We start from the raw sequence: 57671 nt of genomic DNA on the forward strand, positions 1-57671 counted from the left end.
AGGGCCGGTACCGCACCGGGCCGGCGGTGTCCGGGCTGAGCGGGGACGACTGCCCGGACGGCCGGGTGGCGGGCCGGAACCGGCTGGACGGGCTGCTCGGCCGGATGTCCCACGAGCTGAAGGCCGCCGTGCACTTCTCCCGGTACAAGGACGGCGAGGTCGAGCTGGTCGCCGCCCGGGCCGCGCCCGGCACCACCACCGCCGACCCGGAGCGCTTCCGGGCCGGCGCGCACGCCCACGCCAGCGGCAAGACCCTGCTGGCGCTGATGTCCGCCGAGGAGCGGCGCTCGCACCTGGAGCGCTACCCGATGGTGCCGTTCACCCCGTACACCCTGCGCGAGCCGGCCCACCTGCCGCTGCTGCCCGGGCCGGGGCCGCAGCGGGCCGCGCCGATCACCCAGTACCAGGAGTACGAGCTGGGCCTGGTCTCGGCGGCGGTGCCGATCGTGATGGGCAGCGACCTCGCGGCGATCGCGGTGGCCCTGCCGCTCTCCCAGGCGCACCGGTTGACGGCGGTGGCCGGGAAGCTCCGCGACCGGGTCGGCGAGGACCTGGTGACGGCGGCGTTCGGGCTCTGAGGACGCCGAGGACTCCGAAGACTCCGGGGGAAGGGGCCCGGCCCACGGGGCGCCGGGCCCGGCTCAGCAGTGCGGGACGGCGCCGCCGTCGCGCAGCGCCTGGAGCGCGGCGATCGAGTCGGACAGCGTGTCCACCGGCACCAGTTGCAGGCCGGCGGGGGTGTTGACCTTGCCCTGCGCGCACTCGCTGCGCGGCAGCAGGAACACGGTGGCCCCGTCGCGGGCCGCCGCCTGGGTCTTCAGCGGGATGCCGCCGACCGCGCCGACCCGCCCGTCCGGGTCGACCGTGCCGGTGCCGGCCACGGTGCGGCCGCCGGTGAGGTCGCCGCCCCGGCCGTCGCCGGCGAGCTTGTCGACGATGCCCAGGGCCAGCATCTGGCCCGCGCTCGGGCCGCCGATGTCGCCGAGGTCGATGCTGACCTTCACCTGCTCCGGCGAGAGCTTCAGGTAGCCCAGGGCGGCCAGCGCCGCGTTGTCCTGGGACTCCGTCATCTGCTGGGTCGTCACTTCCTGGGCCTTGGCCGGGTCGGTCTGCGGGTAGACCTCGGCGGTGGGCACCACGGCCTGCTTCGGGTCGGCCCAGGCCCGCAGCGAGTCCCACAGCGAGTTGCGGTAGCCGGGGTTGGTGGCCGTGATGGTGACCGCCCGCAACTGGCCGTCGGTGGCGCGCTGCTGCGCCCCGGTGATGGTGATGACCGGGCGGCCCTGGTACGCGCCGAGGGTGTCGGCGGTGACGCCGGGCTGCTCCAGGGTGAAGGGCAGCGGCACGAACGCGGCCACCGCGAACAGGGCCACCACCGGCAGCGCGCACAGGGCCAGGGCGCGGCTGCGCGGGGCGGTCAGGGCCGGGGGCAGGTTCAGGGAAGGCACATCCGGCATCCAAACACACCCGGGCGGCCGCCAGGGACGGCCGCGCGGATCCGGGCCGTCCGATCAGCGCAGCGCGTCGGCGACCTCGGTGGCGGCCTCCACCACGCGCGGGCCGACCCGTTCGGGCACCAGTCCGTTGAGCATCACCACGCCGACGCTGCCCTCGATGCCGCTCAGGCCGATCAGTGCGGCGGCGGCGCCGCTGGCGCCGGACTGCTCCTCGGCGCGGGTGATCACGAAGCCCTGTTCGGGGCGGCGCTGGCCGGGGAAGGCGCGGGACTCCAGGATGGCGCGGCCGGCCGCGCTCTCGGTGAGCGGGTGGCGCAGGCCGGTGCGGTAGGCGACGTGGAAGTCGGTCCAGGTCGGTTCGACCACGGCGACGGCGAGCGCCTCGTTGCCGTCGACCAGGGTGAGGTGGGCGGTGGCGCCGAGGTCCTCGGCGAGCGAGCGCAGCGCGGGCAGCGCGGCCTCGCGCAGCAGCGGGTGCACCCGGTGGGCGAGCCGGAGCACGCCGAGGCCGACCCGGGCGCGGCCGCCGATGTCGCGGCGGACCAGGCCGTGCTGTTCCAGGGTGGCCAGCAGGCGGTACACGACCGTGCGGTTGACGGCCAGCCGGGCGGCCAGCTCGGTCACCGTCAGCCCGCGCTCGGAGTCGGCGAGCAGTTTCAGTACCCGGACACCCCTGTCCAGGGTCTGGGAGGTCTCAGCAGTCACGAACGCCAGGTCCTTTCCGCGGCGAGTCCGACCCTACGGCACAACTGCCGTGGGGCGCACCGGAATTGATCACACGCCAGAGGGGTGGACGGCGTGGGAGTCCGGCCTCGGCGAGGTACGCCGGTCGCTGGGCTCCGCGGGTTCCCGGCCGGGCCGATGGGTGGGGCCCGGACGAGTTGGGGAGACGCTAGTGAACAGGAGGTGCGCTGGGGAAGTGGTTGTTCAAAATCCGGTCCACATCGTTGGAAAGTCGCGATGAAAAAACGGACAAGCCCGGCAAAATCACGGCCCCGACCGGACTGGTGTTCGATATCTGACCGGTAGCCGGACAGCGGTCCCCTCCGCCGGGGGCGTCAGAACAGGTTGCGGCCGACGGTCCAGAGCACGGCGGCGGTGAGCACCGCGGCGACCCCGCGCGGGCCGAGCCGCAGCTTCCAGCGCCGGCCGGCCAGTCCGTGGCGCAGCCGGACGGCCCACCAGGCGGCGACGAACGGGAGGGCGAGCAGCAGCGCGGCGTTGTCGTGCCAGGCGGCGAGCAGGTCGCCGTGCAGCAGGTCCCAGGCCATCCGGGTGCCGCCGCAGCCCGGACACTGGAGGCCCGTCACCCGGCGCCAGGGGCAGAACGGCAGCAGCTGGCCGGACAGGTGCGGGTCGCGGGAGTACAGCCAGCCGGCGCCGGCGAGTCCGGCGGCGAGCAGGCCGAGCGGGGCGGCGGCGGGGTGCCGCAGCGGCGCGAACGGCGAACGGCCGGCACCCCCGTCGCGGGTGTCCGCGGGTCGGGGGCGCCGGCCGTTCGCCTCGGTGCGCAAGGTCAGCCGCGCAGCTTGCGGCCCTGGGCGTCGGTGCGGTCGTCGGAGACCAGGAACAGGATGCCGTCGATCAGGGCCCAGACGCCGAAGCCGCCGCAGGTCAGCAGCTGGGCGATGCCCATGCCGACGTGGCCGGTGTAGAAGCGGCCGATGCCGAGGCCGCCGAGCAGGATCTGCAGGACGCCGGCGACGATCTTGGACTTGTCGGACAGCTCGGGGTTCTGGTTGGGGTACGCCACCGTGGGCTCCTCTTCGGGGTGCGGGCCGGAGCGTCGGACGGGACGGCATCGGCAGGTCTTCCGCATGCCGAGGTGCACCACGCGTGATGGCCCCCCAGCACCGGCATGCGGAAGATTAGCGGATGATCAGGCTTCCCGTCTGCACACTTTCTTTGCCGAGCCTTGAAACAATCCGACGACCCGTCGGCGACCGGCGTGACTCTCCGTCAGCCCTGGGTCGCCCACTCGCGGATCCGGCCGATCCGCGCCTTCAGCTGATTGGCCGTGGCCTGCGCGGTGAGCGGCCCGCCGCACTGGCGGCGCAGCTCGTTGTGGATGGTGCCGTGCGGCTGGTTGGTGCGGTGGTGCCAGGCGGCGACCAGCGTGTTCAACTCCTTGCGCAGCTCCCGCAGTTCCTGATGGGTGACCACCGGCCGCTGCTCGGCGGGCAGTTCGATCAGGTCGGCCTCCTCGGCGGGCCGGGCCTTGGAGCGCTGGATCTGCCGGTGCTGACGTTTCTGCAGCAGCATCTGCACCTGGTCGGGTTCGAGCAGGCCCGGGATGCCGAGGTAGTCCTCCTCCTCCTCGCTGCCCGGGTGCGCCTGCATGCCGAACTCCATGGCGTTGTACAGCACCCGGTCGAAGACCGCCTCGCTGCCCAGCGCCTCGTAGGAGAACTCCTCGCTGCCGGTGTCCGGCCCGTCGTTGGCCTTCTCGGCCTCGGCGAGCAGCCGGTCCTCCTCGTCGAACAGCCCCTCGCCCTCCTTCTTGGGGCGGTCCAGGACGTGGTCGCGCTGCAGCTCCATCTCGTTGGCGAAGCCGAGCAGCATCGGGATGGTCGGCAGGAACACCGAGGCGGTCTCGCCGCGCTTGCGGGCGCGGACGAAGCGGCCGACGGCCTGCGCGAAGAACAGCGGGGTGGAGATCGAGGTGGCGTACACGCCGACGCACAGCCGGGGCACGTCGACGCCCTCGGACACCATGCGGACGGCGACCATCCAGCGCGAGGTGCCCTCGGCGTAGTCGGAGATCCGCTTGGACGCCTCGGTCTCGTCGGAGAGCACCAGGGTGACCTTCTCGCCGGTGATCTCGCGCAGCATCTTGGCGTAGGCGCGGGCCACCGTCTGGTCGGTGGCGATGACCAGGCCGCCGGCGTCCGGGATGCCCTTGCGGACCTCGGTCAGCCGGCGGTCGGCGGCCTGCAGCACGGCGGGGATCCACTCGCCCTGCGGGGACAGCGCGGTCCGCCAGGCCTGGGCGATCAGGTCCTTGGTCATCGGCTCGCCGAGCCGGGCCTCCAGCTCGTCGCCGGACTTGGTGCGCCAGCGCATGTTGCCGGAGTAGCTGAGGAAGATCACCGGCCGGACGACGTGGTCGGCGAGCGCGTGCCCGTAGCCGTAGGTGTAGTCGGCGACCGACTTGCGGATGCCGTCGCTGCCCGCCTCGTAGGCGACGAACGGGATCGGGTTGGTGTCCGAGCGGAACGGCGTACCGGTGAGGGCCAGCCGGCGGGTGGCGGGCTCGAAGGCCTCGAAGCAGGCCTCGCCCCAGGACTTCGAGTCGCCGGCGTGGTGGATCTCGTCCATGATCACCAGTGTCTTGCGGGCCTCGGTGCGGTTGCGGTGCAGCATCGGGTTGACGCCGACGCCCGCGTAGGTGACCACGATGCCGTGGTAGTCCTTCGACAGCGGACCCGAGGAGTACGCCGGGTCCAGCCGGATGCCTATCCGGGCGGCGGCCTCGGCCCACTGCTTCTTCAGGTGCTCGGTGGGGGCGACGACGGTGATCTGCTGCACCAGGTGGTTGTGCAGCAGGTAGGACGCCAGGGTCAGGGCGAAGGTGGTCTTTCCGGCGCCCGGGGTCGCGACTGCCAGGAAGTCCCGGGGCTGCTTCTCGATGTACTTGTCCAGGGCGCCCTGCTGCCAGGCGCGGAGCCGGCCGGCGGTGCCCCAGGGGGCGCGGCCGGGGAAGGCCGGGGAGAGGTGCGCGGCGGCGGAGGTTCCGGTGGGTCGCGGGTGGGTGCTGTCGGCGTGCGAGAACAGCGGGGCCATCGCGGAGGAGGCGGCGGTAGTCACGGTCTCCGAACGGGGTCGTCGCAGGTCAGGGCCTGTGCGAGGCCCGTCTCCCGCGGTCGGCGGGCGGTCGTGGAACCCGCCCAGCCTAGCTCCTCCCGGGGCCCGGACCGCGGCGACGGCACGCCCCTGTGGCGCGCGTCCCACTCCCCCCGCTCGGCCCTCACCGCACCTTCACGCGGCACGGCAGGCCGTTCAGCGTGATCGCCGCGGGGGCGGCCGCCGGGCGCTCCGCAGTGCCGGTGAATCCGGTCTCGGCGCTCGCGCCGGGCCGCAGCACGGCCCCGTCGCCGAGCAGCACCGCGCCCGCCGTCTCCTGGGCCCGCCCGGCGCCCGACCGGCCCGCCACCAGGTGCTCGCCGTCGCCCAGCGGCCAGCGCAGCGTCCAGCCGCCGATCGGGCGGTCGGAGGTGTTGCGGACCGTCAGCCAGGCGGTGAACCGGCCGCCGGCCTGCGCGGTGACCCGGGTGCTGACCTCGCAGCCGGGCTCTCCGCCGCGCAGCCCGGCGGTGCCGGCCAGCGGCGGCATCAGCGCGGCGAGCAGCGCCATCGCGCTGCCGACCAGTCCGGCCAGGCCGAGGTTGACCCGGCGCAGCACGGTGAGCCGGCCGCGGCAGTCCGCGCAGTGCGGCAGGTGCTGTTCGACCCGCTGCTCGGCGCGCCGTCCGGCCCGGCCGCGGGCGTGCCCGGCCAGCGTCTGCCAGTGGCCGGCGCAGCGGGGGTCGCGCGGGGTGCCGGGGTAGGCCCGCAGGTAGGCCAGCCGCAGGCCCTCGCGGGCGCGGTGCACCAGGACGGCCGCGGCGCCGCGCCGCACGCCGAGCCGGGCGCCGATCTCGGCGGGCGGCAGGCCCTCGACCTCGGCCAGCCAGAGGGCGTGCGCCCACCGGTCGGGCAGCTCGGCGAGCAGGCGGCGCATCCGGTCGGTCTCGGCGACCCCGGCGGCGTGGTCCTCGGTCGCGCCGCCGGGCAGGTCCGGCGCGGCCTTCTCGCGGACCGGCGCGGTGGCCAGGTGGCGGACGGTGGTGGCCAGGTAGGCGCGCGGGTCGTCGATCCGCTGTCCGGCGGCGAGCCGCCGCCACACCCGCAGGTGGGCCTCGGCGACCAGGTCCTCGGCCTGCCAGTGGTCGCCGCCGGTCAGCCGGCCGGCGTAGCGCAGCAGGCCGCGGTGGTGGCTGCGGTACAGCTCGGTGTACGCGGCGAGCGGTGGGCGCTCGGCCGTCCGCAGTGGTGACTCGGCCATCTTGTCCTCCCCTGGCCCGGCCGGACGGGCGGCGGTCCGGCCGACCTCGATCCTGCCCGGGCGATCGGCCGCATGCCCACAACACCCCCACATCTGCCGTCCGATTTGCCCGGTTGATCCCTCCGCCTGTGGCGCAGATCACTCGAAAGGACCCCAAAACCGGTGTAATTCCTCCCACCCCTTCCGACTCTTCACTCACGGGAGGCGACACCGGTCGCACCCCGCGCACCCCCACACCCCCGGAGGAATCGTCGTGTCCGCAGCGCCCGCGCCGGTAGAACAGACCGTCCAAGCCCGACTGATCCTCGGCACCCACCGCTCCGCCCTGCTGCGGGTCACCCTGCGCTACCGCTGCACGGACCCGCTGGCGGTCCGGATGGCCTTCCCCGCCGAGTACGCCCTGGACGCCGCCGAGCCCGACCCCTACGACCCGAACGCGCCGCGCGACCCCCACGACCCGTTCGATCCGGTCGACGCCGCGGGCCCGGCCGGGCCCGAGATCGAGTGGGTGTTCGCCCGGCAGCTGCTCGCGGCCGGCCTGGACCTGCCGGCCGGCGAGGGGGACGTCCGGATCCGGCCCGCGTTCGGCCTGCGCACCATGGTCGAGCTGCGCTCCCCGGAGGGCGTCGCGCTGCTCCAGTTCGCCCGCAACGACCTGCGCCGCTTCCTGTGGCGCAGCCACCTGGCGGTGCCGGAGGGCCAGGAGCTGCGGCACCTGGACTGCGACCGGGCGCTCGCCCAGCTGCTGGCCTGAGCTCCCGGCGACGCCCGGCCAGCCCGCCGGGTGCCCGTCAGGCGCGGAGGGTGCGCACCAGGTGCGCGTACACCACCACGTTCCCGTCCCAACCGCCCTCGCGGGTGTAGCCGCCGCCGCAGGTGATCAGCCGCAGTTGGGCGTCGGGGGTGGCCGCGTACACCTTGGCGTCGGGGAAGTCCCGCTTCGGGTAGGCCTCCACGCCGTCCACCTGGAACCAGGCGGTGGCCCGGTCGGCCCGGGCGACCTCCACCAGGTCGCCGCGGTGCAGGGCGCCCAGCCGGTAGAACACCGCCGGCCCGTGCGCGGTGTCGACGTGCCCGGCCAGCACGGCCGCGCCGCTCGACCCGGGGGCCGCGCCGTCGCGGTACCAGCCCGCCAGGTTGCCGTCCGTCCCGGGCGGCGGCTGCAGGCGGCCCTCGCCGTCCAGGCCGAGCCGGGCCACGGGGGCGTCCACGCCCAGGGCGGGGATCCGGACCCGGACCGGCGGCGACGGCGGCAGCGGCGGCACCGCGGGCCCCACCGGCGTGCCGTCGTACGCCTGCGCCGCGGCCGGGGCCGGGGGCAGCACGCCCTCCAGTCCGCCGTGCAACAGCAGCGCCCCCGTCACGATCGCCCCGGCGGCCAGTGCCGCCCCGGCCCATGCCCGCTCGACCACCGCATCCTCCGCCCGCGCCGACCCGTCCCGTCCAGTCAACCGACCGCAGCCCGGCCCGGCACGCCCGGCGCACCGCGCGGGTGACGGCCCGTCAGGATCGGTCCGCCCGGCGGCCGCGGCGCAGCCGGGGCGGGTCAGGAAGCCCTCGGCGAGCGCGTTGGCGAGGCCGATCGCGGGCAGTTCGGAGGCCTTCTCGTACAGCACGTAGCGGGGTTCCCAGTGCGGCCGGTAGCGGGCGTTGGCCCGGTACAGGGACTCCAGCTGCCACCAGCGCGACAGGAACCGGAGCACGCCGCGCCACAGCCGCAGCACCGGTCCGGCGCCGAGCCGTTCCTCGAAGACCTCGCGGAACATCGCGAAGTTCAGCGACACCCGCCGCACCGGGAGGACGCCGTCCCGGGCCTGTTCGAGCAGCCGCGCCACGGTGTACTCGACCAGCCCGTTGTCGGACTCGCGGTCGCGCCGCATCAGGTCCAGCGACAGCCCCTCCGGGCCCCAGGGCACGAAGGACAGCAGGGCGGCGGTCCGGCCGGCCTCGTCGCGGCACTCGGCGAGCAGGCAGTCGCCGTCGGCGGGGTCGCCGAGCCGGCCGAGCGCCATCGAGAAGCCGCGTTCGGTGCGGCCGTGCCGCCAGGCGTCGGCGAGCCGGACCAGGTCGGCGAACTCCTCGGCGGGCAGGTCGCGGTGACGGCGGATCACCACCCGGTAGCCGGCCCGGGCGACCCGGTTGCAGGTCTGCCGCAGGCCGCGCATCTCCCGCCCGTCGAGGGTGAACCCGGCGGTCTCCACCACCGCCTCGTCGCCGAGGTGCAGCGCCCGCAGCCCGGCGACCCGGGCGTACACGGTGCCGCCCTGCTCGCCGGCGCCGGTGACGGCGGGGATCCAGGCGTGCGCGCGGGCCCGCCGACGCCACTCCTCGATCGCCCCCGGCCAGGCCTCCGGGTCGCCGACCGGGTCGCCGGAGGCCAGCGCGACGCCGTTGACCACCCGGTAGGCGACGGCGGCCTTGCCGCTGGCGGAGAAGCACACCGACTTGTCGCGGCGCAGCGCGAAGTAGCCGAGCGAGTCCCGTCCGCCGTGGCGCTCCAGCAGTCGGCGCAGCTCGGCCTCCTCCTCGGGGCTCTGCCGTTCGCCGCCGCGCGGGGAGCGCAGCAGGATCCGCAGGGTGAGCAGCAGCAGGGCGGTGCCGAGCAGGTTGAGGGTCAGGTCGATCCAGCGCGGCACGTCGACGTCGCCGACCCGGACGACGCCGGACAGGGTGACCAGCCGCAGCAGCCCGTACCGGGCGGCCTCGCCCCAGGACGGTTCGCCGTCGGCGTGCGCGAGCCGGACGGCGACCGCGCCGAGGCCGGTGAGCAGCGCCCCGCCGGCGGCCAGCACGGCGGCGGCCAGCGGCAGGTTGCCGCGTCCGCCGCGCACCCGGAAGACGGGGCGGCCGAGCAGCAGGGCCAGCAGCAGGGCGAGGGTGAGCGCGGCGGACACCCAGTTGAACGGGTGAGCGCGGAACTCGGGGAAGGCCAGCGCCAGCGCGAACAGCGCGGCGTGCACCAGGGCGACGGCCAGCGCGGCGATCCAGGCGGCGCGCTTGCGGCGGCGCAGCATGACGGCGAGCAGCCCGGCCAGCAGGGCGGTGGTGAAGCCGGAGGTGACCAGCGCGGGCGTGAAGTACTCGCCGCGGTCGACCCGTTCGACCTGGGCGCGGAACGGGGCGATCAGCGCGCCGAGCAGGTCGATCACCGTGGCGATCCGCAGGTACCACTGGGCGAACGCGGCGCAGCGCAGCCGCCAGGGCGCGGGCGGCGGCGGTTCGACGGCGGGCGGCGGCTCGGGCGCGGCGGGGCCGCCGGCACAGGCGCGACGGGTCCGGGCTCGGCGTCGGGGGTGCCGGCCAGCAGGTCGTAGGCGGCGGTCTTGGCGGCGACCAGGCGGCGGTGGATGCGTTCCTCGCGCCGCTCGGCGCGGGCCAGGCGGCGCGGCCGGGAGCGGTAGCGCCAGCGGGCCCACGGGCTCTGCGGCCGGGCCAGCCGGAGGGCGCCGACCACGGCGAGCGGCCAGAGCATGATGCCGAGCAGCCCGGTCCAGGTCTTGCCCTTGAGCAGGCTGACCACCACCAGGGCGAGCAGCACGCAGGCCCCGGCCAGGGTGGCCCCGTCGGGGTGGCGGGCGAAGCCGCCGAGCGGGAGTTCGCCGAGCAGCAGCAGCCCGATGGTGGCGACGGCAAGCATCACGGCGTCCACCGAGGTGCGGCCCTGGGTGGACCAGTAGACGTCCTTGAGGTGCAGGACGAGCGCGAACTCGTCCAGCACGAGCCCGCAGCCGACGCCGAACCCGAAGCCGAGCAGGTTCCACCAGGCGCCGCCGTCGCCGCGCAGCGCGAACGCGGCGACGCCGCAGATCAGCAGCAGGGCCTGGCCGAACACCACGTGGTGGATGTGCAGCCCGCCGGGGGTGACGTTGCCGGGCCACCAGCGGACCTGGGCGCGGATCAGGCGGGTGCTGATCCGGATGAACAGGAAGGACAGCACCAGGCCGAGCAGCAGCAGGAACAGCGGCTCCCGTCCGGTGTCGACGATCCGGTCCCGGTAGGCGTCCAGCAGCGACTGCCACATCGGCGGGTGCGACCTCCGTGTCCAGGGTGCGATCCGGTCCTGCCATCTGACGCCAGGTCAGCTGCCGGACGCCGGTGCCGCTCCGGCCCGGTGCGCCGAACAGGTGACCCTTCCGCTGCGGCGTCCCCCGGTCATCCGTACCCGGGGCCGTGCTTACCGGCGTGGCGCGGCTGCCCGTGCCATGCTGAGGCCGACTCCCCCGGACGACGCATCAGTCATTTCATCTGATGGACCGCCCCTCCGGCCGGTGCCTTCCCCTTACTCCCTGGTGAACGGATGTGAGACATGGACGCCCTCTCCCGCAGGTCGCTGCTGGCCGCCGGTGCGGCGACCGCCGCCACCCTCGCGGCCGGCTGCGCGAGCACCTCCGGGAGCGGGGGCGCCGCCCCGCCCGCCCAGGCCGACGGCCTCACCTCGAACGGCAGCGCCGCGGTCCCCAGGCCCCCCGCCACCCTGATCGGCGACGGCTCCACCTCCGACACCGGCCCGCAGCCCAACCAGCCCACCCCCGAACCGCTCGAACCCGGCCAGAAGCCCCCGCAGTTCGTGGTGTTCTCCTGGGACGGCGCGGGCGAGCTCGACGACCGCCTGTTCAGCCGGTTCCGGCAGCTCGCCAAGGACCACAACGCCGCCATGACCTTCTTCCTCTCCGGCATCTACACCCTGCCCGAGTCGAAGAAGTCGATGTACCACCCGCCGCAGCACCCCGTCGGCGCCTCCGACATCGGCTACCTGAGCGACCAGCACATCCGCGCCACCGTCGAGCAGATCAGCGCCGCCTGGCTGGACGGCCACGAGATCGGCACCCACTTCAACGGGCACTTCTGCGGCTCCAACGGCGGCGGCCGCTGGTCCCCCGAGGACTGGGACAGCGAGATCCAGCAGGCGATGGACTTCGTCATGAACTGGAAGACCAACACCGGCTTCACCGACCTCCCGGCCTTCCCCTTCGACTACCGCAAGGAACTCATCGGCGGCCGCACCCCCTGCCTGGAGGGCCAGCGCGGCCTGCTGCCCACCGCGGTCAAGCGCGGCTGGAAGTACGACAGTTCGGGCCCCGGCGGCCTGCAGATGTGGCCGCAGAAGTTCGCCGGCGGCGCGCTCTGGGACATGCCGCTGCAGTCCATCCCGTTCCCCGGGCACACCTTCCAGGTGCTCTCGATGGACTACAACATCATGTACAACCAGTCCGGCGACAACACCAAGGGCGACCCCGGCCGCCGCGCCTTCTGGCAGACCCAGGCCCGGGACTCCTACCTGGCCGGCTTCGACCGCGCCTACAACGGCAACCGGGCCCCGTTCATCATCGGCAACCACTTCGAGGGCTGGAACGGCGGCATCTACATGAACGCCGTCGAGGAGACCCTGAAGGCGATCGCCGACAAGCCCGAGGTCCGGATGGTCTCCTTCCGCCAGCTCGTCGAATGGCTGGAGGTGCAGGACCCGGCCGTGCTCAAGAAGCTCCAGGCCCTCACCCCCGGCCAGGCCCCCGCCGAGGGCTGGCACAGCTACCTCGGCGGGACGGGCGCCGCGGCCTCCGCCCCGCCCGCCCGTCCGTCCCGCCGGTCGCCGGCGGCAAGTGACACGGGCCCCGGCTCCCCGGCCCTCAGCTTCTCTGCTCTCGGCTCTCGGCTCTCGGCTCTCTGCTTCTCTGCTCTCAGCTCTTCGGCCGGGCCACCGCCGCCCGGCCGGAGAGCGCCGCGCCGACCAGCGCCACCGCCGGCATGGTCAGGAACACCGCCGCGAACGCCCCCGCCGGCAGCGAGGCGTCCCGGGCCACCGCGCTCACCGCGCCGCCGCCCAGCGCCGCGAACAGCACGCCCGCCAGGCCGGTCAGCAGCACGTTGCCCAGCGCGTCGCTCAACTGAAGCGCCGCCGAGTTCTCCCCGGTCTCCTCCGGCGCCGACAGCCGCATCATCAGCACGCTGATGCTGGCGATCGCCAGGCCCATGCCGACCCCGCCGACCGCCCAGGCCACCGCCGTCACCCACACCGGCACCAACGCGAACAGCACCAGCGCCGCCCCGCCGATCGCCACCGCGGTCAGCACGAACCCGTAGCGGATCATCGCCTCCCGGTACCGCTCCGCGCCCGGCCGGCCCTGCAGCCACGACCCGAGCGCCCAGGACAGTCCGCCCGGGGCCAGCGTCAGACCGGCCATCGTCACCGACAGGCCGCGCTGGGTCTGCATCATCAGCGGGATGAACAGCTCGGACGCGAAGAACGCGCCCGCCGCCAGCCCGCGCAGCAGGATCACCGTCGGCAGGCCGCGGGCCGCCCGCAGCGTGCCCTTCGGCAGCAGGCGCAGCACCGCCGGGCCGATCAGCGCCACCCCGGCCGCCGCGGGCAGCAGCGCCCAGCCGTCCAGCCGCTGGCCGGCGTACTGCAGCAGCGCCGCGCCGACCGCGACCATCGCCGCGTCCCGGGTCCGCCGCCAGTCGTACGGCTGCGCGCGCAGCGGCGGCTGGCGGCGCTCCGAGCGGCGCAGCGCCGGGCCCATCACCGCGAGCGGCAGCAGCACCAGCACCGGCACCGCGAGGAACACCCAGCGCCAGCCGAGGTGCTGGGTGACGGCGCCGGAGATCACCGGGCCGAGGATCGACGGCAGCACCCAGGCCGCCGAGAACGCCGCGAACACCGCCGGCCGGAGCCGCTCGGGGAACGCCCGGCCGACCACCACGTACAGCGCGACGATCACCAGCCCGCCGCCGAGGCCCTGCACCGCCCGGCCCGCGACGAACATCCACATGTTCACCGCGGTGCCCGCCGTCACCAGTCCGGCCGCGAACACCGCGATCCCGCTGAACAGCGGCGCGAGCGGCCCGCGCCGGTCGCACCACTGCCCGGAGACCACCATCGCCAGCAGCGTGGTGGTGAAGTACGCGGAGAACGCGAACGCGTACAGGCCGATGCCGTCGAGCTGCCGGGCGGCGGTCGGCATCGCGGTGTTCACCGCGGTCGCCTCGAAGGCCAGCAGCAGCACCACCGAGACGATGCCCAGGGTCAGCGCCCGCCAGGGGCCGCCGAGCACTCCTGAGGTGCCGTCGTCGTGGTCGTCGGGTATCTGTCGCGGTGCTGCCGGTTCGGCCTGGGAGGTGGTGGTCACCTCGATATGGTAAGTGCCGTCACGGCATTTTGATCCTGACCTCGGGGCGGAACGGGACTACCCCGCCAGGCCTAGGACCTCGGCCGATCGTCAGTGGAGCGCCTTCAGGCCGACCACGCCGGCGACGATCAGCACCAGGCAGGTGACCCGGGCCGCGCTCACCGTGTCCCCCATCGCCGCCATCCCGTACAGCGCCGTGCCCACCGCGCCGATGCCGACCCACACCGCGTAGCCCGTCCCCAGCGGGATCGACCGCATCGCGTACGCCAGCCCGCCCATGGACAACGCCAGCGCCACCGCGAACACCAGGCTCGGCACCAGCCTCGAGAACCCCCGGCTGCACTCCAGGGCCACCGCCCAGACGGTCTCCAGCACACCGGCGACGATCAGAACCATCCACGCCATGACGACGGACTCCTCGCAGTAGTCGAAACACCTACCGCGCCGTCTTGTCATACCGGGTACGACGCACCTCGTCCGGGACGGGCCACCAGCACCCGCCTCGCTTCCGACCGTAGCACAGCCCCGGCCCAGGAATTCCTCCCCGAATTACCGCCATCTATTGACGCCGCACCGAAGCCGCCCGCTATAGTGAATTCACCGGAACGAACCGGAGCAGCCCCACGGACGGCAGGAGAAGGCGATGAACAGGAAGACGGTGGCCCTCGCAGCGCCCCGCACCTGTGCCCCCTGTCCCGGCTGCCGGTGTTCCCTCTCCTGTTGCGCCTGACCGCAACCCCCCGCGCCGACAGGCTCGTTGACGCCTGCGCGCACCCTCTCACGACCGTGTGCCCGAGTGGTTCAGGGAACCGTCTGCAAAACGGTTTACACGGGTTCGATTCCCGTCACGGTCTCTTTCCGGAATTCACCGGCCGCCATTTCCGCACCACGGCGCCCGGTGAATTCCGCTGCCATTTTCCACCGGGCTTTTCCTTCCCGTACCGCCGGGACGCCCGGAAAAGGCGACGGGCGCCGGTGCCGGTCCCTCAGGACCTCCACCGGCGCCCGCCGTACCGTGTGCCCGCTACTCGATGACCGGCGGGTTCGCCGTGCCACCGCGCCAGGTCTCCTCGTCCTCGGTCAGGTAGTCGGGACGGTGACCCTCGTTCTTCTTCTTCCGGTTGGCGCCACCGGAGCCCGGCGCGCCGTGCATGCCGGCCGCGCCGCCCTGTCCGGCGCCCCGGCCCTTGCCGATGCCCGAACCGCCCTCGGTGAAGGCCCGGCCGCCGGCGCCGCCGGCCTTGGCGCCGCCGATCGTGCCACCGGCCTTGCGCACCAGGCCGCTGCCACCCTTGGCACCGCCGCCCTTCGCGCCACCGGCGCCACCCATGCCGCCACCGTGCATGCCGCCCATGCCGCCGGCGCCCGTCGCGCCGCGGCCGCCCGCGGCGCCGGCACCGGTACCGGCACCACCGGCCCCGGCGCCGCCGACCTTGCCCGCGCCACCGACTCCGCCGGCACCGCCGGCCTTGCCCGTGCCGCTGCCGCCGCCGGTACCGAGACCACCCGTCCCGAGACCGCCGGTACGACCGCCGCCGGACCCGCCGCCGGGAATGTAGCCACCGCCACCGATGCCCGGCACGATGCCGCCGCCACCGATGCCACCGCCACCGATCCCGCCACCGCCGGTCCCGGGCCCGGGCAGGGTTCCCACCCCGCCCGGCAACCCGCCCCCGGGCACCCCGGGCAGCCCGCCACCGGTCTCCGGCGGCTTCCACCCGTCAAGCCCGGTCGACGGAGGCGTCACCGGCCGCACCGGATCGATCCCCGGGTAAATCGTCTCCTTGTGCTGCCCCGGATCCGTCGGCTGCGGAACCCCCGGCGTCGGCACCGTCGGCTGATGCCCCGGCACGAACCCGGGCGGATTCGTCTGCTGCGGCGGCAACTTGGGCGGCAACATGGGGGGCGGCGGCGACACCGGCGGAATGCTGCCCTTGCCACCCGGGTCGTCCGGCTTGGGCGGGTAGGGCTGGCCGCCCTCCCACTGCCCCTGCCCGTCGTCCGGCGCGGGCATCTGGGCCGCGGCCTGCTCGTAGTAGGGCGCCAGGTACTCCATCGTTCCGATGGCGTACTGGTGCTGGATCTCCGTGGCGGACAGCTCGTCGTAGTTCTTGTTGACCGCCGAGAAACGGTCCATGCCGGCCGCCAGGTCGGCCTTGAACTGCGCGTCCGACCGGTCTCCGAGGTCACCGATGAACTTCAGGCCGCTGTCCAGGTGACTGGGCACGCTGATCTGCGACATCTGGTCCTTGGTCGCCCGCAGGGCGTTCGCCGCGAGGTGCATCGCCGAGGATGTCTTGGCAGCGTGCTCAGCCGTGTTGGAGAGGCTGGTCTGGATCTGCGCGGCCTTGGCCGCGAAGCCCTGGGCCGCGGCACCGTCCCAGTTCGACATGGCGTGCTCGACGGCCTGCTGGAGTTCCGCCGCGGCGGACTGCAGATCGGTGCTGGCCATACCCCAGTGCTCTGCGGCAGAGGTGAGGTTCTCGGGGCGGGCGTTCGACACCATCCCCTTGAGGGGGATCAGTGCCTGCTGCTCGAACTCGTGAATCCGGTCTGCCATGTCAGCCCAACTCCTGCTGGTACTTCACCATGGTGGCCTCGTTCTCGGCTTCCTGACCCTTGTAGGCGCTGTTGGCCGTGTGGGTCTTGTCCCCGAACTCGTTGATCAGCCCGTTCAGCCCGTTGATCGTGTCCTTGAGCCAGAGCTGAACCCGCGAGTGTGCCTGGTACAGCGTGGTGGCATGGCTGAAGTTCGCGCCGAAGTCGGACTCGGCAAGCGCAGTACCGTGACTGCTCTTGTCTGCTGTCTGAGCCATGTTCTGCTGGATCTGCCGCAGTCGTTTCACGACTGCCTCCAGCTCGTCTGTGTTGACGCGGAATCCGTCGGCCACGTGGCCCTCTCCTCCCCCTGGAGTGTCGAATGCTTCCCCGTTCGCGCACCCAACCAACCTGCGCCAAGGTTCAGTTAGTCGGAGCGGTCAATCGTATCGCTAACACTGTGCCTACACCCATACACCGTCAGCGCTGGGATTGTCCGCCGTCAGGACCGTAGGGGTTCTGGTACGGGTTCTGCGGCGGGTAGCCGGGCGGCGGGGCCTGGTTCCCGTACTGCGGCGGGTACCCGGGTGCCGGCGCCTGCCCGCCGAACTGCTGTTGCGCCGACGGCCAGTTCGGCGCCGTGCCGTACGGCGGCTGCTGTTGCGGCTGGACGGGCATCGGGGCCGGCCGGCGCCGGTTCCTGGCCACCACGACGACGATGATGACGATCACCAGGACAGCGATACCGGCCCCGACGACGCCGATCATGACGCCGGCGCTCGTACCTGACGCATCGTCACGGGACGCGCTGGGGAGTGTCGGCAGCGTGTCGCCCGGTGCGGCCCCACCGGCGGAGTCGCCTCCGGCCGTCGGCGAGGAGGTGGAGCCCGTTCCGGCCACGGCGGCGAGCGGCCCCTGCGCCGGACCCGCGGGGATGTCCTTAGTCAGTGCGTCGTAGGGCGAGAGAATCCCGTAGCCGTAGTGCGGGTCCGGCACCTTCCCACCCTTGAGTCCGGCGGGAACGCTCGCCGACTTGATGAGCCGGTTGGCCACTTGACCGGCCGTCAGCTTCGGGAACTTCGCCCGGACCAGAGCCGCGGCCGCCGCGACGTAGGCGGTGGAACCGGAGGTTCCGTCGGCGATGTAGTACGGGCTGCCGGGCGGGCCGCCGGCGGAGACGATCTGCACGCCCGGTGCGGAGATCAGCACCTCGGGACCGTAGTCGGACTTGGACCAACTGGCGTCGTTCTTGTCCGTGGCCCCGACCGCGAGGACGCCGGGTTCGTTGGCCGGGCTGTCGACCGTACCGAGACCGCTGTTACCTGACGACGCGACGATCAGCACGTCGTGCTGGGCGGCGTAGGCGACGGCCTTGGTCAACTCGGGGTCCGACTTCGGCGCCTTCGACCCGCCGAGCGAGATGTTCACGACCTTGGCGTTGTGGTCGACCGCCCAACGGATGCCGTTCGCGGTCTCGCTGGAGCCGTCGGCCGACTTCTTGTAGATGGGGAGGATCTTCGCGCCCGGGGCCAGCCCGACCACGCCCTCTCCGTCGCCATGGCCGTGGCCGGCGATGAGGCTGGCCATGTTCGTGCCGTGGAAGTCGGTGGGCTTCGTGTTGAGTCCCTGGCCGCTCTGGTCGTAACCCGGCAGCACGGAACCCTCGAGGTCCGGGTGCGAGGCGTCCACTCCCGAGTCGATCACTGCGACGATCACGCCGTCGCCCTTGCTGACCGACCACACCTTCTTGAGGTCGAAGTACGAGTTCGCCCACTGCCCGTCACGAACCTGGTCCGCCGAGGCCACCGGGGCGGCCGTGAACAGCAACGCCCCCGCCACTGTTGTCGCGCCGAGCACACGCATCGCCTTGGTCAGCGTCATCAGTACCCCGTCAGTCGATTGACAGCCCGTTCGTTCTCGCAACGCCCCCGGAACGCGGGACGAGCCGATCGTATCGTCCGTCATGGCTCCCCGCGCAGACCCCGTGACGGGTGCTCCGATATTCACCTGCACATGACCCGATCGCGCTGTTCCCACCGGTTCGGACTGCCGAACCGCCCTGTATCCGCCCCGCCCCCACCCGCGGTCCGGGCAGGTCCGGTCGGCGTCGCCGCCCTCCAACTCCTTGACGTGTCGGGCCTTCTGCGCGTTCCACCGTCACCTGCCTCCGTGCCAGTGCTGCTGGGGGTGGCCCGGCTGCTGCCCGTACGGCCCGGGCGGGCCGTACCGCGGCTGCTGGACCGGCGGCCACCCGGGCGGGGGGACAGCGGGTGCGGCGCGGCGGCGGGACCTGGCCATCACCAGCACGGTCACGACCAGCAGCAGGATCACCGCCCCGCCCGCAACGGCCAGGATCAGCGCCGGCGCCGGTCCGGACGGATGCTGCTGCAGGGGCAGGGCGGCCTGCGCGGGATCGGTGTCCGGCGGCGTCGTCGGGTCGGCGACTGCCGCGAGCGGGCCCTGCGCCGGGCCGGCGGGGATGTCCTTCGTGAGCGCGTCGTACGGCGAGAGGATTCCGTACCCGTAGTGCGGGTCCGGGAGCTTCCCGCCCTTCAGTGCGGCGGGTGCCTTGGCCGACTTGACCAGCCGCTCGGCCACCTGACCGGCGGTCAGTTTCGGGTACTTCGCCCGCACCAGGGCGGCGGTGCCCGAGACGTAGGCGGTCGCGTCGGACGTGCCGTCGCCGATGCAGTACTGGCTGCCCGCACAGGCGCCGGCGCTGACGATGCGCACACCGGGCGCGGAGATCAGCGTCTGCGCCCCGTAGTTCGACTGGGCCCAGATCCGCCCGGTGCGGTCGATCGCACCGACCGCGAGCACGCCGGGTTCGTTGGCCGGGCTCTCCACCGAGCCGAGGCCGCTGTTGCCGGTCGGGCCGACGATGAGCACGTCGTGCTGCACGGCGTACGCGACCGCGTCGGTCAGCGCGGGGTCGGAGCCGGCCGCGTCCGGGCTGCCCAGCGAGATGTTGACGACCTTGGCGCCGTGGTCGACGGCCCAGCGGATGCCTTTGGGGACGGCGTCGGCGCCGCCCGCGCCGTCCTTGTAGATCGGGAGGATTTTCGCGTCGGGAGCGAGTCCGAGCACGCCGTCCGTCCCGTGCCCGTGGCCGGCGATCAGGCTCGCCATCTTGGTGCCGTGTGCCTCGGTCGGCTTCGTGCTGAGGCCCTGGCCGCTCGGGTCGTAGCCCTCCAGCACCGAACCGGCGAGGTCCTGGTGCGAGGCGTCCACGCCGGTGTCGATGACGGCGACGGTCACTCCGGCGCCCCGGCCGATCGAGCGGACCTTCTCCAGGCCGAAGTACGAGTTCGCCCACTGGTCGTTCCGGACCTGGTCCGCCGCGGACGGCGGCGCGCCGGTGAACAGCGTCGCGCCCGCCAGAATCATGGCGCCGCAGATCCGCAGCACCCCACGCAACCTCATCGACATCCCCCCGCGTCGACTCCCCGCGCGCCCCCGGCGGCCGGGCCCATCGGATCGTAGCGGGTGGGGGGCGGCCGGGGGTCGGGGATGCTCCTATGGCTGTCAAGCCGCAGGAGCCAGGTCGGTTTGAGTGATTTGTGGGGTTGGCGTGCTGGTCAGGGCGCGATAGACCTCGCGGGCGACGAATCGCTTGAGGCAGCGCATGATGTCCTTCTTGGACAGGCCTTCCTTGGTGCGGCGTTCGACGTAGGCGCGGGTGCGTGCGTCGAAGCGCATGCGGGTCAGCACGATGGTGTGCAGGGCGTTGTTCGCGGCCCGGTCGCCGCCCCGGTTGAGGCGGTGGCGGTGGGTGCGGCCCGAGGAAGCGGGGATCGGTGCGACTCCCGCGAGGTGGGCGAACGCCGCCTCGGAGCGCATCCGTTCGGGGTTGTCCCCGGCGGAGGCCAGGAGCTGGCCGGCGGTCTCGGGGCCGACGCCGAACATCTCCAGCAGGGCCGGAGCGGCCTTCTTGACCAGCGGGCCGATCTCCGTGTCGAGCCCGGTGATCTCCTCGTCCATCGCCCGGTGGCGGCGTGCGAGGCGCCGCAGTGCCGCCCGGGTCGCCGCGAGCGGGCCCGAGAGGTCGTCGCCGGGCCGCAGCCGGGCCAGCGTCCGTATGAGTTCTGCCCGTTGCAGGCCGGCGACCTGCTCGCGCAGCGCGGCCGGCGCGGCGACGAGCAGGCCGCGGATCTGGTTCATGGCCTGGGTGCGGGCCTTGACCGCGCTTCGGCGGGCGACCCGCACGACCCGCACGGCCTCGACCAGGCCGTCGCGGCTCTTGGGGACGCCGGTGGCCCGCCCGGACAGCACCGCCGTGGCGGCGGCGTAGGCGTCGATCGGGTCGGACTTGCCCTTCGTTCGTCGGGTCTTGCGGTCGGGCCGGTCGACGTCGACGACCGTGACGCCGGCGGCCGTCAGGACCCGGGCGAGTTCGGCCCCGTAGGCGCCGGTGCCCTCCACCCCGACCGCGCTCGGGATGCCGTGCGAGCGCATCCAGTTCAGCAGGTCCCGGTAGCCGCGGACGGTGGCGGGGAACTCCCGGTCGGCCAGGTGTCGGCCGATGGGGTCGATCACCGCCGCGTGATGGGTCAGGCCGTGGGTATCGACTCCGCCGGTGATCTCCCGGGCGTCATGCGTCATGCTGGTCGTGTCCGTCCTTGCGAGTCCGTTCCGAGGGCGGCACGCGCCGGTCGGGCGGGTGGACAAGACAGTGACGGGGCTTCTGGACCAAGCTCCTATGAAGTCACAAGCGCCCGTCCGGCCGCGTGCGTGGTGATGCCCGACGGGCCGACAAATCCCAAAAAGGACAGTCAAGACGTCAGTCAGGCGGAGAGTCAGACCCGTCGGCAACATCACCACGTCACATCCTCACTGTCAGGCGAGGGTGGCGTCCTCCGGGAGGATGGGGAGGCGGCCTACGGGGAGGCCGGTGGCGGCGCGGACGGCGGCGGCGACGGCGGCGGGGGCGACGACGGCGGGGGCCGCGCTGACGGCCTTCGCGCCGAAGGGGGCGACCACGTCGCGTTCCTCGAGGAGGGCGGCGATCCGGATGTCGGGGGTGTCGAGGGCGGTGGGGAGCCGGTAGCCGGTGAGGGAGGCGTTGAGGGGGACGCCGTGCTCGGTGCGGAGGTTCTCGAGCAGGGCGAGTCCGACGCCCTGGGCGACGGCGCCCTCGATGCGGTTCTCGATCTGACGGGGGTTCAGCGCCCGCCCGACGTCCTGGGCGACGGTCATGTCGACGACCCGGACGGCGCCGAGTTCGATGTCGACGTCGACGACGGCCCGCATCGCGCAGAACGCGATGGAGACGAAGGCGTCGCCCTGCCCGGTCTCGGGGTCGAGGGGCTCGGTGGGGTGCGGCCGGCACTGGGCGGTCGCCCAGAGTTCGCGGCCTTCGAGCGCCTGGCTGACCGGCATCCCGAGCACCCCGTCGTACGAGGTGATCTTCCCGTCGCTGATGGTGAGCAGTTCGACGGACATGCCGAAGTCGGCGGCGATCGGCTGGAGCATCTGGTGACGGACCATCAGCGCGGCCCGTTCGACCGCGCCGCCGGAGACCCAGGTGTGCCGGCCGCGGGCGGCGGGGCCGGCCGCGGACTGGTCGGAGTCGACGGGCGCGATGTACACCTCGCTGACGCCGAGCACCGACTGGACGATCTGCCGGGCGAGGGTGGCGAAGCCCTGGCCGGAGTCGACGGCCGCGCAGATCACGGTGGCGTGGTCGCCGGAGACCCGGACGGTCGCGGTGGCGACCTCGTCCTCGCCCTCCGCACCGAGCATGTGCACCATGCCGACGGCGTAGCCGATGCCGCGCCGGACGGCGCCGGGGTCGCCCGCGCCGCCCGGTCCGCCGGGCAGCAGCCAGTCGGCCTCCGGGTCGTCCAGCGGGAGGGCGGGCAGCGGGGAGTCCGCGAGCGCGTCGAGCAGTGCCTCGACCGGCGCGGGGCAGGTGACGGCCTGTCCGGTGGGCAGCGGGTCGCCGGTGGACATCGCGTTGCGGCGGCGGATCTCCAGCGGGTCGACGCCGAGCTGCTTGGCGAGCTGGTCGAGCTGCGACTCGTACGCGAAGCAGGTCTGCAGCGCGCCCTCGCCGCGCATCCGGCCGGCCGGCGGGTTGTTGGTGCGCACCGCCCAGGCGTCGACGAAGACGTTGGGGCAGGTGTAGGGGCCGACGGAGAACGCGACGGCGGCGGCGAGCGCCTCGGCGGAGACGTCGGCGTAGGCGCCGCCGTCGAGCAGGATCTGCGCCTCGACCTTGACCAGCCTGCCGTCGGCGTCGGCGTGGTGGCGGTAGCGCAGCAGCGCGGGGTGCCGGGTGGTGTGCGCCTGGAAGGACTCGGCGCGGGTGAGGGTCATCTTGACGGGGCGTCCGGTGCGCAGCGCGAGCAGCGCGAGGGTGACCTGGAAGGACAGGTCCTCGCGGTCGCTGGTGGCGCCGGGCACGCCGGTGACGACGAGCCGGACCCGGTCGGGTTCGAGGCCGAGGCAGGCGGCGGTGCGGTCGCGGTCGCCGTGCGGGTCGGTGGAGGAGAGGTGCAGTTCGACGCCGCCGTCGGGGCGGGGCACGGCGAGGCCGGCCTCGGCGCCGATCGGGGCGGGGTCCTGCCGGCCGACCTGGTAGAGGCCCTCGACGACGACCTCGCCGACGGCGTCGGGGTCGCCGGTGCGCAGCGGCAGGTGGCGCAGCAGGTTGCCGTCGGGGTGCAGCGGCGGGGCGTGGAAGGCGGCCTCGGGGTCGGTGACGGGTTCGAGGACCTCGTACTCGACCAGGATCGCGGCGGCGGCGAGCCGGGCGGTGTCGGGGTGGTCGGCGGCGACGGCGGCGACGGGTTCGCCGTGGTGGCGGACGACGCCGGAGGCGAGCACCGGCCGGTCGGCGACGACGGGTCCGGCGGGGGCGCCGTCCCGGTCGCCATCGGGTCCGGTGGGCAGGTCGTCGGCGGTGACGACGGCGTGCACGCCGGGGACGGCGAGCGCGGCGGAGGTGTCGACGGAGACGATCCGGGCGTGCGGGTGCGGGGAGCGCAGCACGGCGCCCCAGAGCAGTCCTTCGGCCCACAGGTCGGCGGCGTACGGGTAGATGCCGAGGGCCTTGGGGAGCGCGTCGGTGCGCAGCGGGGAGCTGCCGAGTCCGGTGGAGCCGGTCTCGTCGTCCGCGGGGGCGGCCGCCGGGAGCTCGGTGGCGGAGGTCATGCGTTCTCGTCCTCGGGGAGCCTGATGCCGTGGGCGGGGGTGGCGTCGTAGCCGGTGTACTGGTGTCCGTAGCCGTCGGTGGCGTAGACGGTGCCGTCGTAGGCGCCGGCGTCCTGGTGCGGGATGCCGTGCGGCGGGGTGCCGTCGTAGACGCCCGGGTCCTGGTGGTCCTGCTGCGGGACGCCGTACGCCGGGGTGCCGTGGGCGGGGGTGCCCTCGTAGACGCCCGGGTCCTGGTGCTGGGTGCCGTGCGGCGGGGTGGGCAGGTACGGGGTGCCGTGGGCGGGGGTGCCGTAGCCGGCGGCGTCGGCCGCGGTGCCGTGGGCGGGGTGGGCTCCCAGCCGGCCGGGGCGGGGCTGCGGCCGGGCCGGGGCCGGGGCGGCCGGGTAGCCGTAGCCGGCGGCGGGCCGGGCTGTGCCGGCGGGGGGATCAACTGGTCGGCTTCGTGCCAGAGTTCGGAGTCGGCGTAGAGCGGGAGCTCGCCGGCCAGCGCGAGGTCGGCGAAGGACTGCTCGGTGGCCTGGGGCGTCGCGGCCGGCTCGGCGGCGGGTGCGCCGGCGGCGGGTGCGGGGCGCCGGCGGCGGCCTGTTCGGCGGCGTCGAGTTCCGCTTCGAGGGCGGCCTCGCGGGCGTCGGCGACGGCCTGGACGGCGGCCAGTGCGCCCCGGTAGCCGGTGCAGCGGCACAGGTTGCCGCAGAGCGCCTGGCGGGCCTCGATGTCGCTGGGGCGGTGGTTGCGCTGCAGCAGGTCGTGGACGGCCATCGCCATGCCGGGGGTGCAGTAGCCGCACTGGACGGCGCCGGAGTCGGCGAGCGCCTGCTGGACGTCGCTGGCGCCGCCCGCGCCGGACAGGCCCTCGACGGTGTTGATCTCGCTGTCGGCGGCGAGCGCGGCGGGCACCAGGCAGCCGTTCACCAGCTGTCCGTCGACCTGCACCGAGCAGGCTCCGCACTCGCCCTGTTCGCAGCCGTCCTTGGCGCCGGCCAGGCCGAGGCGCTCGCGCAGCACGTACAGCAGGCTCTCGCCGATCCAGGCGTCGCTGACGGGCCGTTCGACGCCGTTGACGCGCAGCGTGTACGAGGCCGTGGGGCGGACGTCGCCGGGGAACGCCCCGGGGTGGTTCAGCAGTTCGTCGGTCACTTCAGCGCCCTTCCCAACGCCCGGCGGGCCAGCACGGCTACGGTACGCCGCAGGCGGGCGGCGGCCAGGGCCGCCCCTCGCCGGGCACGGTGCCTTCGGGGACGCAGGCGCCGGCCACGTACTCGCCGAACGCGGCGAGTGCGGCGGGGTCGATGAGGACGGCTCCGTCCTGGCCGCGGGCGTCCCAGTCGATGCAGCCGGCCACCCAGCTCTCGGCCTCCAGCGGCCGCAGCGGGACGGGGCGACGGCGCCGACGGCGCAGCGCACGCCGCGCCGGGCGGGGTCGAGGACGAGGGCGACGGAGGCGGCGGCGCGGGACGGGCCGCTGCGGCCGGTGGACTTGAGGAACACCTGCGGGGCGTGCAGCAGCGGCACCCGCACCCAGGTGAGGAGTTCGCCGGGGCGCAGCGGGTCGAGTCCGGTGAGCAGGTGGCTGATCGGGACGTCGCGGACGGTGCCGGGCCGGGCGAGGGTGGCGGTGGCTTCGAGGGCGGCGAGCACGGGGAGGGTGTCGCCGGCGGGGTCGCCGGTGGCGATGTTGCCGCCGAGGGTGCCGACGTTGCGCACCTGCGGGGGTCCGGCGGTGCGGGCGGCGTCGGCGAGGGCGGGGATGAGGGCGGCGAAGTCGGGGCGGTCCATCCGGGCGTGGGTGAGTCCGGCGCCGAGAACGGCGGTGCCGCCGTCCTCGTAGCGCCAGCCGCGCAGTTCGGTGATCCGGCCGAGTCCGATCAGGGCGGCGGGCCGCAGCCGCCCGCCGTTGACGGCCTCCATCAGGTCGGTGGCGCCCGCCACCGGCACCGCCCCGGGGGTGGCGGCCAGCGCTTCGACCGCCTCGTCGACCGAGGCCGGCATCATGATCGTCCGGTTCACCAGGTTCCCACCGTGCTCCATTTGCAGTGCGGCCTGCCGCCCGTAGGGTACGGGCGATCGGTGCGGGTTGGGCAACTCTGGCACACAAAGACCGCTGATCATTTCCGGGGCCGCGGACAGGTCCGACCAACTCGGGACAACTCCGGACGCGAACGCGACCGGGTCGATGTCCAGGTGATCGGTTGTTCACCTGATCCTGACGAGGCGGCCGCGTCCGGAGTTCCGGTACGTCCTAGCAGGTCTCGCCGGGGCGGCCGTCGATCGGCCGGCCGACGATGCCGGGCTTGCGCTGCCAGGGACGCGGGCCGTCGGGGCGGCGGTACTCGATGCCGAGCGCGTCCAGGCGCGGGTAGTGGCCGGCCATCCGGGCCTCGAAGCCGGCCCAGTCGCGGGCGGCGGGGTCGCGCGGCAGGTCGGACCAGGCGACCTCGGCGAACGCGGCGAGGCGCGGGAACACCTTGTAGTCGACGTCCCGGCCGTCGAACATGAACTCGGTCCAGATGTTGGCCTGGGTGCCGATGACGTGCCGGGCGGCGGCCTCGTCGAGCTGCGGCGGGACGGGCTCGAAGCGGTAGACGTCCTCCAGCGTGCGCACCCAGCCGACCGGGATCGGCTCCTCGTCGCCGGGGGCCTGCCGGTGGTCGAGGTAGACGTGCTGCTCGGGGCACATCACCACGTCGTGGCCGGCCTGCGCGGCGGCGATGCCGCCCTCGTAGCCGCGCCAGGAGGAGACGGCGGCGCCGGGGGCGAGGCCGCCCTCCAGGATCTCGTCCCAGCCGATCAGGCGGCGGCCGCGCTCGGCCAGCCAGCTGTCGAAGTGCCGGATGACGTGGCTCTGCAGTTCGAACTCGTCCTTCAGGCCGAGTTCGGCGATCCGGGCCTGCGCGGCGGGGCTGGCCTTCCACTGGTCCTTGGGGCACTCGTCGCCGCCGAGGTGGACGAAGGTGGAGGGGAAGATCTCCAGCACCTCCTCCAGCACGTGCTCGTAGAACCGCAGGGTGGCCTCGGAGGGGTTCAGGATGTTCTCGCTGACGCCCCAGTCGGTCCAGGTGCCGAGCGCGGCGGTGTCGACCACGTCGGTGTTGCCGAGCTCGGGGTAGGCGGCGACGGCGGCCTGGTTGTGGCCGGGCAGGTCGACCTCGGGGACGACGGTGATGTGCCGGGCGGCGGCGTAGGCGACGATCTCGCGCAGGTCGTCCTGGGTGTAGTAGCCGCCGTGCGGCTGGTCGTCGCGCCGCCCGCCGGCCCGGTAGCCGACCATCGAGCGCTCGCGCCAGGCGGCGGTCCCGGTGAGCTCCGGGTAGCGCTTGATCTCGATCCGCCAGCCCTGGTCGTCGGTCAGGTGGAAGTGCAGGACGTTCAGCTTGTGCGCGGCGAGCTGGTCGATGAACCGCAGCACGCCGGCCTTGGGCATGAAGTGCCGGGAGACGTCGAGCAGCGCGCCGCGCCAGCCGAACCGGGGCGCGTCGTGGATCTCCACCGCGGGCACCGTCCAGCTCGCGCCGGGCAGCGGGGCGGTGCGGTACGCGGCGGGGCCGAGCAGCTGGCGCAGGGTCTGCGCGGCGTGCGACAGGCCGGCGGGGCCGCCGGCGGTGAGCCGCACCTCGCCGGCGTCGGCGCTCAGCCGGTACTCCTCGGCGGCGAGGGTCTCGTCGAGCGCGAGCAGCAGGCCGCCGGCCTGCCCGGCGGGCGCGGGGTCGAGGTCGAAGCCGGTGGCGGCGGACAGCTCGGCGCGCAGCCGGCGGGCGACGCCCTCGGTGCCGGGGGCGGCGGCGATCCGGGTGCCGGCGTCCAGCACGAAGGGGGCGGCGTCGTCGGGGGTCTGGACGTGCAACGGGGCAGGGATGAGGTCCATGCGCCTCATCCTGCCCCGATCGCCCCCGATTGGCATAGACCACTCGGGGGCCGTTCCCGCAGGTGCGGGTCAGTCCTTCTTGTCGTCCCCGCCCGGGTTGTTCAGCCCGTCGAAGATCTCCTTGCACATCGGGCAGACCGGGTACTTCTTCGGGTCGCGGCCGGGCACCCAGACCTTGCCGCACAGCGCCACCACGGGGGACCCGGAGAGCGCGCTCTCCATGATCTTGTCCTTCTGGACGTAGTGGGCGAAGCGCTCGTGGTCGCCGTCCCCGTGCGAAGTCTGCGGGACGGGCTCGACCAGGGTGCCGGTGCCGAGGCCGCGCTCGGGCTCAAGAGTGCTCATGGGTGCCAAGTCTATGGGGGTCGCCCGGAAGGGGGCCACCATGCGGGACGCGGCCGCGGTCAGTTCAGGGTGGGGTCGTCCGGGTAGGTGGCGAGCATCGCCAGCGGGCCGCGCTGGCGGCGCAGCACGGAGCGCCACATCCGGTCCGGCTCGATGCAGGAGACGTCGCCGGCCTCGCACTCCACCGGGTACCAGGCGCCCTCGGCGATCTCCCGTTCCAGCTGGCCGGGCGACCAGCCGGAGTAGCCGGCGAACACCCGCATAGCGCCGAGCACCCCGGCCAGCACCTGCGGCGGGGCCTCCAGGTCGACCAGGCCGATCGCGCCGTGCACCCGCCGCCAGCCCAGCGGCGCCGGGTGGGTCTCCTCGCCGGGCACCACCGCGATCGCCAGCGCCGAGTCGAGCGCCACCGGGCCGCCCTGGAACACCACCGCGGGGTCGCCGGTGAGCGACGCCCAGCCGTCCAGCACCGCGGCCACGTCCACCGGGGTGGGCCGGTTGAGGACCACGCCGAGCGCCCCCTGGGCGTCGTGGTCGAGCAGCAGGACGACCGCCCTGGCGAAGTTCGGGTCCGTCAGCACGGGTGTCGCCACGAGCAGTCGGCCGGTGAGCGAGGGGGCCGCTTCCATGCCTGCCATGATGCCCCCCGTCGGGCCGCCGCGGACACCCGGCGGGCCGTCGGCAGGGCCACCCGTCCGGCGCAATGGCGGTGCCGCGAAGCACCCCTTACAGCATGATCACCAATAGGGCACACGGGAACCAATCGCCCACCCTCTACCATCTATGAGGTGGCGAAGGGCCGTTCCCTCAGCTCCGCAGCCAGAAACCTCCCCTGCGCACCCGGATTGCGAGAACGATGACCGACGACGTCCTGCTGGTCCACGGCGGAAACCCGCTCGAAGGCGAGATCCAGATCCGCGGCGCCAAGAACCTGGTCCCCAAGGCCATGGTCGCCGCGCTGCTCGGCCAGGGCCCCAGCAGACTGCGCAGCGTGCCGGACATCCGGGACGTCAAGGTCGTCCGCGGCCTGCTGCAGCTGCACGGGGTCACCGTCCGCACCGGCGACGAGGAGGGCGAGCTGATCCTCGACCCCTCGCACGTCGAGAGCGCCAACGTGGCGGACATCGACGCGCACGCCGGCTCCTCGCGCATCCCGATCCTGTTCTGCGGCCCGCTGCTGCACCGGCTCGGCCACGCGTTCATCCCGGGTCTCGGCGGCTGCGACATCGGCGGCCGGCCGGTCGACTTCCACTTCGAGGTGCTGCGCCAGTTCGGCGCCACCATCGAGAAGCACCCGCAGGGCACCTACCTGGTCGCCGCCCAGCGGCTGCGCGGCACCAAGATCGAGCTGCCGTACCCGTCGGTCGGCGCGACCGAGCAGGTGCTGCTGACCGCGGTGCTGGCGGAGGGCGTCACCGAGCTGCGCAACGCCGCGATCGAGCCGGAGATCGTCGACCTGATCTGCGTGCTGCAGAAGATGGGCGCCATCATCTCGATGGGCACCGACCGCACCATCCTGATCACCGGTGTGGACGAGCTGGACGGCTACACCCACCGGGCGCTGCCGGACCGCCTGGAGGCCGCCTCGTGGGCCTGCGCGGCGCTGGCCACCAAGGGCGACATCTACATCCGGGGCGCCGAGCAGATCCCGATGATGACCTTCCTGAACACCTTCCGGAAGGTCGGCGGCGCCTACGAGATCGACGACGCGGGCATCCGGTTCTGGCACCCGGGCGGCGAGCTCAAGGCGATCGCCCTGGAGACCGACGTCCACCCGGGCTTCCAGACCGACTGGCAGCAGCCGCTGGTGGTGGCGCTGACCCAGGCCACCGGCCTGTCGATCGTGCACGAGACGGTGTACGAGTCGCGGCTGGGCTTCACCGGGGCGCTGAACCAGATGGGCGCGCACATCCAGCTGTACCGGGAGTGCCTGGGCGGCACCCCGTGCCGGTTCGGGGCGCGCAACTTCAACCACTCCGCGGTGGTCTCCGGCCCGTCCAAGCTGATGGGCGCCGAGCTGGTCATCCCGGACCTGCGCGGCGGCTTCTCGTACCTGATCGCGGCGCTGGCCGCCGAGGGCACCTCGACGGTGCACGGCATCGACCTGATCAACCGCGGCTACGAGAACTTCATGGACAAGCTCCGCGACCTGGGCGCGCACATCGAGCTGCCGTCCGAGGCCGAGCCGGTCGAGGTCGGCCTGACCGCCTGACGCCGGGCCCGTGAAAAGCCGGTGGCCGGCCTCCCCGAGGGGAGGCCGGCCACCGGTGCGTTCAGCGGAGGGTCACTTGCCCTTCGCGGCTTCCTTCAGCTTCGAGCCGGCGCTGACCTTGACGCTGTAGCCCTCGGCGATCTGGATCGGCTCGCCGGTCTGCGGGTTGCGGGCGGTGCGGGCAGCGCGCAGGGTGCGCTCGAAGGTCAGGAAACCGGGGATGGTGACCTTCTCGTCGCCCTTGGCGACGACCTCGCCGGTGATCTCGGCGAAGGCCGCCAGCACGGCGTCGGCGTCCTTGCGGGTCACCTCGGCACGCTCGGCCAGCGCGGCCACCAGCTCACTGCGGTTCATGTGTACTCCTGTGGTCTGTTGCTCTGCCGTGCGCGGAGGCATGGCCGGTCCGCGAACGGTGCTCGTTCAGGCGAGGGGTGGTCAGGGGCCGGGCTCGCACCGCGAAGCGCCGCAAACTGCCCGCCTGGGTACGAATCCTGCCCCGACCGGCACTGAGAAAGCCAATCGGGCACCGGCGTGGTTGACCCGAACAGCGCCCGCCGGACAGAGGTATGACGCTCCGTCGGCTCCGGGGTGTCCGGGGCGGGCGGCGGCCGGGACGACACGCCGTGGCACAACCGGGGACGTTCCGTACTTGTCGGACACGCCACCCCGTCGCAGGGCTACGGTACGCCTTGGCACCGACAAGCCCAAACACGCCCCTTGCCCTTGTGTCGCAAGGGATCCGGCACGTTCGCCGCAATCCGGGCGCGGCGAGCGTGCCGGTCGCTCACCGGCTCAGAGCTGAACGGCCGGGAACGCGGCGGTGTCGAGCGTTCCGACGATGCCCGGGGTGGGCCTCGCGGGGGCCGTCTCCGCGTCGCCACGGGCCGCCACGGCGGCGTCCCGGACGGCCGCGGCGACGGTCTTGGCGACGCCCGGGTGGAACACGCTGGGGATGATGTAGTTCGGGTTCAGCTCGTCGTCGGCGACGGTGGTGGCCAGCGCCCGGGCGGCGGCCAGCATCATCTCGGTGTCGACGCTGCTGGACTGGGCGTCCAGCAGGCCGCGGAAGACACCCGGGAAGACCAGCACGTTGTTGATCTGGTTCGGGAAGTCGCTGCGGCCGGTAGCAACCACCGCGGCGGTCTGCCGGGCCACCGCCGGGTCGACCTCCGGGTCCGGGTTGGCCAGCGCGAAGACGATCGCGTCCTCGGCCATGGTGGCCAGGTCGTCGCCGTCCAGCACGTTCGGGGCGGAGACGCCGATGAACACGTCGGCGTCGGCCACGGCCTCCTTGAGGGTGCCGGTGCGGCCGGAGCGGTTGGTGTTCTCGGCGATCCAGCGCAGGTTCTCGTTCAGGTCCCCGCGGCCCAGGTGGACCACGCCCTGGACGTCCGCCACGGTGGCGTGCGCGACGCCCGCGGCCATCAGCAGCTTGAGGATCGCGGTGCCGGCGGCACCGGCGCCGCTCATCACCACGCGGATGTCGCCGATCTCCTTGCCGACCACCTTCAGCGCGTTGGTCAGCGCCGCCAGCACCACGATCGCGGTGCCGTGCTGGTCGTCGTGGAAGACCGGGATGTCCAGGGCCTCGCGCAGCCGGGCCTCGATCTCGAAGCAGCGCGGGGCGGAGATGTCCTCCAGGTTGATGCCGGCGAAGCCCGGGGCGATGGCCTTGACGATCGCCACGATCTCGTCGGCGTCCTGGGTGTCCAGGCAGAGCGGCCACGCGTCGATGCCGGCGAAGCGCTTGAACAGCGCCGCCTTGCCCTCCATCACCGGCAGCGCGGCCTTCGGGCCGATGTTGCCCAGGCCGAGCACCGCGGAGCCGTCGGTGACCACCGCGACCGAGTTGCGCTTGATGGTCAGGCGGCGGGCGTCCTCCGGGTTCTCGGCGATCGCCATGCACACCCGGGCCACGCCGGGGGTGTAGATCATGCTGAGGTCGTCGCGGTTGCGGATCGGCAGCTTCGAGGACATCTCGATCTTGCCGCCGAGGTGCATCAGGAAGGTGCGGTCGGAGACCTTGCCGATGCTGACGCCGTCGATCGCCCGGAGCTTCTCGACGATCTCCTGGCCGTGCGCCACCGAGGAGGCGGCCACGGTGACGTCGATGCGCAGCGCCTCCAGGCCGGACGCGGTGACGTCCAGACCGGTGACCGAGCCGCCGGAGGACTCGACCGCGGTGGTGATGGAGCTCACCGCGTTGCCGGTGGCCGGCACCTCCAACCGGACCGTGATCGAGTTCGAGACACTGGGCACCGTCGCCATCGACGTCCTTCTTCCTAGAATCAGCGGGCCGTGACCGGCCCGGCAATCGCGCAGCATGCTAGGTCTCGATCGTCGCACCAACCGGGGGCTTGCCAGAAATAACGTTCATTGAGTGTGCGGATCCGACAAACCTCCCAGGCCCGGCACGACGGCCTCCTTGCCCGTCGGCGCGGATGCGTTACATTGGAACGGCACCGGCTCGATCCAAGCCCCCGGGCCCAACCTTCGTCCCTTCGAGGGACCACTTGCCGCGAGGCGAGCATGGCGGGTCGGTGTTCAGCTGCACGAAAGGCCCCCCACCTCCGGGTGGGGGGCCTTTCGCGTCCCCGGCTACTTCAGCAGCGCGGGCACGCCGGCCGCGTCCGGCAGGTCGTCCGGGCCGGACAGCACCGTGAGCCGCTGGGTGGCGCGGGTCAGCGCCACGTACAGCACCCGCAGGCCCGCCTCGGACTCGCCGGCGATGCCGGTCGGGTCGGCGACCACCGTGGCGTCGTACTCCAGGCCCTTCGCCTCCAGGCTGCCCAGCGCCACCACCCGCTCGCCCAGGCCCTCGGCCCAGGACGCGGCCTCCGCCCGGCGGTCCATCGGGACGACCACCGCGACCGTGCCGTCGACCTCGTCCAGCAGCCGCTCCAGCTCGGCCCGGGCGGCCTTGCCGAAGGACGCCGGGTCGGTCTCCCGGACCGCCGCGAACCGCGGCTGCACGCCGGTCGCCCGGACCGCGCTCGGCGACGGGGTGCCCGGCGCGGCCAGCGCCAGCACCTTCGCCGCCACCTCGGCGATCTCCGCCGGGTTGCGGTAGTTCACGGTCAGCGTGTGGCGGCGGCGCGGCTTGCCCGCCAGCACCTCGTCCATCGCGGCCTGCGCCTCCTCCGGGAACGGCCAGGAGGACTGCGCCGGGTCGCCGACGATGGTCCAGGTCGCCATCCGGGAGCGGCGGCCGATCATTCGCCACTGCATCGGGGTGAGGTCCTGCGCCTCGTCGACGATCACGTGCGCGTACTCGCGGCGTTCCTCGGGGACGCGCTCGCGCTCGCGCCGGCCGTAGGCCCGCTCGCCGTACGTGGTGACCTCGTCCAGGCCGGTCAGCAGGTCGATCGCGTCGACCTCGCGGACCTTCGGACGGGCCGGCTCACCGAGCAGCACCTGCAGCTCGTCGACCAGCGCCACGTCGTGCGCGGTCAGCTCGCCGGCGCCGCGGTCGTCCAGGTGCCGCCAGGACGCCGCCAGCAGGCGGGCCTCGTCCGGGGTGACGGCGCGGCGGGCGATCCGGTTGGTGTGCCGGTGCTGGCGCAGCGTGGCCAGCACCCGGCGCGGGGTGACGGCCGGCCACCAGGCGTCCAGGAACTCCAGGAACGGCGCCTCGTCGGACACGTACTCGTCGAAGGACTCGCGCTCCTCCTGGCGCTGCTCGCGCTCCGCGTGGCTGACCGGCTTCGGCAGGTCGCGGACCGCCTCCGACCAGAGCGCGTCCAGCAGCAGGCGGCGGGCGCGCGGACGCAGCAGGTTCAGCGGGGTGCCGCCGCCGCCCACCACGTTGCCGCGCACCGACTTGAGCCGGCCGGCGTCCAGCCGCAGCGCCCGGCCGCGGGCGAACACCTTCAGCTCGGTCGGCGCGCCCAGCTCCAGGGCCGCGCGGGCGGCCCGGCGCAGCAGCTGCACCATCCGCGAGGAGCCCTTGATCCGGGCCGCCTCGGGGCTGTCGTAGCGGGTCGCCTCGACGCCGTCGACCAGGCTGCCGACCGCGCGGATCGCGACCTGGCCCTCCTCGCCGAGCGAGGGCAGCACGCCCTCGGTGTAGGAGACCAGCAGCGGCGTCGGGCTGACCACCAGGATGCCGCCCGCGTACCGGCGGCGGTCCTGGTAGAGCAGGAACGCGGCGCGGTGCAGGGCGACGGCGGTCTTGCCGGTGCCGGGGCCGCCGGTGACCAGGGTGGCGCCGGCCGCAGCGGCCCGGATCACCTCGTCCTGCTCCTTCTGGATGGACGAGACGATGTCGCGCATCGTGTGGCCGCGGGCCCGGCCCAGGGTGGCCATCAGCGCGCCGTCGCCGACCACGGCGAGTTCCTCGCCGTCCAGGGTCGGGGTCAGGTCGGGGCGCAGCAGGTCGTCCTCGACGCCGATGACCTTGCGGCCCTTGGAGCGGATCACCCGGCGGCGGATCACCCGGCCCGGCTCCAGCGGCGTCGCCCGGTAGAACGGGGCGGCGGCCGGGGCCCGCCAGTCGATGACCAGCGGGCCGAACTCGGCGTCGAGCACGCCGAGCCGGCCGATGTGCAGGCTCTCGGCGACCGCCGGGTCGGCCGGGTCCATCGGCGTCTGCGAGGGGATCCCGTGCTCCTCGGGGGCATCGGCCTGCTGGAGGTCGATGCGCCCGAACAGGAAGTCCTCGAACTCGTTGTTCAGCCGCTGCAGGTGGGCGCCGGCGCGGTACACCTGGGCGTCGCGCTCGGCGAGCGCGCCGGGGGTGCCGACGTGCACGCGCTTGGCGGCGTCCTCCAGGATGTACTCCGCCTCGGCGAGCTTCTCCTCCAGCCGCCGGTAGACGGTGTCGAGATGCTGCTGCTCCGCCGCGATCTCGCGGTCGCGGACAGTGTCGGTGTGGTGCTCGGCAGAGCCGTGCGCGCCCAAGGAGCCCCCAGAGGTGCGGAGAAAAAGGCGGACGGACGATCTTACGGGATGAACTGTTCCGCAGACGAGGGCCGCCCCGCCCCCGGGCGCACCGGCGGGGGGCCGGTCAGCGGTCGAGGGTCAGCCGGTAGCCCCGTTTCACCACCGTGGTGATCAGTCCGGGCACCCCGAGCGCCTGCCGCAGCCGGGCCATCGCGCTCTCCACGGCGTGCTCGTCGCCGCCGCTGCCGGGCAGCACCCGCAGCAGGTCGGCGCGCGCCACCACCCAGCCGGGGTGCCGGGCGAGCGCCCGCAGCAGCGCCATTCCGGCGGGCGGGACGGGGCGCAGCCGGCCGTCGACGACGGCGGCCCGGCCGCGCAGTTCGAGGGTGTGGCCGGCCACCGGGAAGGTGCGGGCCCGCTCCGGCAGCGCGGCGGTGAGGGTCTGCACCATCGCGCCCAGCCGCATCCGCTCCGGCCACACGACGGGGATGTCGTGCGCCTCCAGCGGGGCGGCGGTGACCGGGCCGACGCACACCGCGAGCACCTCGCGGCGCAGCGCGGTCAGCAGCTCGCCGGTGCGGCCGCGGGCGGCGGCGCGGTCCAGCAGGCCGATGGCGGCGGGTGCGGAGGTGAAGGTGACGGCGTCCAGGGCGCCCGCGCAGACCGCGTCGATCAGCCGGTCCAGCGGGCCGGTGTCGACGGGCGGCAGCCAGCGGTAGACGGGCACCTCGACCACTTCCGCGCCGGCGGTGCGCAGCGACTCGACGAAGCCGGCCAGCGGGGCGCCGTGCAGCTGGACGGCGATCCGGCGGCCCTCGACGCCCTCCGCGAGCAGGTGGGAGAGCACCTCGGCGGAGGACTCGGTGGCGGCGGAGAAGGATTCGCGCAGCCCGGCGGCGCGGATCGAGCCCTTGGCCTTGGGTCCGCGGGCGAGCACCGAGGCCCGGCCGAGGGCGGCCCGCAGCTCCTCGCCGAGGTCCCAGCCGTCGGCGGCCTCCAGCCAGCCGCGGAAGCCGATGCCGGTGGTGGCGACGGCGAGGTCGGGCGGGTCGGCGATCAGGGCGCGGGTGGCCTCCAGCAGGTCGCCGTCGTCGGCGAGCGGGACGATCCGCAGCGCGGGGGCGCGCAGCACGTCGGCGCCGCGGCGTTCGAGCAGGGCGGCGAGTTCGTCGGCGCGGCGGGCGGCGGTGATGCCGACGGTCCAGCCGGCCAGCGGTCCGGCGGCGGGGGTGGCGGGGTCGACGGGGTCGACGGGGTCGGCCATGCGGCGGCAGTCCTTCGGTGCGCCGCCCGGGGGTGTTCCCGGCGGGTCCTCGGCCGGGTGTGCGGCGGCGCGGTCGGGTGGTGGGTGGGTGATCCATCGTCGCCGTGCGGGGTGACGCCCCCGGGTCGGGCGGGTGTCCGGCGTGTTTCGCGGCCCGGCCCGGGGGCGTGACGGCGGGTCAGACCCTGGCGGGGGCGGGCGCGTCGGCGCCGTGCGGGGCGGCGGCGGGGCGGCGCAGGTAGACCGCCCAGGTGAGCAGGGAGCAGGCGGCGTAGGCGGCGAGGAAGGTGACGAACGCCGGGGTGCCGGTGTGCACGGTGCGGAAGGACTCGCGGAAGGCGAGGTTGATGAAGAGTCCGCCGAGCGCGCCGACGGCGCCGATCACGCCGATCGCGGCGCCGGACATCCGGCGCGACCAGGCGGCGGCGTCGGCGGGGGTGGTGCCGTCGGCGATCAGGTCCTGCGCCTTGGCGTCGAAGATGCCGGGGATCATCTTGTACGTGGAGCCGTTGCCGAGGCCGGCGAGCGCGAACAGCGCGACGAACCCGGTGAGGAAGAGCGGCAGCGAGCGGATCGCCGACGCCCAGGTGACGGTGCCGGCGGCGGCGGCCATCGCGGCGAAGTTCCACAGCGTGATCCGGGCGCCGCCCCACCGGTCGGCGAGCTTCCCGCCGAGCGGGCGGGCCAGCGAGCCCAGCAGCGGCCCGAGGAAGGTGAGTTGGGCTGCCTGCAGGGCGGTGCGGCCGAACTGGTTCTGCAGCACCAGGCCGAACGCGAACGAGAACCCGATGAACGAGCCGAAGGTGCCGATGTACAGCGCCGACATCAGCCAGGTGTGCTTCTCCCGAACCACGGCGGCGATCGCCCCCGTGTCGGCCTTCACCGGCGCGAGGTTGTCCATGAACAGGGCGGCGCACAGCGCGGCCAGCACGATCAGCGGCAGGTAGACGGCGAGCACCAGCCGCGGGTGCCCGGCGCCCGCCAGGCCGATCACGGCGAGCGCGACCAGCTGGATCACCGGCACGCCGACGTTGCCGCCGCCGGCGTTCACGCCGAGCGCCCAGCCCTTGTGCCGGGCCGGGTAGAAGGCGTTGATGTTGGTCATCGAGGACGCGAAGTTGCCGCCGCCGACCCCGGTGAGCGCGGCGACCAGCAGGAACGTCCGGTACGAGGTGCCGGGGTGCATCACGTACGCGGCGGCCAGCGTGGGCGCGAGCAGCAGCAGCGCGGAGACCACCGTCCAGTTCCGGCCGCCGAAGCGGGCGACCGCCACGGTGTAGGGGATGCGGACGAAGGAGCCGACCAGGGTGGGAACGGCGACCAGGAAGAATTTCCCGGCCGGGTCGATTCCGTACTCCGGGCCCATGAACAGCACCATCACCGACCAGAGGCTCCAGATCGAGAAGCCGATGTGTTCGGAGAGCACCGAGAAGACCAGATTGCGGCGGGCGGTGCGGCGTCCTGTGCTTTCCCAGAACTCCGGGTCCTCCGGATCCCAGTGGCGGATCCAACGCCCGCCCGTCCTGCTGTTCGTGGTGGTGCCGTTCATGGGCTGCTCCTCCGAGTGCCGTAGGCCTGTGCCACTGACGCTAGGAGTCCACCGTTTCGGATCCGTGGTGCGATGTGAAGGGTTCTTGACCGTCTGTTCACCCGGACCCGGGCCGGGGTGTGAGGGCCCGGGACACACGAAGAGCCGTCCTCCGGATGGAGGACGGCTCTGCGATGCACATGGGGTGGTGGAGATGCCGGGAATCGAACCCGGGTCCAGTGGAGAGGATTCAGGACTTCTCCGAGCGCAGTCCGCTGTGATTTTCTCGGCCCTGGCGGTCACGCGGACAAGCCGCCAACAGGCCCAGCCACTGTTTGATTTCCCCGCCACCCCCGCGGCCGGGGTGGAAGGTTGAGTTCCCTAGATTATGCCAGGATCCGGGTCGGGAACGCCCCGGGCTGACACCCATTCACTTTCGCTGATCAGGCAGCGAGAGCGAACTGCTGGGAATCGCGCTTAGAGTTGGCGATTATTTTTTTGCGACACGTGGTTAACGAGATCATTGCCGCGTTCCTCGGCTCGCTTCTCCTGTTTCGACTGCCACTGTCGAAACCGATCATCCCCATGTTGATTTGACAAACAGCTCCCGGCGGGCGGGGCCCTCCGGGTGATGCGCTGCCATAGTACTCGGGCGGCCCGTCAAGGGTCCAGCGCATTAACGAGCGGCGGCCGACGGGCTCCTCCCGGCCGCGGGTCAGCCGGTGGCGCCCGGCAGGGCGAGCTCCCGGGCCAGCCAGGGCAGCGACTGCTTGAACGCGAAGGCGCCGAACTGCCAGTCGTGCTTGCCGGGGTGGATCTCGACCCGGGTCTTCAGGCCGGCCGCGTTGGTGGCCCGGTCGAGTTCCTTGGCGTTGGCGATGTGGCCGGCCTCGGTGTCGCCGACCATGAACAGGCCGGAGGAGGCGCTGTAGTCGCCGTGCTTGCCGCGCAGCACCGTCAGCGGGTCGTTGGCGGCCCAGGCCGCGGCGTCGCCGCCGTAGAGCTGGGAGATGGTGTTCTGCTTGCTGCCGGTGTTCGGTCCGAGGTCGCCGGCCATGTCGACGAAGTGGCCGAACACGTCGGGGTGGACGACGGCCAGGTCGAGGGCGCAGGTGCCGCCCATCGACCAGCCGGCCGCCGCCCAGGCGTGCGGGCCGGAGGCGGTGCCGAAGGTCTTCACGACGTACTGCGGGATGTCCTTGACCAGGTGGTCCTGGGCCTTGCCGGCCGGGCCGTTGACGCACTCGGTGTCGGCGTTGAAGCCGCCGGTGGCGTCCACGAAGACCAGCACCGGGGCGTAGCCGTCGTGCGCGGCGGCGTACGCGTCGGCGGTCTGCACCGCGTTGCCGACCCGGATCCAGTTGCTCGGCGCCATGTACTGGCCGCCGATCATCTCCACCACCGGCAGCTGCGGGCGGACCTTGCTCTTGAACCAGGCCGGCGGCAGGTAGACCATCTCCTCGCGGTGCTGGAAGCCGCTCGGCACCGCCGGGATGTCGACCGCGACGACCCGGCCCTCGGTGGCCTTGCCGACCGTGACGAGCGCCTGGTCGAGGCTCATCTGCTGCGGCACCGGCGCGCCCGCCAGGTCGGCCAGCGCGACGTCCACGCTCGGGTAGTAACCGGTGGCGGCGTTCAGCGAGTTGGCGCCGCAGACCAGGGCCAGCGCGGCGGCCACCGGCACGGCGGCCATGTTCCACCAGCGGGCGTGCTGGAGGCCGAACGCCATGGTGCCGACGGCCAGCAGGGCGCAGAACACCCAGAACCACAGCCCGACCGGCAGCTCGTCCTGGACGTCGCCGAACAGCGCCACCAGGATGGCGATCAGGCCGGTGCCCAGGAGGGCCCCGCCGGCGACCCACGGGAGCCGGCGGCGCAACCAGAACGGGCTGACCCGGACCGCCGCCGCACCCACGGCCGCGAGGGCCAGAATGCGCAAGGTCCAGGGGAGCCAGCCGCTCAGCAGTGAGGAGTCCACCCGGAGATCGTACGGAAACGTCCGGTCACCGCACGCAACCGGGGTGGCACGCCCTTGACCTGACGTCGGCTCAAGCCGCGGTTCAGCCCTGCCGGCGGCGGGCCGCGGCCACGGCGCGGTCGGACTCGCGGCGGTCCTGGCGCTCGCGCAGGGTCTGCCGCTTGTCGTAGAGCTTCTTGCCGACGGCGAGGGCGATTTCGAGCTTGGCGCGGCCGTCCTTGAAGTACAGGGACAGCGGGACCAGGGTGTGGCCGGTCTCCTTGGCCTTGGACTCGATCTTGCGGATCTCCATCTTGTGCAGCAGCAGCTTGCGCTTGCGGCGGGCCGAGTGGTTGGTCCAGGTGCCCTGGGTGTACTCGGGGATGAAGACGTTGTCGATCCAGGCCTCGCCGCCCTGGATGTACGCGTAGCCGTCGACCAGGTTGGCCCGGCCCTCGCGGAGCGACTTGACCTCGGTTCCGGTGAGCACCATGCCGCACTCGTAGGTGTCGAGGATGGTGTACTCGTGCCGCGCCTTCTTGTTCTGCGCGACCAGCTTCTTGCCCGTTTCCTTTGCCATAGCTCCGTCATTCTCGCACCTCGGGGGCGGCCTCGGCAGCCCCTTTACGGCGCGGCGGGCTCCTGGTCGGCGGGGCTCAGCCCGTCCAGCACCTTCAGGGCGAGGGTCTCGGCCCCGTCCTCGTCGCCGGCCGGGGCGGGGACGTCGGGCTGCACGCCGGTGCCGTCCGGGGAGCCGCCGGCGGGGGTGCGGTAGCGGCCGACGGTGAGTTCGAGCACCGAGCCGTCGGCGAGCCGGCTGGGCTGCTGGACGGTGCCCTTGCCGAAGGTGCGTGCGCCGACCAGGACCGCCCGGGAGCGGTCCTGCAGCGCGCCGGCCAGGAGTTCGGCGGCGCTCATGGTGCCGCCGTCGACCAGCACCACCAGCGGGACGGCGGTGTCGCCGCCGGCGGCGGCGGTCAGTTCGCGCTGCTCGCCGTGCACCTGGTAGCTGGCGACCGGGCCGCCGTCGAGGAACACCGAGGCGACGCCGACGGCCTCCTCGACCAGGCCGCCGGAGTTGCCGCGCAGGTCGAGCACCACGCCGCGGGCGCCGGCCGCGGCGGCGCGCACCTGGTCGGCCACGCCCTCGGTGAAGGCGTGCACGGCGATCCGCGCGACCCCCGGGCGGGGGCGGTCGGTCTCCACCTCGCGGGCGGCCAGTTCGGCCCGGGTCAGGCGGAGTTCGCGCACCGGCCCGTCCTCGCCCTGCACGCCGAGCGCGACCGCGCTGCCGGCCGGTCCGCCGCGCAGCCGGGACACCACCTCGGTGACCGGCAGTTCCTCGGCGGGGACGCCGTCGACGGTGACCAGCCGCTCCCCCGCGGTGATGCCGGCCCGGGCGGCGGGCGAGCCGGGCAGCACCTCGGCCACCTCGGTGGGGCCGTCGGCGCTGCGGCCGACGGACAGTCCGACGCCCGGGTAGCGGCCGCCGGTGAAGTCCCGGTACTGCTGCGGGCTGAGGTAGGCCGCCCACCGGTCGCCGCTGGCGCCCACCAGTTGCCGGGCCTCCTGCGGGCTCAGGTCGGCGCCGGTCAGGTCGGCGCCGCGGAGCCCGTCGGACGACGAAGGGGCCCGGGGCGAACCGATCGGCTCGCCCCAGGCCCCTGATGCGGCGCCGGCGAACAGCACGGCGCCGAACACCAGCCCGAGCGTCATCCCCTGGCGTACTCGCGGCGCAGTCGGCATGCCGCCGAGTCTAGGGCCTCGGCGGCGACGGACCGTCAGACCTTCAGGTACTTCCGGAGGGTGAAGAACGCCGCGATGCCGGCCATCGCCATGCCGACCACGACCATCAGCGGAATGACCGCCAACACCGAGGACAGGCCGATGAAGTGGATGAACAGCACCTTCTTGGCCAGCCAGCCCTGGACGAAGAAGTGTCCGCCCAGCAGCAGCAGCGAGGCCAGGCCCGCGCCGAGCAGCGCGGCGAACGCGGCCTCCGCGATGAACGGCATCTGCACGTAGAAGTTGGACGCGCCGACGAGCCTCATGATGCCGGTCTCGCGGCGGCGGCTGAACGCGGACACCCGGACGGTGTTGACGATCAGCAGCAGGGCCACGCAGAGCATCAGCGTCATGATCACGAAGGCGGCGGTCTGCAGGCCGCGCAGCAGGCCGAACAGGTTCTCCAGGATCTTCCGCTGGTCCTCGACCGACTTGACGCCGGGCTTGCCCGCGAACTGGCTCTGGATCACGTCGTACTTGGTCGGGTCGTTCAGCTTGACCCGCCAGGACGCCGGCATCGCGTCCGGACCGACCGCCGCGAGCAGCGGGTTGTCCGGGTTGGACTCCTTGAAGTGCTGGTACGCCTCGTTCGGGGTCTCGAAGGTGGCGCTCTGCACCAGCGGGGTCAGCTTGTCCAACTCGGACTTGACCTGCTGGATCTGGTCGTTGGTGGCCGCTCCGCTCGCGCACTGGGGCGAGTTGTGGTCCGCCTTCGCACAGAAGTAGATGCTGACCTCGACCTTGTCGTACCAGTAGTCCTTCATGGAGTTGACCTGGTCGCGGACGAGCAGCGAGGCACCGGCGAGGGCGAGCGAGAGCGCGACACTGACCACGACGGCGATCGTCATGGTCAGGTTGCGGCGGAGACCGACGCCGATCTCCGACAGAACGAACTGGGCGCGCATGCTTCTCTCTTCTAGCTCTGGTATCCGTAGACGCCGCGGGCCTGGTCGCGGACCAGCAGGCCCTTGTCGAGCTCGATGACGCGCTTGCGCATCTGGTCGACGATCGCCTGGTCGTGGGTGGCCATCAGCACGGTGGTGCCGGTCCGGTTGATCCGGTCCAGCAGCTTCATGATCCCGACCGAGTTCTGCGGGTCGAGGTTTCCGGTGGGCTCGTCGGCGATCAGCAGCATCGGCCGGTTCACGAACGCCCGGGCGATCGCCACGCGCTGCTGCTCACCGCCCGACAGCTCGCCGGGCATCCGGTCCTCCTTGCCGCCGAGGCCGACCAGGTCGAGCACCTCGGGCACCACCTTGTTGATGGCGCTCTTCGGCTTGCCGATGACCTCCAGGGCGAACGCGACGTTCTGCCCCACGGTCTTGTTCGGCAGCAGGCGGAAGTCCTGGAAGACGGTGCCCAGTTGGCGGCGCATGTGCGGCACCTTCCAGTTGGACAGCTTGCCCAGGTCCTTGCCGAGCACGTGGACCGCGCCGGTGGACGGGCGCTCCTCGCGCAGGCACAGGCGCAGGAACGTCGACTTGCCCGAACCGGACGAACCGACCAGGAAGACGAACTCGCCCTTCTCGATCTCCAGCGAGACGTTGTCCAGGGCCGGACGGTTCTGCTTGGGATAGGTCTTGGAGACGTTGTCGAATCTGATCACGGCTGCATCACGGGGGCCATCCTAGGTGGATCGGAGCCAGTGACCTTACGCGATGCCCATGCGCACCCGCAGTGACCGGCCGCCTACCGACCGCAGTTTGGTCAGGTGCGGTTCCGGTTCGGAGCGGAAATTGCGAGGTACGTCACAGATCGGTAACCCTTCCCCTCCGGGGGCCGAGGTGTCCCGAACCTGGCAGAGTGGTAGGGAGTCGGAACCGAAGCCGCCTCCGGCACGTTGGCTATGCAGCAAGGAGGAGATCGCATGACCTGCGACCAACTGGTGTGCGCCAACTGCAACGGCCGCGTCGTCGACGGCCGCTGCCCGGTGTGCCGCGCCAACCGCGCCCGGCTCCAGCAGGAGCAGCACGGGCCGTTCGCCGCACTCAGCCCGGCGGTCCTGCTGGCCGTCCTGTGCGCCGCGGTCCTCCTGCTCGCGCTGCTGGCGCGCTGACCCGAGACCCGACGAGAAGGGCCCCACCGCTCGGCGGTGGGGCCCTTCCTCATTGCTTTACCGGCGGACGGCTCAGCTCTCGCGCTGCTTGCGCCACCGGATGCCGGCTTCGATGAAGCCGTCGATGTCGCCGTCCAGGACCGACTGCGGGTTGCCGACCTCGTGCTCGGTGCGCAGGTCCTTGACCATCTGGTACGGGTGCAGGACGTAGGAGCGCATCTGGTTGCCCCAGGAGCTGCCGCTGTCCTTGAGCGCGTCCATCGCCGCGCGCTCCTCCTGGCGGCGCCGCTCCAGCAGCTTGGCCTGGAGGACGTTCATCGCCGAGGCCTTGTTCTGGATCTGCGAGCGCTCGTTCTGGCAGGAGACCACCACGCCGGTGGGGAGGTGGGTGATGCGGACCGCGGAGTCGGTGGTGTTGACGCCCTGGCCGCCGGGGCCGGACGCGCGGTAGACGTCGATGCGCAGGTCGTTCTCGTCGATGTCGACGTGGTCGGACTGCTCGACGACGGGGAGGACCTCGACGCCGGCGAAGGAGGTCTGCCGGCGGCCCTGGTTGTCGAACGGGGAGATGCGGACCAGGCGGTGGGTGCCCTGCTCGACGGAGAGGGTGCCGTACGCGTAGGGGGCCTTGACGGTGAAGGTCGCGGACTTGATGCCGGCTTCTTCGGCGTACGAGGTGTCGTAGACCTCGGTCGGGTAGCCGTGCCGCTCGGCCCAGCGCAGGTACATGCGCATCAGCTGCTCGGCGAAGTCGGCGGCGTCCACGCCGCCCGCCTCGGCACGGATGTTGACGAGGGCCTCGCGGGCGTCGTACTCGCCGGAGAGCAGGGTGCGCACCTCCAGCTCCTCGACGGCCTTCTTGACGGATTCGAGCTCGGCCTCGGCCTCGACGCGGGTGTCCGCGTCGTCCTCGGCCTCGGCGAGTTCGAACAGGACGCCCAGGTCTTCGACCCGGCCGCGCAGGTTCTCCACCTTGCGCAGCTCGCCCTGGAGGAAGGAGAGCCGGCTGGTGACCTTCTGCGCGTTCGCGACGTCGTCCCACAGGGTGGGGGCGGCTGCCTCCTCCTCCAGGGTCGCGATGTCGGCCCGGATCTTGTCCAGGTCGAGGACTGCCTCGATCGACGCCATGGTCGAGTCGAGGTTCTTGAGCTCTTCGGAAGGATCGACGGCTGCCACGCCACAAGGGTAATGGTTCGGCGGGGGGGCTCGGCTACAACCGGGGGTGCCAGGTGGTGTGCACGCCGATCGCGGTGGCCGCGGGCGGTTCGGCGGCGAACGCCGTCCAGGCGGCGGCGGCCCCGGCGAGCAGCAGGATCACGGCGATCAGCACCGCCAGGGTGCGGCGGCGGCGGATCAGCTGGGCGCGGGTGCGGCGGTGGGTTCCGGCGGCGGGCTGGGTGCGCTGGGCCCGGGACTCCTCCGCGTAGGAGGCGAGCTCTTGGGCGGAGGGGCGGCGCAGGCTGGTGTGGGTGTCTCGGGTGGAGTCGGGGGTGGGGCCGGGCACCAGCGGCACGGCGGGGCCGCGGCGGCGGCGGTGGGCGCCGCGGCCGGCGTCCACCTCGGCGTAGACGGCCTCGCCGGGGGTGGGCGCCTCCTCGGTGGCGGTGCGCTGCGCGGGCACCGCGAGCGGGCCGACGCCGGCCAGTTCGGGCAGCAGTTCGCGCAGCCGGGAGGCGAGTTCGGCGGCCCGCAGCCGGGAGGCGGGGGCCTTGGCCAGGCATTCGGAGATGATCCGCCACAGGCCGTCCGGCATGCCGTCGACCGGGGGGACGTTCTCGGTGACGTGCCGGCGCAGCACCGCGCCGGTGTGGCCGCCGCCGAACGGGGTGGCCCCGGTGAGCAGTTCGTACAGCACGGTGGCGAGGGCGTAGATGTCGACGGCGGCGCGCGGCTCCAGGCCCTCGATGATCTCGGGGGCGAGGTAGTCGGGGGTGCCGATGATCCGGGTGGCCCGGGTGCGGCGGGGGGCGTCGACCAGGCGGGCGATGCCGAAGTCGGTGAGCTTGGCGCGCGGGGCGCCGCCGGGCCCGGCCGGGGCGGCGAGGTCGAGCAGCACGTTCTCCGGCTTGACGTCGCGGTGGACGATGCCGGCGGCGTGCGCGGCGGCCAGGCCGTCGGCGACGTCGGCGATCACCGAGGCGGCGACCAGCGGGGCGAGCACGCCGTCGCGCTCCAGGCGGGTGCGCAGGTCGGTGCCCTGGACCAGGTCCATGACCAGGGCGAGGTCGCTGCCGTCGACCACCATGTCGTGCACCCCGACCACGTGCGGGTGGTCGAGGCAGGTCAGCGCGGTGCGCTCCTGGACGAAGCGGCCGACCAGGACCTGGTCGGCGGCCAGGTCCTCGCGCAGCAGCTTCACCGCCACCGGCCCGTCCGGGCCCTCGCCGAGCCACACCGTGCCGGCCGAGCCGCGGCCGATCACCTGGTGGACCGTGTACCGGCTGCCGATCTTGCGTGCCAATGCTGCTCCGTGGGCTCGTGAGGTCGGTGCTCGACGAACAACCTACGCGGCCGAGGGGTCTGCGGGGGCCGTGGAGGGCCCCCGCAGAGGTTCCGATCCGGTGGAATTTCGCGGGATTGTCGACAAAGCGTCAATTCGAGTTGCCGGTGTGGCTGCTGATCCAGGCCGACGCCGAGTCGAACCAGCCCACCACGTTGTCCCAGTAGTGCGGCAGCGGCGTGAACTTCCACAGCGCCAGGCAGCCGAGCGCCAGCACCACCAGCACCAGCAGGCAGCCCTTCGCGCAGCCCAGGCCCGGGATCCACATCCGGTTGCGGCTGCGGCCGCGCGGCTCGCGCGCCCGCTCGCGGGCCGGCTCCGGCTCCCGGTACGGCGGCTCCTGGCGGCGCGGCGGGGCCGGCTCGGCCCGGCGCTGCGGCGCCCCGTGGCCCTGCGGCCGGCCGTCGTGGCCGGGCGGCGGGCCGGGCTGCTGCTGCGGGTGCGGCTGCTGCGCCTGGTACGGCGGCGGCGCGACCGGCGGGCGGCCGCCGCGGCCCTGCGGGTACTGGCCGCCGCCCTGCTGGCCGCCCTGCTGCGGGTGCCGGCCGGGCTGCGGCTGGTACGGGCCCTGCGGCTGGGCGTACCGGCCGCCGCCGGGCTGCTGCTGCGGGTGCGGCTGCTGCGCCTGGTACGGCGGCGGGGCGACCGGCGGGCGGCCGCCGGGCGGCGGGTACTGGCCGGCCTGGTACGGGCGGGGCGCGACCTGCGGGTCGGCCAGGTCCTCCGGCTCGAACCAGCCGATCCGGGTCTGCTCGTTGCGGTCCCGGGCGGCCTGCATCTGGGTCTGCCAGGGGTGCGGGCCGTCCGGCTGCGCGGGGGCTCCGCGGCGGGCATCGAGGGCATCACCCGGGTCCGGTCGGCGGGCGGCGCCGGCGGCTGGGGGCTCATCAGCTGGGTGCGGTCCTCGGCGCCCGGGACGGCCTGACGGTGCGTCATGACCTGGGTGGCGGCGGCCGGATCGTAGCCGGCGCCGCCGAGGGTGGCGTCGTGGCCGGCGGGCGCTGCGGGGCGAGCGCCGGGTCGGGCACCAGCAGCGAGCCGACCGACAGGGCGGCGTCCACGGCGGCCGGGGAGGAGTGCACGCCGACGCCGGCCGCGACCACCCGCAGCGCCTCGGCCAGCGAGACGGCGGTGGGCCGCTCGGCCGGGTCCTTGCGCAGGCAGCGCTCGACGACCGTCCACAGCGGCTCGGGCATGGTGCGGGGGCGCTGCGGCTCCTGCGCCAGGTGCGCCTGCAGGATCGCCATCGGGTTGTCGCCCTGGAACGGCGGGCGGCCGGTGACCAGTTCGTACAGCATGATGCCGGCACCGTAGACGTCGACCGCGGCGGTCTGCGGGCGGCCGTCGGCGGACTCCGGGGCGACGTAGGCGGGGGTGCCGACGAACTCGTGGGTGCGGGTGATGCCCGGGGAGTCGGCGAGCCGGGCGATGCCGAAGTCGGTGAGCATCGGGTGCATCCGCTCGCCGCCGTCCACGGCCAGGGTGGCCAGCAGCACGTTGGCGGGCTTCAGGTCGCGGTGCACGACGCCGTCGGCGTGGCTGGCGGCCAGCGCGTCGGCGATCTGCGCCATCAGCAGCGAGCCGGCGATCGGCGACAGCGGGCCGGACTCGCGCAGGTAGCGGTACAGGTCGGGGCCGTCGATCAGGTCCATCACCAGGGCGAGCAGCTCGCCCTCGACGACCAGGTCGCGGGTGCGCACGATGTTGGGGTGGGTGAGGCGCAGCAGGACGGAGCGCTCGCGGAGGAAGCGCATCACCACGTCCGGGTCGGCGGCGAGCTCCTCGCGCAGGACCTTCACCGCGACCGCCTGGCCGGGCTGCAGGCCCGGCACGGCGGCGTCCTCGCGCACCCGGCCGCGCCAGACCGTGCCGGTCGCTCCGCGTCCGAGGCTCTCCTCGAGCAAGTACTTGCTGCCGACAGGCCGCACCTGTGCACTCCGTTCGGTCACCCGGCGCCCGCTGCCGGGGCCGCGTTCCGGCACTCCCCCGTTCCCGTGAACGGCGCCGGGGCCTTGGGGGAACCGCCCGCGCGCGGGGGCTCCCGGTTTTCGGCAACTCTAACGGTGCCCGCGCGGGTTTCCGAGGTGTTGCCCGGGCCGGGCGCGCACTGTCGGCCACCTGGGGTGTCGGTGCGTCCTTGACCTGACTCGGCGTCGGATTCACCATGTCGATGATCGCAAGATCGTCAAATCCGGTACCGTGCGCGGACTGTCCGTCCCGAGTGGCAGGATGGCAGGCACCACACGTGTGCAGAAGGGACCCCGGGCGTGATGCAGATCCGGCTCACCGTCCTTCGACCGCGCAGCGGCCCGAGCAGCCCCGGGAGCTCTGCCGACGTCCTGGTCACAGCCCCGGCCGGCACCACCCTCGGCGCCGTCGCCACCGCCCTGGCCGGCGCGGTCGGCGTCCGCGGCCCGCGCTCCGCCACCCACGTCCACCTGTACGCCGGTGACGAGCGGCTGGACGAGCAGGCCCCGCTCGGCCGTCCCCCGCTGATCGACGGCGCCGTCCTCGCCCTCGGCGAACCCGACCCGGACACCGAGGACACCGCCGGCCGCCCCGCCGCCGAACTCCGCGTCGTCGGCGGCCCCGACGCCGGCGGCGTGCACCGCCTGCACGGCGAGCGGATCCGGATCGGCCGCTCCACCGAGGCCGACGTGCCGCTCGACGACCCCGACGTGTCCCGGCTCCACCTCGCCCTGCACCTGACCGCCGACGGCCACGCCACCGTCCAGGACCTCGGCTCCACCAACGGCACCCTGCTGGACGAGCGCTACCTGCGCGAGGAGAGCGCGGAACTCGCCCCCGGCGCGCTGCTGCGGATCGGCGAATCCACCCTCCAACTCGCCCGCCCCGCCGACATAGCGGCCCGCACCACCACCCCCGACGGCGAGGGCCGGCTCCGGCTCGCCCCCCGCCCCACCGCCCGCACCGCCCCGGCCGCCCGGCCGGCCCGCTCCCGCCGCCGAACCCCCGCCGCCGCCACCGGCGGCGGCCGCGGCCGCTGGCTGCGCCGCACCCGCCCCGAGCCGCCCGCCGTCGACACCGACCGGCAGCACGCCACCGCCCGCCTGCGGCAGGCCGCCAACCAGCGCGAACGCTGGCCCGACCCGGCCACCCTGCTGCTCGCCGCCCTCGGCACCGGCCCCCGGCTCTGGGAGCGCGGCCCCGACCACCCCGACGCGCTCACCCTGCGCCTCGGCACCGCGGACCTCCCCGGCGGCCCCGGCACCGTCCCCGGCACCCTGCTGCCCGCCGTCCCCGCCACCGTCGACCTGCAGACCGCCGGCAGCCTCGGCCTGGCCGGCCCGCGCCACCGCCTCACCGGCCTGGCCCGCGCCGCGCTCGCCCAACTCGCCGCCCTGCACCCGCCCAGCGGCCTCGCCCTGGTCGTCGTCGCCCCCGAGCAGCACGCCGAGGACTGGGCCTGGGCCCAGTGGCTGCCCCACCTGCGGCCCGCCCACGGCCAGGCCTGCCGGCTGCTGTACGGCCTCGGCCCCGAGCAGGCCGAGGCCCGGCTCACCGAACTCGCCTCCGCCACCGTCTCCGCGCCCGCCACCGTCGTCCTGGTCGACGGCGACCCCGGCACCGAGGCCGGCCGGCGCGCCCTCGGCCTGCTGCTCCGGCAGGGCCCCGCGGCCGGCGTGTTCGCCCTCTGCCTCGCCGAAGACGCCGACGAACTCCCCACCGGGCTCGGCGCGTTCGGCCTGATCACCGGCGAAGTCGCCACCCGGCTCACCCTCGACCGGCCGGTCGGCGGCACCCGCGAACGCCTCGCCGACATCGCCCTCGACGCGGTCTCCCCCGCCTGGGCCGAACGCCTCGCCCGCACCCTCGCCCCGCTGAGCGAGGCCGCCGACGCCGAAGCCGCCCGCGGGCCGCTCCCCGACGCGCTGCGCCTGCTCGACCTGCTGCGCTCCGAGTCGCTCTCCCCCGCCCGGCTCGCCGAGAGCTGGAGCGCGCTGCCCGCCGGCGCGGGCGGCGCCGCCGCCCTGCTCGGCACCGCGCGCGGCGCGGCCGGCGAGGAGACCTGCGCCCTCGACCTCGCCGAGGACGGCGACCACCTGCTGATCGGCGGCGGCCCCGGCTCCGGCAAGTCCGAACTGCTGCGCAGCCTGGCCGCCTCGCTGGCCGTCTCCGAGAGCCCCGAACGGCTCGCCCTGCTGATGGTCGACGGCGACCGCGCCGGGGACGGCGGCCTGGCCGGCTGCACCGACCTCCCGCACGTCACCGACCACGTCAACGCCGCCGAGGACCCGCGCGGCGCGCTACTCGCCGCCGAACGCCTGCTCGACGAACTCGCCCACCGCGAAGCCCTGTTCGACGGTCTCGGCTTCACCGAGTGGCACACCCGGCGGATCTTCGACAAGGCCCCCGCGCTGATCGGCGGCCCCGCCGAGAACGCCGGCCGGGTCCGCGTCGTCGAACCCCGCCGCGCCCCCGACGCCCCGGCCGCCGGCGCCGCCCCCGCCCGCCTGATCGTCGTCGTCGACGACTACGACGCGCTGCTCGGCCCCGCCTCCCCGGCGGCCGCCCGCTGGCCGCGCGCTGGCCGCCGCCGCCACCCGCGGCGGCCGCCTCGGCGTCCACGTCATCGCCACCACCGGCGATCCCGAGGCCACCGCCGGCACCGAACTCGACGAGGCCGCGCAGCTCCGGATCGCCCTGCGCACCGACCGGGCCGGCGACTCCGACCTGCTCATCGACCTGCCCGACGCCGCCGCCCTCCCCGGCACCACCCCCGGCCGCGGCTACCTCCGCCGCCCCGACGGCGCGGTCACCGCCTTCCAGGGCGCCCGGGTCAGCGGCCGCATCCCCCGCACCGCGACGCTCCGGCCCACCGTCGTCGCCCAGCGCCTGGAGGACCACGGCGCCGCGCCGTCCGCCCGGCCCGTCCGCGAACTCGGCAACGGCCCCACCGACCTCGCCCTGCTCGCCTCCGCACTGCGCCGCGCCACCGAGAGCTGAGCCCTTCCCGCCCGGGCGCCGCCGCTCAGCCGGCGGCGTCCGGGAGCTGCGGCGGGCACTGGCCGCCCGGGGTGGTCAGCAGCTCGAAGTGCCACATCTCGTTGGCGTACACCTGGCACAGCCCGTACCGCGCCCCCTTCCGGTTCAGCCAGTCGTCGGCGTTCGTCGGGCCGATGTCCACCGCCTTGCCCGAGACGTGCGCGGACTTCTCCGGTGTGTTCACGTACCGCCGCGCCGACTCCAGGCTGCCGTACCGGGCCACCGCCGCGTCCAGCAGCCGCTGCTGGTAACTCCGGCTCCGCCAGCCGGACGTGACGCGCAGTTCGACGCCCTGGGCCTGCGCGTCCGCGGCGGCGCTCCGCAGCGCGGCCAGCAGCGCCGGATCGAGGTTCCGCACCGCCGGCGAGTCCCCGTCCATCGGACTCACCGACACCCCCGCCGCCAGCTCCCCGTCCCCCGCCCGCGCCCGCGGCCCGTCCACGGCGAACGCCGCCACCGCCCCCAGCACCGCCACCGCCGCCACCCCGACAACCCCGCGCCGCACGACCTTCACCGTCTCCGCCTCCCGCTCCGCTCCCTGCCACGCCCCATTCCAGGCGCCCCCGTGTTGCGAGCCCGTCTGCATTTCCCGATACGTTTTCGAGATGCGGGATCGGGTCCAATGGAGGTTCCGGTGTCGAGGAGTGGAGCTGCGCGTGCGGGTGCTGGTGGTCGAGGACGAGGTGTACCTCGCCGAGGCGGTGCAGGCGGGGTTGCGGTTGGCGGCGATCGCGTGCGACGTCGCGGGGGACGGCGAGTCGGCGTGGGAGCGGTTGGGGGTGCACCGGTACGACGTGGTGGTGCTGGACCGGGACCTGCCGGACGTCCCGGGGGACGAGGTGTGCCGGCGGATCGTCGCGGCGGGCCTGGGGTGCCGGGTGCTGATGCTGACGGCGGCGGCGCGGCTGGACCAGAAGGTGGCGGGGTTCGAGCTGGGTGCGGACGACTACCTGACGAAGCCGTTCGACCTGGCCGAACTGGTGGTGCGGCTGCGGTCGTTGGCGCGCAGGCCGGAGCAGTCCGCGCCGCCGGTGCTGGAGTTCGCGGGGCTGCGGGTGGATCCGTTCCGGCGCGAGGTGTTCCGGGACGGGCGCTACGTGGCGCTGCCGCGCAAGCAGTTCGCGGTGCTGGAGGTGCTGATGGCGGCGCGCGGCGGTGTGGTGAGCGCGGAGGAGCTGCTGGAGCGGGCCTGGGACGAGCACGCGGATCCGTTCACCAACGCGGTGCGGATCACCATCTCGGGTCTGCGCAAGCGGCTCGGCGAGCCGTGGGTGATCCACACGGTGCCGGGCGTCGGCTACCGCCTGGACGCGTCGTGAGCCGCCCGCGCCGTCTGACGGCCCGGATGCGGCTGACGCTGAGCTACACGCTGTTCACCGTCACCACCGGGGTGCTGTGCCTGGCGGTGGTGTACGTCGGGATGAAGTACGTCCCCAACTATCCGCTGACGTCGGCGAATCCGCGCTACCGGTCGGACGCGCCCTCGCGGCAGGAGATCCTGGAGTCGCTGCTCGCCGCGTCGGGGTACGCGCTGGCGCTGCTGACGGTGGTGGGGATGGCGGGCGGCTGGCTGGTGGCGGGGCGGGTGCTGCGGCCCTTGCAGGAGGTGACGGCGGCGGCCCGGCGGGCGTCGGGCGGGGACCTGGGGCACCGGATCGCGCTGGCGGGTCCGCGGGACGAGTTCACCGAGCTGGCGGACGCGTTCGACGAGATGCTGGCCCGGCTGGAGCGTTCGTTTGACGCGCAGCAGCGTTTCGCGGCGAACGCCTCGCACGAGTTGCGCACGCCGCTGGCGATCAACCGGACGATGCTGCAGGTCGCGGCGGCCGATCCGGCGGGGCAGGACTGGCCGCGGCTGGTGGGCCGGCTGCTGGACACCAATCAGCGCGGCATCGAGGTCACCGAGGCGCTGCTGCAGCTCGCCGAACTCTCGCACCGCTCCCCGGAGTCGGCGCCGCTGGAGCTGTCGGCGACGGTCCGCGAGGCGCTGGCGGCGGTGTCCGCCGAGGCCGCCGAGCGGGGCGTGCCGATCACCCGGGAGCTCGCGGCCGCGCCGGCCGTCGGCAACGAGGTGCTGCTGCGGCAGGCGGCGGTGAACCTGCTGCAGAACGCCGTCCGCCACAACCTGCCGTCCGGCGGCCGGGTCGAGCTGGCCACCGGCCCGGATCCGGAGCGCCCCGGCCGGGTGCGGCTGACGGTGCGCAACTCCGGCCCGTTGCTGGAGGATTCGCTGATCGGCACGCTGACCGAGCCGTTCCTGCGCGGAGGCGGCCGGACCGCGCAGCGCGACCCGGCGCGGCGCGGGCACGGCCTGGGGCTGGCGATCGTCGCCGCCGTGGCGCAGGCGCACGGCGGCGAGCTGCGGCTGGCCGGCAATCCGGGCGGCGGGCTGGAGGCGGTGCTCAGTCTGCCCGGTACGGCCGGTAGCGGGGCTGCGGGTGCGGCCAGGTGATGTCGAGGAAGAGCGGGTAGTCCCGGCGTTCCAGGCAGCGCAGCAGGAACTCGGGGAAGCTGCCGCGGGTGGCGTACCACTGGCCGGTGTCGCTGAACACGGCGATCGGCCAGCGGTCCGGATCGGGGCCCTGGGCGAGGAAGAACCAGGCGCCGCCGTACTTGTCGGCGCCCCAGCCGATCAGGCCGCCGGGCTCGGGGTGGTACGGGAACGGATCGAAGTCGGGGTTCCGCTCCTGGCCCGGCCGCCACCCGTACCACGGGCCCCACAGGGCGCGGGCTTCCTCCGGCGTTCCGTCGACCGGTCCGAAGACGGTCAGGAAGCCGTCCAGGGTGCCGGGGCCCCAGCGGTCCACGAAGGTCCGGTAGCCGCTCGGCAGCCGGACCCCGAGGTAGCTCTCGGCGGCGTCCCAACTCCCTTGCGGGGACTGCCGGTCGGGTGGTCCGAGCAGGGCGGACAGTCGGTCGAGCTCAGCCTCCGTCATGCCCGTCATTGTGCCGGAACGCCCGAAGGGGCCCCGGGCGGGTTGCCCGGGGCCCCTTCGGGGCGGTGTCAGCGACCGGTGCGCAGCAGCGTGCGGATGACCCGCATGGCGACCGAGAGGCTGGACAGCTCGTAGTTGTCCGAACCCCTTATGTCGTCGAGCGTGGTGCGGGCCCGGCCGAGCAGGTTGGCGTTGAGCTCCGCCCAGGCGCCGTAGCGCTCCTCGGGGCTGGATCCGGCGGGGCCTGCGGTGAGCACGTCGGCGGTGAGGGCGGCGTGCGCGGCGAACAGGTCCTCGCGGATCGCGGCGCGGGCCATCGAGGACCACCGGTCGGTGCGCGGCAGTTCGATGATCCGGTCGAGCAGGTGGCTGATCTGCAGGCGGTCGCCGAGGTCGTAGTACAGCTCGGCGACCTCCATCACGTCGGCGTCCGAGCGGTCCGCGACGCCGACGATGTCGAGGGTCGGGAACGCGGAGGACAGTCCGGCGATCCGGGTGGCCAGCTCGTCGGGGACGCCGGCCGAGGACAGCTCCTGGTGGACCGACTCGTACCAGGCGAGGTCCTCGCCGCGCAGCGGCTTGGGCAGCGAGTCCCAGACCTGGTTGACCCGGTCGTGGAAGAACTCGATGGTGCCGGCGATGTCGAGCGGCTGGCGGCGGTTGCCGAGCATCCAGCGGGTGGCGCGCTCGACCAAGCGGCGGGCGTGCAGCCGCATCTTGGTCTGGATGCGGGCCGCGACCCGGTTGTCCAGGCCCTCGACGCTGTCCCAGATCTGCTCCAGGCCGAACACCGCGCGGGCGGCGGCGTGGGTGCGGGCGATCTCCTCCATCGTCGCGCCGGTCTCCTCGCGGAGCCGGAACGCGAAGGTGCAGCCGCCGCGGTTGATCGTGTCGTTGACGATCAGGGTGGTGATGATCTCGCGGCGCAGCGGGTGGTTGTCGATCTGCTCGGCGAACCGGGCCCGCAGCGCGCTCGGGAAGTAGGCGTGCAGGACGTCCCGGAAGTACGGGTCGTCGGGCAGGTCGGTGGCGAGCAGCTCGTCCGCGAGGGTGATCTTGGTGTAGGCGAGCAGCACGGACAGCTCGGGCTGGGACAGCCCGCGGCCGGCCTGCTGGCGCTCCCGGATCTGCTTCTCGGTGGGCAGGTACTCCAGCGCCCGGTCGAGCTGCCCGGCGGACTCCAGCCGGTTGATCATGCGGGCGTGCACGTTGACCATGCTGGCGGCCTGCGAGACGGCGTTGGCGAGCACCACGTTCTGCGCGTAGTTGTTGCGCAGCACGAGGTGGCCGACCTCGTCGGTCATCTCGGCGAGCAGCGTGTTGCGCTGCTTGACCGTCATGTCGCCGTCGGCGACGACCTGGTTGAGCAGGATCTTGATGTTCACCTCGTGGTCCGAGGTGTCGACGCCGGCCGAGTTGTCGATGGCGTCGGTGTTGATCCAGCCGCCGGCGCCCTGCGGGCCGCCGGTGGAGGCGAACTCGATGCGGCCGAGTTGGGTGCAGCCGAGGTTGCCGCCCTCGCCGATGACGCGGGCGCGGACGTCGCCGCCGTTGACCCGGATCGCGTCGTTGGCCTTGTCGCTGACCTCCGCGTTGGTCTCGGTGGAGGCCTTGACGTAGGTGCCGATGCCGCCGTTCCAGAACAGGTCCACGGGGGCCTGCAGGATGGCCTTCATCAGCTCGGCGGGGGTGAGCTTCGCGGCGTCGATGCCGAGCCGCTCGCGGACCTGGGCGGACAGCGCGATCGACTTGGCGGAGCGCGGGAAGACGCCGCCGCCGGCCGAGATCAGCGACTTGTCGTAGTCGTCCCAGGAGCTGCGCGGCAGGTCGAACAGGCGGCGGCGCTCGGCGTGCGAGGCGGCCGCGTCCGGGTTCGGGTCGAGGAAGATGTGCCGGTGGTCGAACGCGGCGACCAGGCGGATGTGCTCGGACAGCAGCATGCCGTTGCCGAACACGTCGCCGGACATGTCGCCGATGCCGATGACGGTGAAGTCCTCGGACTGGGTGTCGACGCCGAGCTCGCGGAAGTTGCGCTTGACGGACTCCCAGGCGCCGCGGGCGGTGATGCCCATGCCCTTGTGGTCGTAGCCGGCCGAGCCGCCGGAGGCGAACGCGTCGCCCAGCCAGAAGCCGTACTGCTCGGCGACGCCGTTGGCGATGTCGGAGAACGTCGCGGTGCCCTTGTCGGCGGCGACCACCAGGTAGGTGTCGTCCTCGTCGTGGCGGACCACGTCGACGGGGTGCACGACCTCGCCGGCGACCAGGTTGTCGGTGATGTCGAGCAGCGCCGAGATGAAGGTCTTGTACGAGGCGATGCCCTCGGCCAGCCAGGCGTCGCGGTCCACCGACGGGTCCGGCAGCTGCTTGGCGACGAAGCCGCCCTTGGCGCCGACCGGCACGATGACGGTGTTCTTGACCATCTGGGCCTTGACCAGGCCGAGGATCTCGGTGCGGAAGTCCTCGCGCCGGTCGGACCAGCGCAGACCGCCGCGGGCGACCTTGCCGAAGCGCAGGTGGACGCCCTCGACCCGGGGCGAGTACACCCAGATCTCGAAGGCGGGGCGCGGCGCGGGCAGGTCCGGGATGGCCTTCGGGTCGAACTTCATCGACACGTACGAGTGCCAGTCGCCCTCGGCGTCGTGCTGGAAGAAGTTGGTCCGCAGGGTGGCCTTGATGAGGTGCAGGAAGGAGCGCAGGATGCGGTCCTCGTCCAGCGACACGACCTCGTCGAGCGCGCCGGCCAGCTCCTCCAGGATGGCGTCGGTCAGTTCGTCGCCGCCGGAGCGGTGGCTCGGCGAGAGCCGGGCCTCGAACAGGTTGACCAGCAGCCGGGTGGTGTGGGTGTTGTTGCGGAGCGCGTCCTCCATGTAGTCCTGGGAGAACGTGGAGCCCGCCTGGCGGAGGTACTTGGCGTAGGCGCGCAGCACCACGGCCTGACGCCAGGTCAGCTTGGCGGTGAGGACCAGCTCGTTGAAGCCGTCGTTCTCGGCCTGGCCGCGCCAGGTCGCCGCGAAGGTGTCCTGGAAGCGCTCGCGGTCCTCGTCGCTCAGGTCGGTGCCCTCGCGGAGCTTCAGGCCGAAGTCGACCACCCACGCGGTGGTGCCGTCGGTGCGGCGCAGCGCGTACGGGTGCTCGTCGAGCACCTCGACGCCCAGCCGCTGCAGGACCGGCAGGACCTCGGTCAGCGAGATCGGGCCGCCGACCCGGTAGATCTTGAAGCGGCGCTCGTCGTCGCCGGCGCCGACCGGCTGGTACAGGTTGAGGCGGAAGTCGCCCTCGCCGGCCAGCGACTCGATCTGCTTGAGGTCGGCGACGGCGGTGCGCGGCGGGAAGTCGGCGCGGTAGCCGTCGGGGAACGCGGTGGCGTACTTGTGGCCCAGCTCGGCGGCCTTCTCCTCGCCGAACTCGGTCTGCAGCTGGTCGTTGAAGCCGTCCATCCAGAACCGGGCGGCCTCGGCGAGCCGGTTCTCGATCCGCTCGATGTCGGCGTCGGACAGCTGCGGCAGCTCGTTGCCGGGGGCGACCCGGACCACGAAGTGCAGGCGGGTCAGCACCGACTCGGTGGCGTACACCGTGTAGTCGATGGTGTCGCCGTCCAGCTCCTCCTTGAGGATGCTCATCAGGGCGAGCCGGATGCGGGTGGTGTAGCGGTCGCGCGGCAGGTAGACGTACGCGGAGAAGTAGCGGCCGTACTCGTCCTGGCGGAGGAACAGCCGCAGCCGGCGGCGCTCCTGCAGGTACAGCACGCTGGTGGCGACGGACTGCAGCTCGGCGGCGGCGGTCTGGAACATCTCGTCGCGCGGGAAGGTCTCCATGATCTGGAGCAGGTCGCGGCCGTCGTGGCTGTCGCCGGAGAAGCCGGCGCCGTCCATGACCTCCTGCACCTTGCGGCGCACCACGGGGATCCGGGTGACCGACTCGGTGTAGGCGGCGGAGGAGAACAGGCCGAGGAAGCGGCGCTCGCCGACCGGCTCGCCGGCCGCGTTGAACTTCTTCACGCCGACGTAGTCGAGG

At 73.5% G+C, this 57671-nt stretch carries 41 protein-coding genes, 1 tRNA gene, 1 other RNA gene, 4 pseudogenes and 1 riboswitch (1 of these 48 only partly in view); of the genes and pseudogenes, 9 read left to right on the forward strand and 38 right to left on the reverse strand.

Annotation, left to right across the window (positions count from 1 at the left end):
- A partial coding sequence (locus KCH_RS14080) for an IclR family transcriptional regulator domain-containing protein (protein ID WP_051653066.1) occupies positions 1-578 on the forward strand: 578 nt, incomplete at its 5' end.
- A gap of 63 nt (positions 579-641) precedes the next feature.
- Here the strand turns inward: KCH_RS14080 and KCH_RS14085 are convergent.
- From KCH_RS14085 to KCH_RS37295, 6 genes are all read right to left on the reverse strand, one after another.
- Entirely contained in the window at positions 642-1448 is an 807-nt protein-coding gene (locus KCH_RS14085; protein ID WP_244305327.1) for a S16 family serine protease, read from the reverse strand.
- 63 nt (positions 1449-1511) lie between these two features.
- A complete protein-coding gene (locus KCH_RS14090; RefSeq protein ID WP_035863111.1) occupies positions 1512-2162 on the reverse strand; it encodes an IclR family transcriptional regulator in 651 nt (216 codons plus the stop codon).
- 353 nt (positions 2163-2515) lie between these two features.
- A complete protein-coding gene (locus KCH_RS14095; RefSeq protein WP_084223602.1) occupies positions 2516-2971 on the reverse strand; it encodes a DUF2752 domain-containing protein in 456 nt (151 codons plus the stop codon).
- Between the two features lie 2 nt (positions 2972-2973).
- Positions 2974-3210 (reverse strand): TM2 domain-containing protein, encoded by a 237-nt coding sequence (locus tag KCH_RS14100; RefSeq protein WP_035863114.1) that lies wholly within the window; start codon positions 3208-3210, stop codon positions 2974-2976.
- Between the two features lie 206 nt (positions 3211-3416).
- Positions 3417-5240, reverse strand: coding sequence for a DEAD/DEAH box helicase (locus tag KCH_RS14105; RefSeq protein WP_035863119.1), 1824 nt, complete (start codon positions 5238-5240; stop codon positions 3417-3419).
- A 184-nt stretch (positions 5241-5424) separates the two neighbouring features.
- The gene (locus KCH_RS37295) at positions 5425-6501 is read right to left on the reverse strand and encodes a sigma-70 family RNA polymerase sigma factor (protein WP_051653068.1); all 1077 of its coding nucleotides are present in this window, start codon (positions 6499-6501) and stop codon (positions 5425-5427) included.
- A gap of 253 nt (positions 6502-6754) precedes the next feature.
- Between KCH_RS37295 and KCH_RS14115 the strand changes: the two genes are divergently transcribed.
- Positions 6755-7255, forward strand: a complete 501-nt coding sequence (locus KCH_RS14115; protein WP_035863123.1) for an SsgA family sporulation/cell division regulator — start codon at positions 6755-6757, stop codon at positions 7253-7255.
- Positions 7256-7292: 37 nt separating this feature from the next.
- Here the strand turns inward: KCH_RS14115 and KCH_RS43325 are convergent, their stop codons facing one another.
- Complete coding sequence (locus KCH_RS43325) at positions 7293-9650, reverse strand: class F sortase (protein WP_063750147.1); 2358 nt, start codon at positions 9648-9650, stop codon at positions 7293-7295.
- A complete protein-coding gene (locus KCH_RS44420) occupies positions 9647-10522 on the reverse strand; it encodes a hypothetical protein (protein ID WP_063750148.1) in 876 nt (291 codons plus the stop codon). Before KCH_RS44420 ends, KCH_RS43325 begins: the two co-directional genes overlap by 4 nt.
- Before the next feature lie 285 nt (positions 10523-10807).
- On the opposite strand from KCH_RS44420, the pseudogene KCH_RS39615 reads away from it, so the two are divergent.
- Positions 10808-12034, forward strand: a pseudogene (locus KCH_RS39615) (polysaccharide deacetylase family protein); the annotation flags it as partial.
- A 145-nt stretch (positions 12035-12179) separates the two neighbouring features.
- Here KCH_RS39615 and KCH_RS14130 read toward each other — a convergent pair.
- Both KCH_RS14130 and KCH_RS14135 read right to left on the reverse strand, forming a co-directional pair.
- Positions 12180-13628, reverse strand: a complete 1449-nt coding sequence (locus tag KCH_RS14130; protein ID WP_035863125.1) for an MFS transporter — start codon at positions 13626-13628, stop codon at positions 12180-12182.
- A 90-nt stretch (positions 13629-13718) separates the two neighbouring features.
- Positions 13719-14033, reverse strand: coding sequence for a DMT family transporter (locus tag KCH_RS14135; RefSeq protein WP_035863126.1), 315 nt, complete (start codon positions 14031-14033; stop codon positions 13719-13721).
- Between the two features lie 33 nt (positions 14034-14066).
- Positions 14067-14133: riboswitch (guanidine-III (ykkC-III) riboswitch) on the reverse strand.
- Between the two features lie 277 nt (positions 14134-14410).
- Between KCH_RS14135 and KCH_RS14140 the strand changes: the two genes are divergently transcribed.
- A tRNA-Cys gene (locus tag KCH_RS14140) sits at positions 14411-14482 on the forward strand.
- Between the two features lie 170 nt (positions 14483-14652).
- On the opposite strand, the gene KCH_RS46030 is transcribed toward KCH_RS14140, so the two are convergent.
- The 11 genes and pseudogenes from KCH_RS46030 to KCH_RS14195 all read right to left on the reverse strand — a co-directional run bounded on the left by KCH_RS46030 (position 14653) and on the right by KCH_RS14195 (position 28169).
- Positions 14653-16188, reverse strand: coding sequence for a PPE domain-containing protein (locus KCH_RS46030; protein ID WP_051653069.1), 1536 nt, complete (start codon positions 16186-16188; stop codon positions 14653-14655).
- A 1-nt stretch (position 16189) separates the two neighbouring features.
- Positions 16190-16519, reverse strand: coding sequence for a hypothetical protein (locus tag KCH_RS14150; protein ID WP_035863129.1), 330 nt, complete (start codon positions 16517-16519; stop codon positions 16190-16192).
- Between the two features lie 127 nt (positions 16520-16646).
- Positions 16647-18131 (reverse strand): S8 family serine peptidase, encoded by a 1485-nt coding sequence (locus KCH_RS14155; RefSeq protein WP_244305328.1) that lies wholly within the window; start codon positions 18129-18131, stop codon positions 16647-16649.
- A 192-nt stretch (positions 18132-18323) separates the two neighbouring features.
- On the reverse strand, positions 18324-19589 hold the full coding sequence (locus KCH_RS14160) for a S8 family serine peptidase (RefSeq protein ID WP_167574053.1): 1266 nt from the start codon (positions 19587-19589) through the stop codon (positions 18324-18326).
- A 102-nt stretch (positions 19590-19691) separates the two neighbouring features.
- Complete coding sequence (locus KCH_RS14165; RefSeq protein WP_035863131.1) at positions 19692-20768, reverse strand: IS110 family RNA-guided transposase; 1077 nt, start codon at positions 20766-20768, stop codon at positions 19692-19694.
- A 234-nt stretch (positions 20769-21002) separates the two neighbouring features.
- Positions 21003-23321 (reverse strand): xanthine dehydrogenase family protein molybdopterin-binding subunit, encoded by a 2319-nt coding sequence (locus tag KCH_RS14170; RefSeq protein ID WP_035863133.1) that lies wholly within the window; start codon positions 23319-23321, stop codon positions 21003-21005.
- 429 nt (positions 23322-23750) lie between these two features.
- Complete coding sequence (locus KCH_RS46035) at positions 23751-24461, reverse strand: (2Fe-2S)-binding protein (protein ID WP_035863135.1); 711 nt, start codon at positions 24459-24461, stop codon at positions 23751-23753.
- Positions 24458-25352: pseudogene (locus KCH_RS14180) on the reverse strand (FAD binding domain-containing protein). The gene KCH_RS46035 and the pseudogene KCH_RS14180 overlap by 4 nt, the downstream one beginning before the upstream one ends.
- A gap of 211 nt (positions 25353-25563) precedes the next feature.
- Positions 25564-27186: a beta-N-acetylhexosaminidase gene (locus KCH_RS14185; RefSeq protein WP_035863137.1), complete on the reverse strand. Its 1623-nt coding sequence runs from the start codon at positions 27184-27186 to the stop codon at positions 25564-25566.
- A gap of 69 nt (positions 27187-27255) precedes the next feature.
- Positions 27256-27531 (reverse strand): DUF3039 domain-containing protein, encoded by a 276-nt coding sequence (locus tag KCH_RS14190; RefSeq protein ID WP_030459614.1) that lies wholly within the window; start codon positions 27529-27531, stop codon positions 27256-27258.
- Positions 27532-27590: 59 nt separating this feature from the next.
- Positions 27591-28169, reverse strand: coding sequence for a YqgE/AlgH family protein (locus KCH_RS14195; protein WP_035863140.1), 579 nt, complete (start codon positions 28167-28169; stop codon positions 27591-27593).
- 218 nt (positions 28170-28387) lie between these two features.
- Here KCH_RS14195 and murA point away from each other — a divergent pair, with 218 nt between their 5' ends.
- Positions 28388-29743: a UDP-N-acetylglucosamine 1-carboxyvinyltransferase gene (murA, locus tag KCH_RS14200; protein WP_035863142.1), complete on the forward strand. Its 1356-nt coding sequence runs from the start codon at positions 28388-28390 to the stop codon at positions 29741-29743.
- A gap of 72 nt (positions 29744-29815) precedes the next feature.
- On the opposite strand, the gene KCH_RS14205 is transcribed toward murA, so the two are convergent.
- From KCH_RS14205 to ftsE, 11 genes are all read right to left on the reverse strand, one after another.
- Positions 29816-30097, reverse strand: a complete 282-nt coding sequence (locus tag KCH_RS14205; protein ID WP_030459611.1) for an HU family DNA-binding protein — start codon at positions 30095-30097, stop codon at positions 29816-29818.
- Between the two features lie 438 nt (positions 30098-30535).
- A complete protein-coding gene (locus KCH_RS14210) occupies positions 30536-32011 on the reverse strand; it encodes an NAD-dependent malic enzyme (RefSeq protein WP_035863146.1) in 1476 nt (491 codons plus the stop codon).
- 330 nt (positions 32012-32341) lie between these two features.
- Positions 32342-34642, reverse strand: coding sequence for a HelD family protein (locus KCH_RS14215; protein ID WP_035863148.1), 2301 nt, complete (start codon positions 34640-34642; stop codon positions 32342-32344).
- 106 nt (positions 34643-34748) lie between these two features.
- Entirely contained in the window at positions 34749-35888 is a 1140-nt protein-coding gene (locus KCH_RS14220; protein WP_035863149.1) for a uroporphyrinogen-III synthase, read from the reverse strand.
- Positions 35889-36066: 178 nt separating this feature from the next.
- Complete coding sequence (locus tag KCH_RS14225) at positions 36067-37437, reverse strand: nitrate/nitrite transporter (protein WP_035863150.1); 1371 nt, start codon at positions 37435-37437, stop codon at positions 36067-36069.
- 185 nt (positions 37438-37622) lie between these two features.
- Positions 37623-38001, reverse strand: a transfer-messenger RNA (tmRNA) gene (gene ssrA / locus KCH_RS38625).
- Between the two features lie 130 nt (positions 38002-38131).
- Positions 38132-39394 (reverse strand): alpha/beta hydrolase, encoded by a 1263-nt coding sequence (locus KCH_RS14230; RefSeq protein WP_035863151.1) that lies wholly within the window; start codon positions 39392-39394, stop codon positions 38132-38134.
- Between the two features lie 82 nt (positions 39395-39476).
- Positions 39477-39953, reverse strand: a complete 477-nt coding sequence (gene smpB, locus KCH_RS14235; RefSeq protein WP_035863154.1) for an SsrA-binding protein SmpB — start codon at positions 39951-39953, stop codon at positions 39477-39479.
- Between the two features lie 44 nt (positions 39954-39997).
- Positions 39998-41119, reverse strand: coding sequence for a S41 family peptidase (locus tag KCH_RS14240; RefSeq protein WP_035863156.1), 1122 nt, complete (start codon positions 41117-41119; stop codon positions 39998-40000).
- A gap of 35 nt (positions 41120-41154) precedes the next feature.
- Positions 41155-42063, reverse strand: coding sequence for a permease-like cell division protein FtsX (gene ftsX / locus KCH_RS14245; protein ID WP_035863159.1), 909 nt, complete (start codon positions 42061-42063; stop codon positions 41155-41157).
- An 11-nt stretch (positions 42064-42074) separates the two neighbouring features.
- Positions 42075-42764, reverse strand: coding sequence for a cell division ATP-binding protein FtsE (ftsE, locus tag KCH_RS14250; protein WP_035863161.1), 690 nt, complete (start codon positions 42762-42764; stop codon positions 42075-42077).
- A 261-nt stretch (positions 42765-43025) separates the two neighbouring features.
- Here ftsE and KCH_RS14255 point away from each other — a divergent pair, with 261 nt between their 5' ends.
- Positions 43026-43214, forward strand: coding sequence for a hypothetical protein (locus tag KCH_RS14255; protein ID WP_035863163.1), 189 nt, complete (start codon positions 43026-43028; stop codon positions 43212-43214).
- A gap of 72 nt (positions 43215-43286) precedes the next feature.
- Here KCH_RS14255 and prfB read toward each other — a convergent pair whose 3' ends face one another.
- The 3 genes and pseudogenes from prfB to KCH_RS39620 all read right to left on the reverse strand — a co-directional run bounded on the left by prfB (position 43287) and on the right by KCH_RS39620 (position 47642).
- A complete protein-coding gene (gene prfB / locus KCH_RS14260; RefSeq protein ID WP_035872025.1) occupies positions 43287-44390 on the reverse strand; it encodes a peptide chain release factor 2 in 1104 nt (367 codons plus the stop codon).
- 34 nt (positions 44391-44424) lie between these two features.
- Positions 44425-45675 (reverse strand): serine/threonine-protein kinase, encoded by a 1251-nt coding sequence (locus KCH_RS14265; RefSeq protein ID WP_051653072.1) that lies wholly within the window; start codon positions 45673-45675, stop codon positions 44425-44427.
- Between the two features lie 130 nt (positions 45676-45805).
- Positions 45806-47642 (reverse strand): annotated as a pseudogene (locus tag KCH_RS39620) (serine/threonine-protein kinase).
- Positions 47643-47984: 342 nt separating this feature from the next.
- Between KCH_RS39620 and KCH_RS14275 the strand changes: the two are divergent.
- On the forward strand, positions 47985-50972 hold the full coding sequence (locus KCH_RS14275; protein WP_425268899.1) for an FtsK/SpoIIIE domain-containing protein: 2988 nt from the start codon (positions 47985-47987) through the stop codon (positions 50970-50972).
- Here the strand turns inward: KCH_RS14275 and KCH_RS14280 are convergent.
- A pseudogene (locus KCH_RS14280) lies at positions 50855-51307 on the reverse strand (D-alanyl-D-alanine carboxypeptidase family protein); the annotation flags it as partial. The gene KCH_RS14275 and the pseudogene KCH_RS14280 sit on opposite strands and share 118 nt — an antisense overlap.
- Positions 51308-51377: 70 nt before the next feature.
- Between KCH_RS14280 and KCH_RS14285 the strand changes: the two are divergent.
- On the forward strand, positions 51378-52040 hold the full coding sequence (locus KCH_RS14285; protein ID WP_035872031.1) for a response regulator transcription factor: 663 nt from the start codon (positions 51378-51380) through the stop codon (positions 52038-52040).
- Complete coding sequence (locus tag KCH_RS14290) at positions 52037-53173, forward strand: sensor histidine kinase (protein ID WP_063750151.1); 1137 nt, start codon at positions 52037-52039, stop codon at positions 53171-53173. Before KCH_RS14285 ends, KCH_RS14290 begins: the two co-directional genes overlap by 4 nt.
- On the opposite strand, the gene KCH_RS37305 is transcribed toward KCH_RS14290, so the two are convergent.
- Positions 53124-53657, reverse strand: a complete 534-nt coding sequence (locus KCH_RS37305) for an SMI1/KNR4 family protein (RefSeq protein ID WP_051653073.1) — start codon at positions 53655-53657, stop codon at positions 53124-53126. The two genes, KCH_RS14290 and KCH_RS37305, sit on opposite strands and share 50 nt — an antisense overlap.
- Before the next feature lie 68 nt (positions 53658-53725).
- Positions 53726-57671 carry the 3' portion of an NAD-glutamate dehydrogenase gene (locus KCH_RS14300; RefSeq protein ID WP_035863168.1) on the reverse strand. It continues 995 nt past the right edge of the window, so 3946 of the gene's 4941 nt are visible here — the last part of the coding sequence; the start codon falls outside the window, past its right edge — the gene reads right to left on this strand; its stop codon occupies positions 53726-53728.

The sequence above is a fragment of the Kitasatospora cheerisanensis KCTC 2395 genome (assembly GCF_000696185.1).
Classification (GTDB): domain Bacteria; phylum Actinomycetota; class Actinomycetes; order Streptomycetales; family Streptomycetaceae; genus Kitasatospora; species Kitasatospora cheerisanensis.

Coding starts and splice junctions, on each gene's coding strand:
- KCH_RS37295 (WP_051653068.1), bottom strand. CDS start 6,501: ATGGCCGAGTCACCACTGCGGACGGCCGAGCGCCCACCGCTCGCCGCG.
- KCH_RS14165 (WP_035863131.1), bottom strand. CDS start 20,768: ATGACGCATGACGCCCGGGAGATCACCGGCGGAGTCGATACCCACGGC.
- KCH_RS14225 (WP_035863150.1), bottom strand. CDS start 37,437: ATGAACGGCACCACCACGAACAGCAGGACGGGCGGGCGTTGGATCCGC.
- KCH_RS46030 (WP_051653069.1), bottom strand. CDS start 16,188: ATGGCAGACCGGATTCACGAGTTCGAGCAGCAGGCACTGATCCCCCTC.
- KCH_RS14195 (WP_035863140.1), bottom strand. CDS start 28,169: ATGGCAGGCATGGAAGCGGCCCCCTCGCTCACCGGCCGACTGCTCGTG.
- smpB (WP_035863154.1), bottom strand. CDS start 39,953: ATGGCAAAGGAAACGGGCAAGAAGCTGGTCGCGCAGAACAAGAAGGCG.
- KCH_RS14255 (WP_035863163.1), top strand. CDS start 43,026: ATGACCTGCGACCAACTGGTGTGCGCCAACTGCAACGGCCGCGTCGTC.
- KCH_RS44420 (WP_063750148.1), bottom strand. CDS start 10,522: ATGTGGCAGTCGCTGCTGGACGCCTACCGGGACCGGATCGTCGACACC.
- KCH_RS14210 (WP_035863146.1), bottom strand. CDS start 32,011: ATGGCGACGGTGCCCAGTGTCTCGAACTCGATCACGGTCCGGTTGGAG.
- KCH_RS14170 (WP_035863133.1), bottom strand. CDS start 23,321: ATGACCTCCGCCACCGAGCTCCCGGCGGCCGCCCCCGCGGACGACGAG.
- KCH_RS14240 (WP_035863156.1), bottom strand. CDS start 41,119: ATGCCGACTGCGCCGCGAGTACGCCAGGGGATGACGCTCGGGCTGGTG.
- KCH_RS14105 (WP_035863119.1), bottom strand. CDS start 5,240: ATGGCCCCGCTGTTCTCGCACGCCGACAGCACCCACCCGCGACCCACC.
- ftsX (WP_035863159.1), bottom strand. CDS start 42,063: ATGCGCGCCCAGTTCGTTCTGTCGGAGATCGGCGTCGGTCTCCGCCGC.
- KCH_RS14220 (WP_035863149.1), bottom strand. CDS start 35,888: ATGGCCGACCCCGTCGACCCCGTCGACCCCGCCACCCCCGCCGCCGGA.
- KCH_RS14205 (WP_030459611.1), bottom strand. CDS start 30,097: ATGAACCGCAGTGAGCTGGTGGCCGCGCTGGCCGAGCGTGCCGAGGTG.
- KCH_RS14135 (WP_035863126.1), bottom strand. CDS start 14,033: ATGGCGTGGATGGTTCTGATCGTCGCCGGTGTGCTGGAGACCGTCTGG.
- KCH_RS14155 (WP_244305328.1), bottom strand. CDS start 18,131: ATGACGGACGATACGATCGGCTCGTCCCGCGTTCCGGGGGCGTTGCGA.
- KCH_RS14275 (WP_425268899.1), top strand. CDS start 47,985: ATGCAGATCCGGCTCACCGTCCTTCGACCGCGCAGCGGCCCGAGCAGC.
- KCH_RS37305 (WP_051653073.1), bottom strand. CDS start 53,657: ATGACGGAGGCTGAGCTCGACCGACTGTCCGCCCTGCTCGGACCACCC.
- KCH_RS14185 (WP_035863137.1), bottom strand. CDS start 27,186: ATGGACCTCATCCCTGCCCCGTTGCACGTCCAGACCCCCGACGACGCC.
- KCH_RS14190 (WP_030459614.1), bottom strand. CDS start 27,531: ATGAGCACTCTTGAGCCCGAGCGCGGCCTCGGCACCGGCACCCTGGTC.
- KCH_RS14160 (WP_167574053.1), bottom strand. CDS start 19,589: ATGAGGTTGCGTGGGGTGCTGCGGATCTGCGGCGCCATGATTCTGGCG.
- murA (WP_035863142.1), top strand. CDS start 28,388: ATGACCGACGACGTCCTGCTGGTCCACGGCGGAAACCCGCTCGAAGGC.